Below are 57671 nucleotides of genomic sequence, written 5' to 3'. Positions count from 1 at the left end.
GAGCGCCTGTAAGCCGGCCTCACCGTACTTTACGGCAAGCGCAGCCGTCTGCGGATTCGGAGGATTTTCTGACTCGGCTCTAATCTTCGTGTTGTAGGCCAGGACCACCAAAGCGCGCACGTTGCAAGGATTCGCCTTCCAAACACGCTCAGCTGCATCCAAAGCTTTGGGATTACCCGCCTGCTGGTAGGCTCCCATAAGCTGCTCGAGAGCATCATCTTTTACAACACTGGTGGGATACTGGGCAATGAACTGCTCGAGCGCGTTCGCACGGGTAGCAGGATCAGTGATGCCCGTGGCATTCACGTATGCATTGTATTCAGCAGGATCTTTAATCTCTTTTTTCTGTGGCTCTCCCGTCGCCGGCTGACAAACTTGGTCACCAGTAGCGGGTGGGGTCGTGGTCGGTGGGGCAGTGGTTGGGGTGGTGGTTTGCGGGGCACTAGTTGGGGTGGTAGTTTGCTGTGCCATGCCCGCGACAACGGCCGCGAGTACCCAAATGGCAAGCAGGTTCAGCTTCTTCATCATAGCTCCTTCAGTTCAGAACAATTTGGGTCACGAGATCTCAGGTAGAACAGTTCTAACTTGGTGCCAGCCCTCGATTTTCCCTGGTTGAAAAGCTGTGGCCTGACGGAATTCCACCCGAAGCTTGGCATTATAGAAATGCAGCCTCGCAATAGCAAGTTTAGATACTCCTTCGGGTTTTCATCTAAGGGTTTCTGCTCTGCAAGCTCCAACGCGGCACAGCCTGGGGAGCGATTGTGCCGCATACGAGCCAAATTTGCTCTGTGTTTTGTAAGATGCAAATTGTATGCTGCTTGGTTGGAAGCTTCACACCAGCGGTGTGAAGAAAAGGAGAAAGGCGAAAGATCATGGAAGGTACGCTCAGCGGGAAGATCGCCGTTGTTACGGGTGGCGGCCGCGGCATAGGCGCCGCGATCGCACAAAGACTCGCCCAGATGGGGGCGAACACCATCCTTTGTGGCCGCACGCCGGCCGCACTGCAAGAGACAGCTCGAACCATTGCGGCACACGGCGGCCAGTGTGAAACCATGGCCTGTGATGTGACCGACCTGCGCGCAGTGGAGGCCCTGGCCGCGCGTGTGGAGAAAACCTTTCAGCGATCAGATATCCTGGTCAACAACGCCGGAGTAGGCGCTTTTGGCACTCCCCTACACCAACTTGCTCCGGAAGAATGGGATAAGGTGTTTAACACCAATTTGCGGGGCGTGTATTACTGTATTCGGGCCTTTGCGCCGATGATGATCCGCGCCCGCAGCGGGGACATTGTGAACATCTCCTCAATTGCCGGGAAAAATGCGCTGGCAAACGGAGCTGCCTATGCCGCATCCAAATGGGGGTTGAACGGATTGACATATTCTGTGGCCGAGGAGCTGCGGGGCCATAACATCCGCGTCTCGGTGGTTTGCCCTGGCTCGGTGGATACCGAGCTTTCGCCGCATACCGGCAGAGACAAGAGCAAGATGTTGCGTCCTGACGACGTTGCTCATGTTGTGGCTATGCTGGTTACCCAGGCGCCGCAATCTTTTGCCAGCGAAATAGTGCTCAGGCCCACGCAGAAGCCGTAGAATGGTTATGAGTAAAGGCAATTGGAGTGCTGAACGTTTGTGTGTTACCATCAGCACCTTTGCTATTTGTTCTGGGAGGACAACATGTCAGATCGCGACGGCAGTAACGCCATCATGTGGTTTTTAGCAGGCTTGGGGCTGGGAGCTCTGGTGGGCGTGCTCTATGCTCCACGTTCGGGGCGGGAAACACGGCAAGCCATTTTGGACGCCGCCGAAGAGGGCCGCGATTATCTGGTCACCAAGGGCTCGGCCGCCCGTGAACAGGTAACCGAATGGGCATCCAAAGGCAAAGACGCCGTGAAGCAGCAGAAAGAACAGTTCAAAGCTGCTTATGAAGCCGGACGCCAGGCATACCGGGACACGGCAACCACAGAGAAATCTTAATACCACTTACTGAACGCTCTGTATCTATGGAAATGTGGCTTCAAATATTTATTGTCATCATAGGATTGGCTGTGTTGCTGCAAATGCTAATCCTGGCTGCGCTGTATTTCCAATTCAAGAAAACCAGCGCGCGCGTGGAAGCGATGACCAGCGAAGTGCACAAGCGCGCTATTCCCGTGCTGGACGCTGCCGGCACCATCCTTACAGACTCGCGCGAGAAACTGCGTACCATCACGGAAAACCTGGCAGTCACCTCCACCTCACTGCGCTCCCAAGTCGAGCGCATGGATACCACGGTCAGCGACATTATTGACCGCACGCGGCTGCAGGTGGTCCGCGCCGATGACATGATCAGCCGCGCCATGGACCGGGTGGAGGAAACCACTGAAATTATTCAGCACTCCGTCATATCGCCGGTGCGCCATATCGCCGGGATTATTAGTGGGCTCACTGTAGGACTTCAGACTCTGCTCCGCCGTAGAGGCCACAACCATCCCCAGGAAGGCCTGCCGCAGGATGAGGAGTTGTTTATCTAGAGTTTTTGTCTAGAGTTCTGCGCATTTTGTGCCGACCCTTAGCCCGCTCCACAAAGCGGCCGAAAGTTTTTTGCATGTTTGCATCCAGAGCGAAGTCGCTGAAAGTCCTTTCCCGCAAAGTGACGTAACGTCTTCCGAATGTCCTCAAAGCAAACCGAAATTCCAAAAGCTGAATTTCAGAGGAGGAACAATGAGAAAACAAATCGAAAAATGTCTGATGCTTTTTGCGTTGGCAGTCGTCATCGCATTGCCTGCCGTCTGGTCGCCCCTGGAAGGGGTTTCTCCTGCAACCATTCCAGTAAGCATGATTGTCTCAGTCGAAGCCAAGCATGGTAAGGAGGTCCCCTCGATTTCCCGCGAGGATGTCGTGGTCTCTCAAGAAGGTAATCGAGCCGAGGTGAAAGACTGGGTTCCATTGCAGGCAGACCCGGCTGGGGTTGAGCTTTTTGTTCTTATTGACGACTCTACCGACACCACACTCGGTTTGCAGCTCGATGACCTTCGCAAATTCATCACCAGCCAGCCGGCCACGACGAAGATCGCTGTCGGATATATACGCAACGGCGACGTGAATATCGTCCAGAATCTGACCAATGACCATGCTCTGGCAGCCAAGGCTTTGCGCCTGCCTCTAGGTTCTGGAGCGGGAGGGGCGAGTCCGTACACGGCCATCACAGATATGATCAAGCACTGGCCCGAAAGCACCGCTAGCCGCGAGGTTCTCCTCATTTCCTCCGGTGTAGATTATCTTCAACCGGGACCGAGCGATACTTATCTTGACCAGACAATTGATCAGGCCCAGCGGGCTGGAGTCCAGATTTATTCCATTTACGCTTCACCGAGCGGACATCCAAGCCATAGTTTCTGGCGGTTGAATTGGGGCCAAAGCAACCTCTCCCGGCTCGCGGACGAAACCGGAGGCGAAGCTTACTTCCAGGGCTTTGAAATGCCCATTGCCTTCGCGCCTTATTTGCAACAATTGACCGACCGGTTCAAACATCAATACAGGCTCACCTTTCTTGCCAGACTTGGGAAGAAGGCCGGATACCAGCGTGTCAAACTTGAGACCGAAGTCCCAAATGCTGAGTTAGTAGCAGCCGGGCGCGTGTACGTCCCAGGTCAGAGGTAGCTCAGAGGTAGCTTTGATTGGATCGAGGGATGCCAGACCCGGGCATCGGGGCATCTCCGATGAACTGCAGCGCGAAGTTTCTCTTTCGGCGTGTTGACTGCGTGTAACCTTGAAAGGGCGTGTCTTTAGCTGAATGCTAAACAATCCATCCCCCGCCCACCACGTTCTCACCGTCATACAGCACAACTGCCTGTCCGGGAGTAATGGCGCGCTGGGGCTGGTCGAAGGTCACAGTGATTTCGTCGTCGCCGGTCTGCTGTACGGTAGCCGAAGCCGGCTCGTGGCGGTGGCGTATCTTGGCTGTAATCCGCATGGGCTGATCGAGGTGAGCAGCCGAAATCAGATTGATGCGCCGCGCACGGAGAGTAGTTGACTGCAACTCGTCGCCCGGGCCAACCACGACCTGCTTCTTGTCGCCACGAATCTCCAGAACGTAGAGCGGTGAGCCGGTAGCTACGCCCAGTCCCTTGCGCTGGCCTACGGTGAAGTGGTGTATGCCCCCGTGCTCTCCTATTGCCTTGCCGGAAGGGGTCACTAACTCTCCGGAGGTATCGGGCAGAGCTTCACCCTGCTCGGCCAGATACGCATCAATGAACTTCTTATAGTCGCCGCCGGGGACAAAGCATATCTCCTGCGAATCGGGCTTCTCGGTTGTCGCTGGCGCCAGTCCCAAAGCGCGCGCCTTTTCCCGCACCTGTGGCTTGATCATGTTGCCCAAGGGAAAGATGGTACGGCAAAGCTGTTCCTGGGTCAGGCCAAAAAGAAAGTAACTTTGATCACGGGAGCGGTCCACTCCGCGGCGCAGGTTCCAGCGCTCGCTGGCTGGATTGAACTCCGCCTGGGCGTAGTGGCCTGTGGCAAGGGTGTCAGCCCCAATCTGTTGTGCTGTAAGGAGTAACTGATCAAACTTCAAGTGATTGTTGCACAAACTGCAGGGGATCGGGGTCCTGCCGGAGAGATACTCTTCGACGAAGGGACGAACCACATCATGCTCAAAGCGCTCTTCGTGGTTGACCACGTAGTAAGGGATGCCAAGCACCTCCGCCACGCGGCGGGCATCGTATACATCTTCAATCGAACAACAGCGCCCCCGGACCTGCTCGGGCATGCCCTCGCGCCCAGCAAGGCGACGCTGGTTCCAGAGCTGCATGGTCAACCCCACGACGTTATGCCCTTCAGCGCGGAGCATGGCCGCGACGGTGGAGGAATCCACACCGCCCGACATGGCTACGGCAATGGTCTTATTTTCGAGCATTCAGCAGTCAGCATTCAGCTAAACCACGTCTACAAGAATATGACGAAAAGCTGAATTACGGGTATTTTTACCCTCACGCTTACTATGTTCTCATAAGATCACGTTCGAAGTTATTGTTTGAATATAGAGATTTTGTATTGGCTGAATGCTGAGTGCTGAATGCTCTTACTTGGCTAAATGCTAAGTGCCCCAGTGCCAGGAATATCATCTCGACAAGCCGGCTATGGCCTCGCATCAAAGCGCCTCCAGACGCCGTCCGTTTAGGTCCATACGCTCTTCTCGTTCGGTTCCGTAAATCTGCTTCCACTCGCGCTTGAGGGACGTGTGGCTGCAGCGTCAACAAAGGCCACAATCCGTAGCCGTACCGGCGCCCTTAGTCGGCGACTTGTTCCGCATGGTCAATAACGAGCAGTTCCATGCTGGCGGTATTGGCCTCCAGTTTCAGGCCGAGCTGCTGCATGGCCGCATGGAAAGAAGAGGATGCCCCCAAATCTACGGGGATATCAAAATCAAAGACTCCTTTGAGTCCGGTGTTGTCTAATACAGGACGATCGAGCGAGGGAGGGTCCGCCTGGCTTAGATAATTCAAAATATTGGCCAGGCATGACGTGGTACCCTTGCCCACGATGTGGGCTTCGCCCCCCGGAGCTTTGATGGTGAAGTCGCATTTGTCCGCAGCCTGGTCCACGGGGCCGAGCTTTGGTCCCTGGGGTCCTACAACCAGCATATAGACAGGCATCTCTTTGGTTGTGATGTGAGATGCAAGTTTGAATTTGGCGCTCAAGAGGGTCCGAAGCATCAGCACAAGCTGGTCGGGTTGCGCAGGACCAGCCGCGTTTGCGTCGATATCATATCTTTGCGAATTCAGCGCATCTGGAATTGAAACCAGGTCGATGCCATAGGCCCTTTGAACGAGAGCCTTTAGATTGGCATTGCGAACCACAAATCTGCCATCCGGATAAGCGTGCGACCACCAGCCCTTTTGCTCAACATCACTTGGCTTGATGGATACGCTCGCGAATGCCGGCCCCGCTACATCCTTGCTCTGTGACTGGAATTCAGATTGTGTTCCTGGCTGGTCGGTGGAGGGTTTTTCAACGCTGTCAATAATCAGGGTTTCAACGGGTGCGGTTTGCGGATTTAGTTCGAACCCGAGCTGCTCCTGTACGGCCGTAATCACAGATTGGCTGTCTCCCGGCGTCCAGTCCAGTTGAAATCGTAAACTCCCTGGATTCCAGTTTTGTCCTGTACTAGGCGCCCAGTCGAACCCGACAGGAAGATTGCCAGTTGCGAGATGCCAATCTGTTTGGCTTCAAAATGGCGATGACCGCCAGTCATAGATATATGGAACATGTGAGGCAATACGTCGCCGGCCACCACCCCGTTGAGCTTGGGCCCGTTTTTTCCTGCAACCAGCTCGTAGACCGGCAGCTCTTGCGTTTCGCGATGGAATTTAAATTTAAACCGGTCCGCCAAAAGATTCTGGATCTTTGGCTTGATCTGGTCAGGGTTAGCGGATTGCTCAACCTGCGCACTGATATCGTATTTTTCGGATGCGAGCCAGTCTGGCCCTCCTGAAATTTCACGATTGATGAGTCCATATGCGGACTGAATGAGCTGCCTTACAGTTACGTTTGTCGCTTTCCACTCCGAGCTTCCGGGTTCTCGAAGCATCAAAGACTTGATTTCTCCTGGCTTATCCGGCGGATGCAGCTTGATGGAAACATTTGTAAATACCGGCGAGGCAGCAGCCTCGGTCTGCGACTGCGCTCGACCTGCTATTGGACTCAGAAAGCCGATGGCGATAGGCACGACCACTGCCGCCACGCTTACGCTGGCAAGCAATAGCTTCTTGGTGAAATCCAGTTTGCTTGCTATGCGATTTGTCATGATGTCCTCGATTCTTTTCTTGAGATTCGATCCCGTAACCCCGGTCACGCAGACCAGCGGCGATTCCAGATAAAATTCGCAGACTTTCAGGATGCCTTCGGCATATGCCTGCGGCTCGCTGCCCAGGCGCAATACCTCTTCGTCGCAGGCGCGCTCGCGCTCGTCTACCAGCCGCGCCCCGATCCACCACACCTGCGGATGAAACCAGAAGAGAGCTTCCACCAGCATATGGATCGCCGCCAGCAGATTGTCGCGGCGGCGAACGTGGCACAATTCGTGCGCGATGATCGCCTCCAATTGCGCGTCTGTCAGCCGGTCTGATATCCCTGCCGGCAGCAGCATGACCGGGCGGAAGACGCCGACAACACCTGGTTCCAAGGCAGATTTAGAGGCAATGATCTTGATCGGCCCCGCTATTCCTCTTGACTCAAGGCGGCGTTGTGCATCGAGTTCGCGTCCAGATTGCAGCGGGAAAGCTCCGCACACTGCGCGGGTCACGCGCCGCCAACGCGACCACCAAAACAGAAGCACGCCCACACAACCGCACAACCACACGACCAACAGGAGCGCAGGGAGCAGAGCCGTCGAGGCCGCCGGCACAGCCGCGTAACGTGGCGTCGCTTGCGCAAAAGGCTGGCCGATCTCTTGCATCACCACGGAGACTCCGGGCTGGAGGACGACAGCGGCCTTCGGCCATCCCAGGTGGCTGCCCATGCCAATCAGCAGCGAGAACGGAATCAGGAATTTCACCGATGCAGCCAGCCAGAGCCAATAACGCACCTGGGCGCGGTTATTTCTTAGCGCAAGCGTCAGTAACCATGCCACTGCGGCAAAGAGGGTTGATTGCCACAGGTGGTTGGCTACCGACGTCCCCAGGATCGTCCATGCCAGAGGTGAAAATGCCGCGATCATATAAATGCTCATTCCGATTTGTCCTTTCTCCCCAGTCTTCGCACAGCCTTCTCCGCTTCCTGCACGTCGTTCAGGGTGAGCTTGCCCGACTCAATCAGGTGCGCCATGACCGGCTGTGTGCGGCCGCCAAACAGACCCAACAGCTCGTCAATCAATCTGCGGTGCGCCGCCTGGCGCGAGATGGTTGCCTCGAAGATATGCGCGTTGCTGATCTTCTTGACGCGGCGCAGCACCTTCTTACGTTCCATGCGATAGACGGTGGTCTGCACGGTTGTATAAGCTGGCCGGTCGCGCTCGGGAAAAGTCTCCTGAATCTCCCGAATCGAGGCAGCACCTCGGCTCCAGAGCGCTTCCATAATCTGCAGTTCCAACTTTGTCAGTTTTGGTAAGGCCATAATGTTTAAGATTTCATATCTACTACAGTTGTTTGCAATCCTACTATATATGTAGTCCATGTCAAGTGTTTTTGTAACAAAAATGCACAGCAGATATCCGCCTTGAGTTGAAGGGTTAGCGCCCCTGAATTGGGGTTGGCAAGAAAGTCTGGATTAGCTGAGTGCTGAATGCTTCTTAAAAATATCCTGGTTCTCAGGCTTTTCGGCATATAATCCGCCAAGTACCCCCTACGAATCTTATCTGCCCTCTGGAGAACGGAATGTCCCTGCCCTATCGTGGATTGCGCTGCCTTCTGTCCGTGACGCTGGCGATTTTTTCAGCCTTTAGCTACGCACAACAAAAGAGCCCTGTACGGTTAATCATTTCGCCTGCCAATCCCCCGCTTTCTGCAGGCAATAACTTATCGTTTACCATCCAGGAAGCATTTTTTGAGGGCGCAGCGCACGGTGCAGCTCAACGTACTGTTACTGCACAATGGAGATCAGACACCCCCTCGGTCGTGAGTATTGATCCTGTCAGCGGGCTGGCGACAGCGCACGCGGCCGGTGTAGCGACGATCACCGCTGCTTCCGGACCGGCACACATTTCCACCATAGTGCACGTACCAGCAGCGGCGTTGACCTCAGTTTCTATTGCGCCCTTGACCCCTTCCGTCCCGAAAGGGTTACCCCAGCAATTTACCGCTACTGCCCACTACGCTGACAGCAGCACTCTGGACGCCACCGGTGTTGCCACTTGGAGTTCTTCTGACCTAACGAAGGCAACGGTTGATGGCAAAGGTCTGGCAAAAACTTTGCAGCAAGGCACGCCAACCATTCAGGCGCAATATGGCGGATTCAATCCTTCCACCGTGCTTACCATCGGCCCGCCCGTCCTGGTTTCCATTGCGGTCACGCCCAACAATCCTGGCGTCGCGTTAGGGTTAAGCCAGCAGTTCACTGCAACCGGAACTTTGACTGACAATTCCACGCAGGACCTCACCAGCACCGCTACCTGGTCATCTACGACGACCTCTGTCGCCACCATCAACACAACCGGGCTGGCGCAGACTGTGGCCCAGGGCAGCACCACCATTAAGGCGGTTTCAAATGCGATAACAGGTTCAACCTTGCTGACCGTGTTGCCGCCGGCGCTGGTCTCCATTACGGTTGGTGGCAACTCTTCAGTCCACCTGCCCCATCCGAGCGGGTTCGGTGCTATAGGAAATTACACGGACGGAAGCGTTCAGGATCTGACCTCCACAGCTACGTGGTCATCTTCCGCTTCAGGTGTGGCAACGATCAACAGCGTCGGGATTGCCAGCACCATCTCGACCGGGCCGACCACCATCACAGCCACCGGCCCCGGGAACATTCAAGGAACACTTGGTCTCACGGTGTTGCAGGCTCTGCTGCCGCGTTTTGCCTACGTGACGGCGCCCGATGCGCATTCACTCAGCTACTTCGTGGTAGATGCGGCCACCGGGCAGCTCCGCAACCGCGGATATTTTTCTATCGGGGGAAGTTACTTTGGTTTAGTTGCAGATCCCCTGGGACGCTTTCTCTATGTCACCAGCTCCAGCACCATTCTGGAATACGTCATCAATTCCGACGGCAGCCTGACATCGGCAGGTTCGCTTGCTGTTTCCCTCGGCGGAGCCGGTTATCAACAGCCGGTCATTGACCCTGCGGGTAAATTCCTTTATGCGGCCGCGAGCAATGCCGTTGCTGCATTCGCAATCAATCCAGTCACTGGTGTGCTTACTGCGGTCCTAGGCTCTCCCTTTCCTGCCGGGACGCTTACCGCGTCCATCGTCATAGACCCAACTAGTAAGTTCCTCTACGCTGCGAATTGGACTTCGAACAACATCAGTGCTTATAGCATTAATCCTTCTACCGGCGCCCTCACGTCTTTGGGTCTACCGCGGGCGACCGTGGTCCAGCCAAACATCACGATGGATCCATTGGGACGCCGCCTGTATTTGCAGGGATTCAGTTGTTCCTGCATCGATGCCTTCAGCGTTGATCCCGCAACCGGCGCACTGACAAGACTGGCTGGCGCACCTTTCACTTCGATCAACAACAACCGTGGCGCGCCTTTCCTCATCGATTCGGCAGAGAAATTTGCCTACATCTACACCAACTCAGGTCTGGCCATTTTCTCTATTGATTTGACCTCCGGCGCCCTCACGCAGCTCAATGGCTCGCCATTTGGCAGCGCGCCCGAAGTTGACTTCATCAGCTCCTCGGGAAAATTTGCCTATAGCGTTCCAGTCGCCGGAGGGCCGCTGGCCGTCTCGAATTTTCCTTCGACCAATGGTATTCCCAGCCAGACCAGTCAGATGCTGGGACAAAGCTCCTTCAATCACTTGTTTGCACTGGTGGAAGGCGCACAAGGCGTCAGCGTCACGCCACAGTATGTTTACGCCACAAACATGTCTGACAATACTGTCTCTGCCTTCAGCATGAACCCCGCGACGGGTGCGCTTACTGCGGGAATTGCCGGTTCACCCTTTGCGACCGGCACGGCGCCCGCTTCTATCTCCGTTGATCCGAGCGGCAGCTTTGCTTTTGTTGCCGACAGCGGATCGAACAAGGTTTCCGCTTACACAATCTCCAACACGGGTACACTCGCCGCTGTCACGGGATCGCCATTTGCTTCCGGCACCAATCCCACGAGCCTATTCGCCGACATCAGCGGCCGCTTGCTCTACGTAGCCAATACCGGCGATGACACGGTTTCCGGTTATCTCATCAACCGCTCCACCGGAGCTCTGTCACAACTTTCCAATTCGCCCTACACCGCTCTTCTAGCACCCTCCGCCATTGTCACCGACCCCGTCGGCCAGAATGCGTTCGTCTCTTCTGCTACGCCTTCCCCGTCGAATCAGCTCTTGAACTACAACATCGACATTCTCGGTAGCCCTGGCCCCTACGGAGAGCTGCAAAACAACAGCAGCGGACAGGCGCCGGCAGGCACAAATCCGCAAGGCATCGCGACGCTGCCATCGGGAGCGGCGGTGTATGTCGCAAGCAAAGGCTCGAACAGCATATTCGCCTTCGGGATCTCCGGATGCGTCGCATGTATCACCCAGCCCCAGCCCCTGGGGAGTTTCCCGGCGCACACGCAGCCGGTGGCCGTCGCGGTTGATCCCAAGGGACGCTTCCTCTACGCGGCGAACCTCGGTTCGAATGATATTTCGATCTATGCCATCAATCCCAACGGCACTCTGGTTCCGTTCCCTGGCGGGCCAAAGAGCACCGGCAATGCACCCCAGTCCCTGGCGGTGGATCCATCGGGGAACTTCCTGGTGGTCGCTGATTCCGGAACGAATGATATTTCGGTATTTTCAATTGACCAGGCAAGTGGCGCCTTAACTTCGGTAGCTGGTTCGCCCTTTGCGGCAGGCACTAAGCCGGTATCGGTTGTGGTTACAGGCGTGGTGCAATAAATGTGTCTTACTTGGCTGAGTGCTGACTGCTGACTGCTGAGTGCTTCTTATAAACCGGCGAGAGCTCCCGCAATCGGGCGACTGTGGGCGGAATAAGGGAGAGCGCGAAATCCACGTCTTTCGCGCTGTTGAGCTTGCCCAGGCTGAAGCGCACGCTGGCGCGGGCGCGCTCGGGGGCCAATCCCATGGCAATCAGAACATGGGAGGGTTCAAGGGCGCCAGAAGAGCAGGCAGCACCGGTTGAAACCGCCAGTCCCTTAAGGTCGAGCGCGATAATCAGCGCTTCGCCTTCAATGTGGTCAAAATGAATATTTGTGGTGGTTGGAACCCGAGGTGCGCCTTCACCGTTCACGCCGGTTTCATCCACTGCCTCTAGGATTCCCTGCTGCAGCCGGTTGCGCAAGGCTTCCAAGCGCGCGACTTCGCCGTTCTGGAAAGCTGCGATGGCGATCTCCGCTGCTTTACCCAAGGCGACGATTCCCGGCACATTCTCTGTTCCTGCACGGCGCTGGCGCTCATGGTTGCCGCCGTAAAACAGGGGCTCAATCAGGGTTCCCTTGCGGATGTACAGGGCGCCCGTGCCCTGGGGTGCGTGCATCTTGTGTCCGGAGAGAGAAAGCAGATCGCAGCCGATCTTCTGCACGTCAATGACGCACTTTCCTGCTGCCTGCACGGCATCGGTGTGAAAGTAAATGTCGGCCTCAGCGGCAATGCGGCCGATGGCTTCGACGGGCTGCAGCACTCCGGTTTCGTTGTTGGCCATCATGATGGAGATCAACCGGGTATTAGGCCGCAGGGCACGCCTGACGTCCTCAGGATCAACCAGGCCACGGCCATCCACGGGAACGTAGGTGACACTCGATCCCATCTTCTCCAGACGAAGGCAGGAGTTGAGCACAGCATGATGCTCAATGGCAGAGGTCACTACATGATCTCCGGCGCGCACCATACCAAAAATTCCGAGGTTATCGGCTTCGGTTCCGCCGCTGGTAAATACAATTTCAGCCGCACGGCAATTCACCAACCGGGCGATACTCTCACGCGCGTGCTCTACCGCTGCGCGGGTCTGCTGTCCATGGTGATGGACAGACGAAGCATTTCCGAAGCGCTCGCCCAGATAGGGACGCATGGCCTCCAGTACCTCAGGTAACGGAGGCGAGGTGGCATTGTTATCCATGTACACGCGCTGCATACTTCTATTGTATCTACGTTGCTATCGGGCAGGGTTAAAGAATTACATCTCTCACGCCGATCTTTCTCTTGTCCGTGAGATCGTGGCGCCTCTGTAAAATCAAGTCATGCCCCAGCACATCGGTATTGTCGCCTGCTCCGCCGAAGGCGCGGCTCTTTGTTATCGGACCATCTGCGTGGAAGGCGCGCAGCTTCTCGGCGCGCACGCTCATCCCGAGGTTTCGATGCACACGCACTCGCTCGCCGAGTACATGAAATGCATCTACCGCGACGACTGGCAGGGCGTAGGCGAACTGATGCTCTCCTCCGCAAATAAGCTCGCGAAAATCGGCGCCGATTTTCTGATCTGCCCCGATAGCACCATCCACCGGGCGCTCGCTTATGTTGAACCGCGGTCGCCGCTTCCCTGGCTGCACATCGCCGAGGTCGTCGCCGCCGAGGCCGTCGAACGCGGGTTCAGACGCCTCGGCCTGACCGGAACTCGCTGGCTCGTCGAAAGCGAGGTCTATCCAGAGAAGCTCACAGCCCGCGGCGTGAAGTATGTGCGCCCGAATACCACAGAACGCGAAGAAATCAATCGCATCATCATGGATGAGTTGGTTTACGGCGTCTTCAAGCCCGAGGCAGTCGCTTATTTTCAGCAGGTCATCGAACGGATGAAAACCGGACAGATGCCAGACGGACAGAAAAAAGACGAGGGCTGCGACGCCGTCGTGCTGGGCTGCACCGAGATCCCGTTGATCATGAATGACTCGAATTCTCCGCTACCGACGCTAGATTCCACACGCTTGCTTGCACGGGCGGCGCTGCGCCGGGCGGTGCAGTAGAAAAGTGGTATCAAAACCTTGGTTTTTGAGGAATCTTAGCCCATCATTGTCTTGTGGTGTGTTTTTCTTAACCGCATTCCAGAATGCGGGGGGGTATTGCCCCTTGTGGTCTTTGAAAATTTGTTGTCTGAGTACCGAGTACTGCGTACTATCTCTGAGATACTGATACCTGCCCCACCTGCTCAGCTAGTACCCCACCCCGAATTGATTTTCGCCAGTAATGACGCGGGTCAGACGCGATTTGGGGCACTCCAGACACAAGCTAGCAAGTGGGGGGCCGCACAAATCTTCCGGAAAATCAGCGTTGATCCGCGTTCATCCGCGGCGAAAAGCCTTTGCGGTTGCTTTTGCTGAGGACTGAGGACTGACGACTGGGTTTAGAGCAGCAAGTGTTCCACCCACATCAACTTTCGCCGCTAGATATGCGGTGATCAGCGTTATTTTTGGGGCTCACTTACCACCTAGCAAGTACCCACTCCTCACCACCTGAACAGAGTAAAAAACGAGGCTATGTTGTGGAAAGGAGAGCAGGCGATTCTAGCTCCAATAATTTTGCGGCGCTTGGGCTGCTAAAATCGTCTATACAGAGATGTTCAAGAACCTAGGCGCCTTGAAGCCATATTTATGGAGATACCGCTGGGGCTTTTTCCTCGGTGCGATCTCGGTGTTGTTGACCAACGGCATCTGGGTCTACTTTCCCCAAATCATCAAACATGCCGTGGACGATCTTAACGGCGGCGTTACCAGCCACAAGTTGGTGTATTACTCCCTCGTGCTGGTTGCGATTGCCTTCTCCAAGGGGATTTTTCAATTCTTGACCCGCTGGAAGCTGATTGGTATCTCGCGCGAGATCGAGTTCGATTTGCGCAACGACCTGTTCCGCCACTTGGAAGGACTTTCCTATTCCTACTACCAGCGCACGCGCACCGGCGACATTATGGCGCGCGCGACCAATGATCTGAATGCGGTCCGCATGCTGCTGGGGCCGGCCATTATGTATTCGGCCAATACCATTGTCTTCACCGCTGCTGCCCTGGTTTTCATGTGGCACATCAGCCCAAGATTGACCACCTGGGCCTTCTTGCCGCTTCCCCTGGTCAGCGTGATTGTGCAGTACTTTGGCCGGCGGATCCATGAACGTTTTGAACGCATCCAGGCGATGTTTTCTGACATCTCGGCGCGCGCTCAGGAGAATTTTTCAGGCGCCCGCGTGCTGCGCGCCTATGTGCAGGAAAGGGCCGAGATCAAGGCCTTCGAGGCTGCGAATCAGGAATATATCCGGCGAAGCCTGCTGCTGGTCCGCCTGATGGGAATGCTTTGGCCGACGCTCGAGCTGTTGCTGGGACTGGCCGTCGTCCTGGTCTTATGGCTTGGCGGACGCGAGGTACTCCTGGGTCGCATGACCGTGGGTGATTTCGTGGCCTTCAATACTTACATGGTGCAGCTCACCTGGCCGATTATCGCCCTGGGCTGGGTCTTGAACATTTTTCAGCGCGGCACCGCATCTATGGGACGAATCAATGAAATCTTTGCGGAAAAGGCCGAGATCACCGATGACCTTGTGCCGCAGACCACCGGCGCTGGGCCGATTCGCGGTGAAATTGAGTTTCGCAACCTGGACTTCAGCTACAACGGAGTGCCCGTTCTCAAAAACGTCAACCTGCAGATCCCCGCTGGAACCAGCCTGGCTGTAGTCGGTCCTACCGGTTCGGGAAAATCTACGCTGGTGAATTTGATTCCGCGCATCTACGATGCTGCCCCGGGCGCGGTGCTGCTCGACGGACGTCCTATTCGAGAGTTCTCCCTGAGTAAACTGCGTAGCAGCATCGGGTTCGTACCTCAGGAAACTTTTCTGTTCAGCGACACACTCCGCGAAAACGTTGCCCTGGGTACGGAGAACGCAAGCGATGACCAGATTCGCCAGGCAGCCGAGGCCGCCAATATTGCCGGGGACATTGAAGAATTCCCGGAAAAATATTCCACCATGGTGGGCGAGCGTGGCATTACGCTTTCCGGCGGGCAAAAGCAGCGCACTGCGATTGCGCGCGCCATTCTGCGCGACCCGCGGATTTTGATTCTGGATGACGCTCTCTCCAGCGTTGATACCCACACGGAAGAAAAAATTCTGACTCATCTGCGCGAGGTCATGCGCGAACGGACAACCATATTCATTTCGCATCGCGTCTCCACCGTGCGCAATGCCGACCGGATTGCCGTCTTGCACGAAGGCAGTATCGTCGAACTAGGGACACACGAAGAATTGATTGCACGCAACGGCTATTACACCGATCTGTATAACAAGCAGTTACTGGAAGAAGAGTTGGCCGAGGTTTGAAGAATTGAGTAATTGTGTAATTTGGTAATTGTGGAATTGAGCCGTTGCGCAAATCACAAGCAGTAGGTCAAATTAGACAGTTACCCGATTATCCAATTACTCAATTCATGAAACGCACTGTCACACCCGAACTGCTCGATAGCGATGCCGGAAACACCTGCGAGGTCGCCTCTTCCCTGGCCGACCTGCAGCGAATCAACCGCTGGTTTGGCAGCATTCGCACAGTTACACAATTAATCCAAAAAGTCGCCGCCCGGACGGGGCAGAAGCAATTCTCGCTGCTGGATGTCGCGGGAGCTTCGGGAGACATTGCCGCTGCCGTGCGCACCAGCCTAGGTCAAAAAGGAATTACCGTTGACGCGACTCTGTTAGACAGAAATTTTTCGCATCTCAACGGTAACTTCACAACTGTTGTCGGTGATGCCCTGTCCCTGCCTTTTGCTGATAAAAGCTTTGATCTGGTGGCCTGCTCGACTTTTGTTCATCACCTGGAGCCGGCAGAGATTATCCAGTTCGCAAGTGAAGCGCTGCGGGTCGCGCGGGTGGCTGTGCTCATCAACGACTTGCGCCGTCACGGTTTTCATTTGGCGCTGGTCTATGCCGGGTTTCCTCTTTTTCGCAGCCGGCTCACGCGCCACGACGGACCGGTTTCCATACGGCGCTCGTATACGCCGGAGGAGCTGCGCGATATGTTAAGCAAAACCAGGGCAATCCGCACTGAAATCAGCAAGCATTATCTTTTTCGCATGGGTGCAATCGTTTGGGCGCAATGAGTGATAATTAGATGAGCACAGAATGCGTGAATACGATCTGGTAATCGTCGGCGGGGGGCTGGCAGGGTGCGCGGCCGCAATCACCCTTATGCGTTCTGTACCGCAAGCCCGGGTCCTGGTGTTGGAGCGCGGATTTTATCCCCGGCATAAAGTTTGCGGAGAATTCGTCTCACCCGAAGGCTGCGCCGCGCTCGATAAATTGCTGGAAGCGGACGAAGTTTCCCTGCTGGTGAATCAAGCCCCACCCATTGTTCAAGCCAATATTCATGTTGACGGCCGCACTCTCTCCGCACCCGTCCGGCCGCCGGCCGCCAGCATCACCCGCTTTGATTTAGATTCCGCACTATGGAAGCAAGCGGAGAAGTTGGGCGCTGAATGCTGCGAGAAGTGCCCGGTCCTTAAAGTGCAGGGAGACGGCCCATTTGAAATTACAATCGAGCGTGCCAACATTCACTCAGCCGCGCTTATCAATGCGGCCGGGAGATGGTCCATCTTCAACAGAACCAAAACCAGGGACCGGAACGGCTGTCATAACATCAAGTGGATTGGGCTGAAAGCCCATTTTGCAGAAGCTACCTCTTCCCGCTCGGGCGTGATTGATCTTTATCTCTTCAACGGCGGCTATTGTGGAGTGCAACCGGTTGGGCTGGAGCGAGTAAACGCCTGTGCCATGGTCCGCGCTGAAGCAGCAACGACTCTGGGTGAAGTGTTCATGCTGCATCCTGAGCTTTACCGGGACAGCCAGGATTGGATCCCGGTGATGGAGACTGTAACCACATCTCCGCTTTATTTCAGAAAGCCGGCGCCCATCGAGGGGAAAATCATTAACGCCGGAGACGCTGCCGGATTTATTGATCCCTTTGTCGGAGACGGCATGACCTTGGCCCTGCACAGCGGAATTCTGGCGGCCCAGGCTTTAACAGGATTTTTGAAAAAAGAATTTAATTTACGCATGGCAGTTGAAATTTACAGCCATGAGTACAATGCAAGACTGCTTCCCGCATTTCAGCGCGCCCGCTGGTTGCGAAAGATGATCAGCTTGCCGGGCGTGGTGCGTATGCCGCTTGCTCGTCTCATCCAGATGACCGGGACTACCGAGTCTCTGCTTAAAGCTACAAGGATTGCGGTTTGATGCCGACGGTCCCTTAGCGCACAACCAGCACTTCACGAGTATGGTCGCGCGTGAGGAAGAATTTCAGGGACTTAAAGTTCTGAAAAAGATTTTCGATGTGCCGATTATTGAAGACACGCTGCAGGCGGAAGCGCGGCACTTGCTGCAACTCAAGGGTATCGGGACCAGCAATGTGATAACGATGATAAGGAGCCTGGGGACCGGCGTCTTTGGTGTGGAAGAAACCCAACAGCATTCCTCCCGGCCTCATTACGCTGTGGATACGCTCAACTAAAGGCTTCACCAGAGGCTCGGGCAGATAGTCGGCGACACTCCAGAGCATGACAGCATCGAATTGCTCTCCCCGGAAGACAAGATTCTCTGCAAAGAACTGTTCTACATCCAAGGTAACGGCGCCATCCTCGGTTTTGCGCAGCAGGGCAGGATCCGTGGAAGCCAGCAGTACATCTACGTTATAGATTTTGTGTCCGAGCGAGGTGATGCAGTGGATATTGTCGGGCGAGGTCGGCCCCAGATCCAGGACCGCGAGCCCTTCCCCCGCATGTATGACCTTGGTGAATTCCTGAAAACCGGTGGAGTGCCGCGACACGCGCTCTTGCGATGACGCTAACGGCGGCGCTCCAGCCGTGGTTGAAGAATTGCGAAACAACTTGAAAAACTGCGGCATCAAAAATTTTATCCTGCCGACGCGCTGAGGCTTATCTCGCGGCGGTGCTCCGCGGAGTGCGATTTTCCTTCTTTCTCTTTCTGAAGATCTATGGCCCCTTTGAAGTACGCGCCGTCTTCGATCATGATGCGCTGAGTAGTGATATCCCCGGTAAGGACAGCCGACTTTTTCAGCTCAACCTTTTCGTCCCCGGCTATGTTCCCGTCAACTTTACCGTGCACGATTACCTCACGAGCACGAATGTTGGCGCGTACACGGCCATGCGGGCCGACTGTCAGACTATGCTGCTTCAGGTCAACGTTACCTTCAACTTCACCATCGAGATAAAGATCTTCGCTGCCAGAAAGTTCTCCTTTGATCAGCACGGATTTGCCGATGTGGGCGACTTCGGCACGGAAATTTTCAGCCGGACGTTGTGGCGTAAGAGCCGGACGGGCAGTAGACGCAGATGTATTGCCAGCGCCGGCAGCATTAGTTGCAGCAGTCGTAGCTGGGGTAGTAGTGCTAGTTGGGGTATTGGTCGTGCTCGGGGCCGGGGCCGCTGAGCCGGATGGCTTTTCTTCAGGACGCGCTTTCCACATAAGTTTTCTCCAAGGATGTTCACGCAGGTTGATCTGATCGCCAAGGTTGACTCGGCAGTTTAAGCAGTAGAGATCATGACGGCGTTCTGGACACTATACTGCCTTCCTGCTCTCAAAGAAAAGCCCTGCCTCAAAAGAAAAGGTTCTTACCAGCGGGCAAACCACCTGAGAATGCAATAACACAGGGGTGGAATGCAGGGGTAACTAATGAGTATATATTTATCAGAGGCCGTGCATCTTATGTGCGGTTTCCGGGGCTAACACTCATATTTCTCCTCCTCGAAGCCGACTTTTCTTTTTCAATTCATGCTGAAAATAACCCAAAAACGCGAAATTAAACCTATGTGCGAGCAACGGAAAATGCGCAAAAACCGTCTAATCATAAACAGGGTTTATGCAGTGTTGTGGGTGCACGAGGGGAAGCGTGTCGTCTTCGGCGCTTTTGGCCGCGTTCTTAGCTTTTTTTCTAGGAATTCAATCTAGCGCTCAATCCAATGCAACAAACGGTCAGCAGTCGGGGTCGGAGAGTTGCTGCTCTGCTCAGATCGCCAAACCGCCCTTGCCTGCTTCGGCCAGCGAACTTGTACGGCAGGTGATCGAAAATGAACTCAAGCAGACGCCCAGCGATGAAAAGTACTTCTACGTCGTACGCAGGCTGACTCCGAGCGGCGAACAAACCAAAGAATATGTTGAGACCGATGAAGGCGCCATTGGCCGGCTGATTGCGATCAATGACCAGCCACTTACTGCCCAGCAGCAAGAAAAAGAAGATGCGCGTCTGCAAAAACAGGCAGCAGATCCTGAGTTCCCCAAGAAGCTCCGCAAAGAACAAAAAGAGGAGGAGGAACACATCAACAAGATAGTGAAAGCCATGCCGGATGCCTTCATTTTTGAATACGACGGGCGGGAAGATTCTGCTCAGTATGGCCAACTGGTGCGAATACGTTTTAAGCCCAATCCCAACTTTAATCCGCCAAACCGCGAGACGCAGGTTTATCACGGCATGGAAGGCACCATGCTTATGGATAACGCCGAAAAGCGCCTGGTCAAAATTGTGGCGAAGCTAACGCAGGAGGTCAACTTCGGATGGGGGATCTTCGGTCATCTCGATAAGGGTGGTGAATTTGAAGTGGAACAATCGAAGATCGGTCCCCACCGCCAGGGGGTTTGTATGCTGAAGATGCGGCTTACCGGGCGCGTGCTCCTGTTTAAGAAGCTGAATATTGACGAAAAGGAAATTACCGGCAGCTTTCGTCCTGCTCCGCCCCACCTCTCTCTGGCCGAAGCAGTAGAAGTGCTCAAGCAACAAAATACGCAACTGGCTGTGCAGCAAAGCGGCGATTCAAAAGCCCCGGCAAAATAGAATCAGATTCCGGCAGAAACAGCGCTCAACGTTTCTTCTCTTACCGTGAGCCGTTGAATCAAATCTTTTCGGATTGCGTGACCGATCCCCACTTGATTCGAGACTTGAATCGTACCCTGGGGTGATACCAGGACTTCGGGTTCGATGATGTCCTCTTTCCAATAACGCTTGGAGGCGGAAACATCTCCCGGCAAGATGAAATTCTCAAGGGTGGAAAGCGCGAGGTTTTGGGTGCGTCCGATGCCGGATTCCAACATTCCGCCGCACCACACCGGAATTCCTGCAGCCTTGCAGGTGTTGTGCACGGCAATCGCTTCACTGAAGCCGCCCACCCGCCCCACTTTGATATTCACGATGCGGCAGGAGCCAAGTTCGATAGCCATTTGCGCGTCGCGCGCTGAGCGAATGCTTTCATCCAGGCAAATTGCGGTCTTAAGCTGCTTTTGCAGCCGGGCATGGAAGTAGACGTCATCGTTCCATAAGGGCTGTTCAATCATTAACAGGTTGAAGGCATCAAGCTTCATGAGATGGTTGGCGTCTTCGAGTGTGTAGGCAGAATTGGCATCGCAGCTCAGCACAATCTTGGGCCAACGGGCACGAATGCGTTCGATCACGCTAACATCCCAACCGGGTTTGATCTTGACTTTGATGCGCTGGTAGCCAGAAGCCAATTCGATTTGGATTTTTTCCAGCAGTTGTTCGACTGAGTCCTGTATGCCGATGGAAACTCCACACGGAACTTCAGAGCGTGTGCCACCCAGCAGGTTCCAGAGAGGAACTCCCTTCTCTATAGATTCAGCGTGCCACAACGCATTCTCAACTGCGGCCTTGGCCATACGATGCCCGCGAACTGCAGCAAACAAAGGCACGGAATCACCACCGCGTTCGAGAGTTTTTCCCAGGATGGCAGGCGCTAAATATTCACGAGTCACATACCAGGCGGTATCAATGGATTCTTCGGAATAGTGCGGACCCTCTCCGGCGACGCACTCTCCCCAGGCCTCTATTCCTTGGCAATGAAGGCAAATCAGAAGAATGCGACGGTCATAAGTCCGGCTAAAGCTGGTCTCAAAGAAGTGCACCAGCGGCATGCGGATCTCGCGCAGCGTGATGGCTTCGATCTTAATCATAGGAAGTCATACTTCAGGAGCACACAACCAGGATTCATCCCAGCGGCCCAGCAGAAATTTTCCGTTGCCTCGCGTATCGCGTTCGTAACCCAAAATTGCGAAGCCTTCGGAGAAAGCCTTGAGAAATGCCTCGCGGTTGCGCGATTGGACCTGCTTCGCCTGTTCGCGGGTTTGGGCCGCTGACTTCCATTCGTTAATTTGGGCCGGTATCTCAATTTCAAGAGTGGTCTGTACTTGAAATGCTGTACCTTGCAAAACATTGGCTACGCGCCGTGACCGCAGCCACCATTCGGCAACCAGCCGGTCGGTGGGGAGACCTCCGTGCAAAGGCGAAGAGGTCGTTCCATACTGGTTGAGGTTATAGCGGCGTGCGATGGCACCCAGCTTCACGATATTCATATAAGCATTCTTGATCTCCAGGGGATCAAAGGTCCATTCGATGAGATCGAAGTTGCGGGCCATTGCGTCCTCGCGCTGAAACCACTTCAATCTTTGGCCAAGTCCGGAGTTACGATATTGCTCGCGCACGGCCAGCATGTGAGAGTGCAGATAGGAGCATCCGGAGCGCGATCCGGGGATAGAGAGCAGAAATCCCACCAGATCTTTGCGATCAAACGCCCCGATCACTTGTCCTCCTATCTTTTGTGCTACTACGAACATGCGCAGTGGAACCAGGTCGGCATCCTCAAAGTGCCAAACCTCTTTCTGCATGGCCATGCAGGCTTGCAGCTCCGCAAATTCCGTACACCTGCGGACGACAATTGATTCTGTGCCCATCATTCCGGTTGCCCTTGCGGCTTCGACTTTTGCCACAATGATTCCATCTCCTGCAAAGAAGCTTCTTCCAGTTTTCGTCCCTGGGCCCGCAATTGCTCTTCAACATACTGAAAGCGGCGCCTGAACTTGCGATTGGTCTTTTTCAGGGCCAACTCCGAATCCACGGAAAGATAACGTGCCAGATTCACCACCACGAAGAACAGATCTCCAATTTCGTCTTCCAGCCGCTGGCGCAATGCTTCAGAAATTTGAGTGGAGCCTGATCCGGCGATACCGCGTCCCTGAGGACGCGGGCCGGGCGCGGGAAACTCTTTGAGATCCTTCTTCAGCTCTTCCGTCTCTTCTTCCAACTTCTCGAATAAGCCCTGAATATCAGGCCAATCAAAGCCAACGCGGGCTGCACGCGAACTGAGTTTATAGGCTTCGAGCAAGGCTGGTAGCCCGGATGAAACCCCGGCCAGCAGAGATGGATGGTCTTCAGATTGACCCGTGGGCCCGGCTGATTCGCTTTTGTTTTCCCGGCTTTTCTTTTCTTCCGCCTTCAGGGCCTCCCAGTTGCGTAAAACCTCAGCAGAAGTTTCGGCTTTGACGTCTCCAAAAACATGGGGATGGCGGCCCACTAATTTTTCGCATAGACGGTCTAGCACATCATCAATGGAGAAGCGGTTTTCTTCCTTCGCCATCTGGGTATAAAACAAAACCTGCAGAAGCAGGTCGCCCAATTCTCCGCGCAGCTCCTCGAAATCCTTGTTATCAATGGCCTCGATAACTTCGTAGGTCTCTTCCAGGGTGTAAGGCTTGATGGAATCGAAGGTTTGTTCGCGGTCCCACGGACAGCCTCCGGGGCCACGCAATCGTGCCATAATGGAGACGGCGCGTTCGAATCGTTCTCCGGTTGTAGACATGGTTTTTAATCTAAACGATATCGTCACCACCCAGCAAATGAACCTCCCGAAAATGAGCGGATGTCCTTCCCCGCTTTGCATCTAACTAGATTATGGAAGGTATCTTTAATAACTACACGCGGCCTTCCCTAAATGGAAAACACTTCGATGTCGTCGTGATTGGCGGCGGCATCAGCGGAGTGGCAATTGCTCTGGAGTGTGCGCGCGGCGGCAAGCGTACACTGCTCCTGGAGCAAAATGACTTTGCCTCAGGAACCACCAGCCGTTCCACGCGCATTATTCACGGTGGCTTACGCTACCTAGAGCATGGAGAGTTGGGGTTAGTCCGAGAGTGCCTGCGCGAGCGCGAGCAGCTTCTGCGCCAGCAACCACATTTGGTCCATCCCGTGCAGTTTGTGCTGGCGTTGAAACCCGGCTCGCGACACAGTGCACTCACGATCCGCGCTGGATTGTGGCTTTACAAAGCTTTGGCCGGCAAGCAGAACCACAATGGTATTTCAAAATCGGACGTTCGTCTGCTGGAAGAGCAACTCGACAACGGCGCTTCATTCTCTACTTTTTCATACGAAGACGCACAATGCGAGTTCCCTGAGCTGCTGGTAGCCGAGTGGTTGTCAGATGCGATACAGGCCGGCTGCGAGGCGAGAAACCATGCGCGGGTGCTGGACCTGAAAGTGAAAGACGGTCGTGCTTGTGGTGTGATGTTTCGCGACCAACTCGATGGTAGCGAACAAACCGTCGAGGCCACGTGGGTCATCAATGCCACCGGCCCATGGTGTGACCACGTGTGCCAGCAGTTCCCTTTGCGCCAGAGCAAGCGTCTGGTTGGCGGTGTGCGTGGCAGTCATATTGTTCTGCCGGCTGTTCCTGAGATGCCGCAATCGGTAATTTATACGGAAGCTGCCGATGGGCGTCCATTTTTTGTGATTCCGTGGAACCGGCAGCTTCTAGTTGGGACTACAGAAGTTGCAGACGAACAAGAGCCGGGAGACGCGCAACCCTCGCAGACGGAAGTTGATTACCTGCTACGCTCACTGGCAGCTCTATTTCCACGGCAACATTTTGCAACCAGCGACATACGTTATGCATTCGCTGGGGTCCGTCCTCTGCCGTATTCGCCGGGCGAAACGCCCGGCACGATCACGCGGCGGCACTTTCTGCATGACCACGCGGAAGAAGGCGCTGCTGGAATGCTTTCTGTAATCGGAGGCAAGCTGACCAATGCAGCCAGCCTGGCCCGCCTGTGTGCACGCAAGATCGGAGTTGAAAGCAGCAGCCCGGCAAAAGTACAGATTGCTTTAGCCTCTTCAGAAGATGTGGAAACAACTCTGCATCAGTGGTCGCAGCAAATTGCTCGCATTGCCGGAATCTCTGAGGCGTCGGCGCGTGGAATCGCTGAATGGCATGGCCCCTGGGCCCAGGCCATTGCACACGTGGCAGCAAGTTCCGATGAACAGCGCTTGCCCCTCTGCCAGCATACGGAACATCTGGTAGCCGAGGCAGCGGCGGCATTCGCAAGCCAGCATGCCATCACGCTGGGCGATGTTTTGTTGCGGCGAGTACCGGTTGCGCTGGGAGCGTGCTGGACTGAAAAGTGTAGCGCCGAAGCTGCGCACAGGATTGGAAAAGTTATGGGGTGGAGTGAGAATACCATTCAAGAAGCATTGGAGGGCTTTGAGGAAGAGCGCATAAAGTTCTTGAATCCATCAGCGAGCAAACGACCATTAGTTGGCCAGCGTTCATCACAAAAGTGAAAAAACGCGGCCCAATAACCCTGTGTCATCGGAGATGATGGCATCAACTCCAGCCTTGCCCAAACGCAGCATCTCTTCTTCCTGGTTCACGGTCCAAACAAAAATCTTTTTTCGGGCGGAGTGAATTTCTTCAATCAGCGTTTGCGTCACCAGCTTGCACTCTGGGATCACTACGGTGCATGGAATTTCGCGCCACCGAGCGAGGGTTTGCTCCTGGTCACAGATCCACCCCAAGAGTACAGTGGGCTGCAAAGCGCAGATGGTCTGCAATACTTCTGGAAGAAACGACGAAACAACATATGTATTAGCGGCAAGCGATCCCACCAGCGTTACCAGCTTCTTTTCCAAGCCGGGAACCTTCAACTCGATATCGAGATATGCGCGGCCGTTATAGAGCGCAATTACGTCCTCGAGGCATGTAGCGCTGGGATATTTTCCCAAAATCGCCGAATACGCAGTTTCTGCTATGGGGAGACCCGCCAGCGTGGGATCGTGGCAAAGAATAGCGTGCTGATCGACGGTAGAGCGCACGTCAAATTCAAAGCCGTCACATCCGTGGGTAAGCGCAAGGTCAAACGCAGTGAGAGTGTTTTCCGGGGCGGCGCGGCGAGCACCACGATGTCCCAAAAGGAGCGGAGGGTTCTTAGTCGAGATCAATGTCGCGGATGCGCGGAGCAGCTTCGGGAGCTTCCTTGGCGCGTTTCATGCCTTCCTGGAATTTTTTCTCCAGCACATCGGCCTTGTTCTTTTCGGCTTCCACCGACTGGCGGAAAAGGGATTCGCGCCGGCTACCTTGTTCTTTCATGGCGCGCGCAGCCTCTTCAAAATCATTAAAGGTCTTGGGGCGTTCGGGTGGTATGTGCGAGATTACGGACTGCGTGGCGACATCCACTTTGAGCATGGCGCCACAGCAAGGGCACGATACTTGCACGAGCTCGGATTTTTTAGGCATAACAGTTCCCCGCGCACTGCTATCTTAACTCTTTTGGCCTGTTGCCTGCATTACCGATTGAAAGGCAGGGTCGTTGCGCAGATTATCGAAATCAACCGCGGAATTGATCTCGGAGAGAGAATACCCTTGATGAACCGCTTTACTCAACCATTGAATGGCATGCGCTGTATCGCCCAACTGGTTTTCCACCAGGGCAGCAAAAAATAGTGTCTCGGGCTCATCGGGATGAAGTTTGAGCGCCTGCTGTATGTGCATACGCGCGGCTTCAGCATGGCCAAGGTGGGCGTGGTATTCCGCCAACAATGTGTGAACGTCAGTGTTCTTGGGATTGAGCTTCAACTCCTCATCCGTCATGGTGATAGCACGTTCATACAGCGGCGTGGCCTGATCGCGTTTGCCCGGGGCCCAGTAATAGGCATCGGCCAAATAACCTACGGAACGATAGTCGCGCGGATTCAATGTCAGGGCCTGCTGGTAGGCAGCAATGGCGTCATCGAAGCGCCGCAAACGCATGTAGGCCTGGCCCAAATTGGCATAGGCCTCGAAGCTGGGGCGTAAAGAAAGAGCGCGCTGCAAAGCACCGACGGCATCCTGGTACCTGCCCATGAAAATATAGAGTCCACCCATGCTGTGATAAATGGAGCTGTTGTCAGGCGAAACAGCGGCGGCGTGGCTGAATTGCTCGACGGCTTCCTGATAACGCCCATGAGCGGCGTAGAAACGTCCTAACCAACTGTAGCCTGCCCAGTAATGCGGACGCAGTTCGATAGCACGCTGATAGGTCTGCTCCGCATCCTGCAGCCTGCCCATGTGCTCGTAGGTTGATGCCAGTCCAAGGTAAGCAGCGTCGTAAGTAGGCTCGGCGACAAGAGCGCGGCTGAATTCCGAACTGGCGTTCTCGTACTTTCCCGCCATAACCAACAAGTTCCCCAAACAAACATGTCCAGCAGCAAGATCTGTGTTTAACGTGAGCGCATGCTGGCAGGCATCGCGGGCCTTGGGGATATATTTTGCCTCGTGGTCAATGCCGTATTTATCCCAGTAAGACTCCCCCAATCCAGCGTAGGCATAAGCATAATTGGGATCGAGCGAAATGGCGCGTGAGAAATTCTCGATGGCACTCTGCACCGCTGCGGGATCGCCATAGTTTTGCAGATCACCGAGTCCACGCGTGTACAGGTCATAAGCACCAGCGATAGTGGTCCCATGCTTTTCCAGTTGCGGCCGTTCGTCAGGGGTGATTTCCAACTCCAGCATCCAGAGCACACCTTGAACAACCCGGTCTTCCAGGGCAAACGGGTCAGAGGTGGAAGCAGTAATGGTATCTCCGCGCAACTGGCGATGCGAGATTGCATCTACCAAGGTGTAGGTGATGCGCACGGTGTCACCGGCCTGATGCAAGCTGCCTTCGACTACAAGATTCACGCCCAGATTTTTTCGGGCTTCATCGACATCCGTGATGCCTCGTCCGTAAACTTCAGAGGCCGGGGCAACCTGGAGCGCATGGGTCGCAGTGAGCTGCGTAAGCTTGGCGGTAACAGTTTCCGCGAGGCCATCGCTGAAAGTCCGCACTTCGGGCGACGCTCCGATGGCGCGGAATGGCAAAACCGCAACCAGTTTCTGGTTGGGAATAGCCATTTGGGCATTCTCAGAAGGCGCAAATCTTTTTTGAAGCTGCTGCAGCAAGCTCCGCCAGGGAGTGAATATGACAACCAGAACCAAAACTGCCACTGCGCTGCCCCAAATCACCCTTTTCTTGTTCCGGCGGAGAACCAGATTGCGAGGAGGCAGCAATAAACCTGTCTCCGACTGCTTGCGCAGTCGGCGCAAATCTACCAAAAGGTCCCGGGCAGTTGCATAGCGCTCCTCGGGGTCTTTCTCCAGCATCTTGCGGATCACGCGTTCAATTTCATCCGGGACATGAGCATCTGTGTGATACATAGGCGAAGGGCTGGCATGCAGAGTACGCTCTATGCTGCCTACCCAGGTCGCCGCTGCACATGGATTGTTTCCCGTCAGTAACTCGTAAAACACAACTCCTAAAGAGAAAATGTCGGCGCGCGCGTCTGGTTCCCTTTCCAGCAGCACCTCAGGAGCTACATAACCACGAGTCCCGGAAAGCGGATGACCCACCGAGGGTAAGCTGACCGTAGCCACTCCCTCGCCTGCGACCCGCAGGCGCTGCGCCAGGCCAAAATCTAATATCTTCACCTGCCCGGCAGGCGTGAGCATGATATTTTCAGGCTTGATGTCGCGATGCAGTATGCCTTTCTCGTGGGCAGCAGCCAGGGCTTCGGCGCATTGAACTGCCACTTCAAGGAATTGTTGAACGGTAGGACGCGGGGTAAAGCGAAAACGCAGGTTTGCGCCTTCGACATACTCCATCACCAGAAAAACTTCGCCATTGACTTGCAGCACGTCGTAGATGCCGGCGATGTGCTCGTTATTCAGCGCTGAAATCCGCTCGGCTTCCTTCAGAAAATGCCCACGTGAAAGCTGGTCGGCACGCAGGTGAGGGGCCAATCTCTTGATGGCAACCAGGCGCTTGAGAAGCGTATCCTCGGCAAGATACACCTCACCCATGCCGCCGGCCCCGAGTCGCTGGCGTATTTCAAAGCGTCCGGCAAGTGTTCCAGTCAACTCCACGGTAAGCGCGTCCTGCGTGGTCTCCATCTTGGGTGTGGACATAGCAAATTGAAACGTATAAGAGAGTAATGCTACCCCGGAAACGCCTACGCGCACAATTTTCTTATTTGGTTCGACGGCGGTGAAATCGCCTTAAATTAACCAGAATTACAGGGCAATGAAGGCATGACCGCTACAGGCGAGATCAATCTGATCATAGACTCGCTGCAAGGTTTCCGCACCGAATTGCGCCAGAAAAGAAATTCCGGCGATTTCCCGCTCCTGCAGCTTTTGGTTGGGATAAAGGGTATTCGCCAGAATGCCGGCATGGCGCGCCACTTCTGTACTACGGAGGGCCTGCGCCTTGGCGGCGCGTCCCTGCAATTGCTGCAATTGGTGGCGCATCTTCGATCCGGAGTGCTCGGCCGCCTCGCGCAGCGTAGGATCGAGTTTGCTGACGGCTTCTATCACCCTTTCAATCACAACATTGATTTCGCGTTCAGCTTCGGAAAAAGTAGCTTCCATCTCAGGAGGAAGAGCCTTTGCCGCTAGCAAACTTCGGAGTTCCTGCTCGCTCTTGAAGCAATCGAGCGGCGAGAGTTTGTAGTTCTGCAGGTGACGCTGAGTGCGCGGATCGAGCAGCGTAGCACTAAAGCGCGGCAAAATGGGCGTAACTCTGCCTAACAATTTTTCATAGACCACGCCTACCTGCGCAAAGTAAGCGACTTCCGCAGGACCGCCGATATAAGCAAGGGTGGGAAGCAGAGAATCCTGAATTACAGGCCGTAACAGGACGTTGGGGTTGAACTTCTCAGGATGCTCGGCAATGCGGGAATCAAGTTCGCTGGGGGTACAGCGCTCGTCTCCCAAAGCAAAGCCTTCGTTGACCTTGCGGACGGGGGTTCGAACACCATTCACATCAGCAAACAGGAGCGTCATCGAAGCAGTGACTTTGACTTGCTCGTGGTATCCAGCACGTTCCAAGGCCTGACCGCGCTCCTGGAGGGCTTGCACGATTTCAGCAGAACGCGCTGCAGCTTGACGATATACCGGAGACGTCAGGCGGTGCAGTGCTGGTTCCGAAGGATCAAGCAAAATCAAACCGGACTCTGCGAAGAGCTTCGCAAATAACTTACCGAAGGCGCTACCCAGGGTTTCTTTGGACTGGTAACTCTCGATCAGCAGTTCACGAAACGGGCTCTCGCCCAATAGCTTGGCGGCTTCGCGAATCAATGCAGCTCCCTGCTCTCCGATGGCGGTCTTGCCTACGGGCGTGCCTTCGGGCGCTGCCGGCGGAATGGTCACAGGATGCAAATTGCCGTCAGAGCTGCGCAGGATGTTATGAGAGACTTCGGCAAAATCGTGATCTTCCGTCGCCAGCCAAAAAACAGGAACACAATCGAAGCCTGCCTGTGTAAGTTGCCTCGCGTGTTTAATGGCACTGAGCGCTTTATAAATGGCAAAGACGGGACCACCCAGGAGAACAACCTGCTGTCCGGTAACCATGGCTGAACTGCCATTGCGCAACCGCTCAATGTTTTTCATGGTTTCAGCAGAGGAGCCTAATTGCTGGTTCTGGCGCTCGAGAATCTCGGCAACCGCAACGCGGGTTTGAGGCGAATAGTTAAGCTGGGAGACGCGTTCTCCCAGCCGGCTCGTCTCCTGGGGAGAAAGCGGATAAAAATCCTGCACGCGGGCAAAGTCGCTGGTGAAATCGGCGAAAAGCCGGGTGGTGTGAGGGATGTTGCTGAACGGCAAACATCGTGCCTCCATCAAGAACGCTCCTTACACTTGTGGTTGTTGGGAAGCATGCAAATTGGATGTGTGCTTCCACCCAGAGATGCTAACAATTTCGTCCGCGAAACAGTAGAGGGGCTTTTCCGGGGGGTACTTGCTAGGTAGTGGATCGGCCCCGGAAACCAGCGTGTAACCCGCGTCAATGGCTGCGATGAGCGCTATGGGATCGGGGACTAGCTGAGGTAAGTACTCAGTCCTCAGTCCTTGGAACCTCGGTTCGGATGGTGGTACTTGCATGCTAGTCAATCGGCCCCGGAAATCAGCGTGTAACCCGCGTCAATTGCGGCGATGAGCGATGCCGGGAGGGATACTTGCTGAGGTAGTCAAGGACAGCTCCAATCCAGCAGCGCAATCGCCGCAAAATTGTTGCGGCTAATAGCGCTCGACCTCCTCTCCACAACATAACCTCTGTTTTTTCCTGTTGAGGCAGTGCGGGTATGGGGGTACTTGCTTGCTAGTCAATCAGACTCAGAAATCAGCATGCAACCCGCGTCAATTGCGGCGATGAGCGATGTGGGGTGAGGGACTAGCTGAAGTAGTACTCAGTCCTCAGTACTCGGTACTCAGACAATAGATTTTCAAAAGAGCTTTCTAAGGGCTCGGCAGCGCTACCCCCTTTGGCTACGCTTAGGGTTTACTACCTCGCCCCTCGCGCTGTTGCGGCGATCCTCGCAAATCTTGCCAGACAATGAGTTTTCAAAGATCCTAAGGGCAATAAAGCCCCCGCATTCTGGAACGCGGTTGAGAAAAACACACTCCAGGAAAATTATGGGCCACGATTTCTCAAAAACCAACAGTTTGATATCACTTTTTTGATATCACTTTTGCCCGAATCCAGCGGATTCCGCCGCACATCTAAAGCTTTGATACACTTGTGATAGGTTCTTTGAAATTTGAGAGGTACCTCAAACCAATCTGGGGGCGTCACGGCTTCGACGGAAATGGGTGAGGTAAAGAGGCATACCGGGGTGCACACACCCGTAATCGCGTGCAAAAACATAGTTGCCAACCAAACACTGGCATACGCTGCTTAATTAATTAAGTAGCCGCTCTCTTTCGCTTTGTCCGTGGGCGGGAGAAGAGTGTCGCACAGCGGACTGGCTTTCGCCGCGTGTCTGGGCAGCGAAGGCGAGATATACAGGCTAGCTGCTTGCGTTTCTTGTCCGTTCTTAGCGCCGGCTGCGAAGGTTACGGGGTAACTCCCGTAGCAGGAACGTGACTACGTATGTAGGCTCTTTGCTGTCATCATTTTCGGACGCGGGTTCAACTCCCGCCGCCTCCATTACCCTTTGTTTTCTATAACTTAGAACGATCTGCGATCCATAGATGATGCTCAAACCTCGTCCAGACAGAAAATTCGGACGTGGGCGGGTTTTCGATTGAGCCGGTTAGTTTGACCTCCGTGTTGGTGCTTCTAGCTAGCCCAGAAGCACTCGAACTGGACAAGAGCACCGAATCGGTTTGCCACGACCCAATGCTGAAATTTAACCTTTGGAAGATTCGTGTCAAAGGTTTCCGCATGTTAAGACAAAGACTTACTCCACGAAGGGCAGTTCAGAGGTCTTTCGTGTTTGTTAATCTTTCCGGTCGGCATTAAGGCATGAAGCCTGCCCGCAGGAGAATCTACTCTTAGTATGTTAGTTCCATTCGCCCTGCAGTTCGAAGGCTGCCCAATAATACGGATCTCTCCAGCGCGGCCGTTTCCACATTTCAATTTGTGCTTTCTGCAGGGCTGCGGCAGGTCTCATTCTTTCCTGCTCAATCCCTCGATAAAAACGCCGCATCAGTTCAGCCGTGGCAACATCGTCCACTTTCCACAAGCTGGCCATCACCCGGCTCGCGCCAGCATACATGAACCCCCGAGTCAGGCTCATCAGGCCCTCGCCTTTGATTTCTTTTCCCAAACCGGTTTCGCACGCACTTAGGACCACGAGATCCACGGGTAAGCTAAGGTTATAAATCTCCTGGAGTCCCAAGAACCCATTTTGTTCGCTTCCATGTTGGTCCACCAGGGAAAGCACCAGGCCCGAGAGCTCAGGATGCTTGCTATCCAACAATCCGTGCGTGGCGAAATGCACAACATGGTATTGTCCCAAGTCGGGAGATATGGCGGTCGCGCGGCTGGCATTAAAGTCCAGGGCCTCCATCCCCTGCCCCGCGGGAACCATGGCCAGGACGAATTGCGCCTCTCGTCGTGTATAAGGCAGCCGGGCCAAAGAAACTCCTCTCTTTGTGTGCCCAAGTACATCCATCAAGGACCGGGTCAGGTGTTGTTGCGGTTCCTCGTCTTGGTCCTGTGCCGGCAATTGCTGCGCGGAGCCCAGCTTCGATGCAGCTCCTTGCTCAGCAGATCGAGCAAGCCGGTTGGTCTTCGGGTAGCGCAGTCTCACCTGCACGCGATCATCATTCTTATCGAAGACCGGGTCAGCTAGAACCGCCACGGCCTTGGCCGGTTCTCTACGAGTTGCGGTTTGTTGCCGTAAAACTCCCAACACGGATGCGGATGGCAACTTGATAATTTCGTGTTCCAAAATCAGCGGCGCCGGTGTTGATGAATATCGCGGTTTGCTTGCCCCTGATTGTGCTGGTGCTGGCAATACCGCAAAGGGGATATACTGCAATGCTCCATCACTCACAATGAGCAAACGCCTCGCCTTGAGTTGGGCAGCCACCGGCGCCAGCACCATCTGACTAAAAGCCATCGCTGCCTGCTGCACATAGGTTTCCCTGTGCGGCAACACGGCGTTTGATTTGGATGAAGAGGGGTTGCTCTTGCCCGTGGCGTTGACAGTCTGCCATGTCCGCAAGAGATGGTACAGCCGCCGGGCAGCAGCCTCGATTTTGGTTCGAGGAGGCAATTCATAAGCCTCCAACGAACGGGAGGTCACTACAAAAACATAGCTCCGATCTTCGCCGAGAGAATATTCCAGTAAGGCCGTATCGTCATCGAGCAACTGCTGTTGGACTTCCGTGGCGCTTAACGGCTCGGGTTGCGTCAAAGCAGCGTAGAGCGGGCTGCTGATCCTAATCTGCGCTTCCACATCTTGATATTGCTCAAGAATGTCTTTCATCTCCTGATTGAGAACCGCCAATTGTTCTTCCGTATGCTGATCATTCAGCAATTGTATGCGGCGGTTCGATTTCGAGATGAGTGATTGCTGTAAGGCACGTTCCCGCGCTACCAACGCAGGTTCGACGCCTTTGCGAATATCAATACGAGCATTACTTAAGGTTTCGAACAAAGAGCGGGCATGAAAGTGTTCCAGTACCTGAAATGCAAGCGCCGGCTTCTTTTCGGCAATCAACAGATCAATGTAATCATTGTAAAAACGCGCATGTTTAGAGCGAAAGCCGGAACGGGTCTCCTCCGAGCCCCCCAGATGAGCAGTCTGACTCTCGAAAGCATTCAGCGCCTGCTCATAGAATTGAGCAGCATCATCAACCCTCTGCTTACGGCGCATAATCCCGGCCAGAGATGCAAGAGTTTCCGCGTGGCTGCTGCTTCCAGGTGCGACCCTTTCCAGTACTGCCAACGCCTGACGATGGTAATTCTCAGCCTTGTCCAAGTCACCGCGCATCTGAGCCAAATTACCGATGTGCTGCAATACGCGCGCGACATCTAAACTATCGGAAGAGAATTTTTTATATACCGCCAAAGCCCGGTCGTAGTATTTCCCGGCGGCTCCCAGGTCCGCGCGTTCTTCACGAACAATCCCCAGATTGGTAAGTACAGCTCCATAATAGTTAGCGTCTGGAGATATTTTTTCGAACAATGCCAGGGCCTGAAGGTAATAATCCTCGGCCTTGACCAACTCGCCATGATCATCGGCAATGCGGCCAAGGCTATAGAGGCTGATAGCAACATAAACGTTATCCGGAGAGATGCGCCTGGCGGCTTGCAGCGCACGGATGTGACACTCCTGTGCCAGCGTAAGGTCATCCCGGGTTCTTGCAAGTTCTCCAAGATTATTGAGGGCCAAAGGAACCAGGTCGTTATCAGGGGCAATCTTCTCGTGGATCGCGAGGGCGCGGCGATAGTCCTGCTCCGCTGCGGCCAGATCGCCACGATCTTGAGCAATATCGCCTAAGTTATGAAGGCTCCTTGCCACATTGAGACCGCCAGGTTCCAGTTTCTCTTGAATGGCCAGCGCCTGGCTGTAATCGTGTTCAGCGCCATCCAGATCGGAACGCATTTCGGCAATAATGCCGAGATTGTTAAGACTGATTGCAAAATCGAGACTCTCAGGAGCCAGTTTTTTTCGGATGACAAACGCCCGGTGAAAATATTCCTCGGCATGGGGCAGGTCACCACGGACCCAGTACCAATCGCCAAACTGATTGAAACTCTGCGCAAGATGAAGACTTTCAGGAGCGAGCCTTTCCCGAATCGTCAGCGCACGCCGAACATACTCTTCTTCTTTTGCCAGATCTCCATGGTCCTCAGCTACGGCGCTCAAATTATGCAGACTGCTTGCAACGGAAAGGCTGTCGGGAGCAAGTTTTTGCCTGATTGCCAGCGCTTGAAGGTGATACTGCTCTGCCTTGGTTTGATCGCCGCGGGCATGGGCCATATCCCCGAGACTGCTTAAACTCAATGCCATCATCAAATTTTCAGCGCCTAATTTCCGGCATTGAGCTATCGTCTCCTGGTAGTACTTCTCCGCATGAGCCCAATCACTACGTCGCCTGAATGTTGTGGCCCATGCGTACAGCACTTGCGCAGCTATTGCTGGCCCAGCTTCTGTTGCCTGCCGGACAGCTACTTCAAAGGATTCATCTGATTCTTTCCATTGCCGGGCATCCGATAGCAAATCCGCTGAACGCAAGAAAAACCATGCACTCAGCCAATTCGATGAAGGCATTTGCGCTTGTACCCCTGCTTTTCGCCAATGTTCGGTTGCTTCGTTCAGTTTGCCGACTTTGGCCAGCTCTTTACCTTCGAGATAAATAGAGACGAGATCCTGCGGGAGGTTGGGTCGCGCTGTGATGCCCCAATCATCAGGCCCCAAGAACCAACTTTGGGCTGCCGAGCCCCTGAGACCTTCCAGAGAAACTCTTCCTCGCTGCGCCTGCTCAATTTCGATTAAGGACAGGTCAAAAGGAGAGGTAATTTCGCCTTTGTCTTCACCACGAGTCCAGCGCAGCAGGATGTCTCCTTCGCGCAATTCGGCTTTTTCGCCTTCGGAATACTTTGCGACCTCTTCAATAACTACCCCTGGTTTGAGCTGCGCATGGACGCGTACGGTGGAGGCCAGGCAACTCAGCAGCAGCAAAACAAGGTAGGTTTTTTGCCGGAGGCTCATTTGTTTGCAGGAGATCGGAAATGATCGTCTTTGAGTATACCAACAAGGTGGGGGGTACCCTTGCTTGCTTGGGCGTGGGAAAAGAAGCTCTTAGCTCTTAACCTTTATTAGCCAGACAAAAGTTTGCCGCAGATGAACGCAGATTTGCGCGGATCGGTTTCAGGGCCACCCTCCTTGCTTGGTTGGGTGAAATGAAGCGCCCTGCTGTTTACCTTTTGGTTAAAAATTAAAGAACCTCGCGGGTAGACAAAAAAAGGTGCCAGAGGGGGACCCCAAGCTTGCTTGGGTCATTGCTGTGAGTCATTTCATTTCAATCTCTTGCAGACTTGGTTCCCATAAAGATGCCAGTCAGTCAACCTTGCATCCTTGCGAGTGCATTAACACACGAGTCAACACGAGCGTGAGTTAGAACAAGGGATGATCGCGGACCGGCCTGCGTCGCGGACGGCGTGTTGCGATGAGTTTTCAAATAACTTCATGGGCTCTGTTAACCTGAGCCCCGCGCTCCTGGGAACGCTGGATACACCCTACGGCGGCACGCCGGGGCAGGCTTTCAAGGTTAATGGTAACCCAGGTTTGCTCAGGAAGGAAGAGTTTGGTACCACAATGGGACCATTGTCATTTCGATTTACAATTGATGGTTTTTTGCCGCGGATGAACGCGGAGTTGCGCGGATTGGTTTGACTTTCAATCGCTCCAGCTTTTTAGGTTTTGCGGGCAAAATGTTATTGGAAGAGCTCTTGCGCACGCTGTGCTCCATCGGTGCTCATGACCACTGATTTCGTTTTGCCCTTTCGGATCGGAGATGTAGCCCTTGGCGTGCAGCCGGGCCAGTGCGTCCCAGTCGTGCCCTTTCCAAGCCCCCAAGCCGGCTTGTCTTCGAACATTGTAAGGTACAGCAGGGCCAGTACCATCTCATCTGCTTTGTCTTTCGTTGTATTCCATTGCAGACCTCGTTCTGAACGATGGTAGCACCGATTTGAGACATGGTTACAGCCTGCTTGTATAAGAGCTCGAAGCAAAAAACCAGCCCTAGCAAAAAACTAGGACAGAGCATCCTATAGATTGTCATGAGTACAAATGTTTTAGTCCGGCCACTCGTCTTATTTGCAGCAACCGCGACCTGCACCTTCGTATTCCCCTTCAAACGTATCGGCATTGTCGAGTACATTCATCCCAGTATCATAAGCCTCAGTAAGACCTTCGCCAGCTGCTGGATAGACACCCTTGACTATGCTGGCCGTCTCTTCCGCTCCCATCAGAGGGTTTATCAAGAATCCCGATGCAAGATTCTCCCATTGGCCGAGACTTGATCCCTCTTGAAACATGTCGAATGCTGATCCTTGATCACCATACATCCAATCGTACGTTGCTGCACCTACAACGCCGCTGATGGTACCCATGTTCCCGAGGTTACCTGCCGCGAGCGCATTTCGCGCACTGCCATCGTAGGCCGCAGCGAGTTCACCAATGCCCCCTATGACGTTGAACCCACCTTGGATCCCAAGGTACATCGTGATGGGGAATGTTAGAGGGCCAGTAGACATGGCAACTTCGCCGGCAACAACTATTTTCCCAAGGCCTACACCAATGTTCCCTAAACCGTGTCCGACTACAAAGACTTTTTGCCAGAAGTCCAGACACGCTTTAAGCCCAAATGGATCGATAAAATCTATCGGATCATCGCTAGCATAAGCATACACATTAATGCCTCCGGCAAGTCCAATGGGATCTTGACTGATAAAACGTCCTAACGCGGGGCTGTAATAGCGAGCGTGCAAGTAGTAGAGGCTAGTCAAAATATCATTTTCCTGGCCGATGTACTGGAAGGGGCTAGTGCCGCTGGTTCCAAAAGCTGACGTGGAGCCATACGGGTCGTAGGTGTATTGTGCTCCCAGTGTTCCGCTGGCATCCACGAGCGCGAGCACACTTCCCAAGGCGTCGGTCATGGGAACGAAGCTGCCGCTGGCGTCTGTGCGCTGGAAATAGTTCATGCCACCGTTCCAGATATCAGCGATGACAGTGCTTCCATTCACCTCCTGCGCGATGGCGCCCACGTTATAAGTGAAACCAGTATTCTGAGCTGCGATGGTCTTGGAAGTCCTGCGGCCCAAAGAGTCATAAGCAAAGCTGGCATTCACTGAGCCGCTGATCCCGATCAGTTGATTCCTGGCGTTCCATGAATACGTGCTGGCGCCGTCATAGGTCAGATTGCCATCGTTGTCATAGGTAAACGGTTGACCATTCCAACTGGCGATTTCGTTGTTGGCGTCGTAGGTTGCAGCAATGAGCGCTGGAGGCAGTCCCGTGCGGGCCAGACTACCGTTTACCTGCGTGCGGCGGCCGACGGCGTCGTAGGCGTAATTCAATACGCCGAGAGAGGTTGCGTTCAACTGGTAATTGATGGACGTCAGACGCGAGGCCGCATCATATCCATAAGTTGCCAGGACGCCGTTGGACAGAGTCATCGAGGTGCGGCGGTTGTCGTTGTCGTAACCGAAGCCGACTGTAGCGGCGCCTTTTTGAATGCTGAGCAGGTGATTTGAATTAGGGTCATAGTGATATGTGACGTCGGGTTGTCCGGTCGCCGACAGCGTGTTCAGTCGCCCAATCGCATCCATCGCCGTCGTCACTGAGCGCGCGCCTACGGTTTCGGTCGCTTTGCGATTGATATCGTCATAGCTGTGGCTGATCGTTCCCGAAGTGGAGTCGACAATTTGAGTCAGACGGCCTATAGCGTCGTAGCTGTAGTTAATCGTGCTCTCATAGGTTGGCGGATTCCCTGTTGCACCGAAGCCGGCGAAGGTTTTACGGTTCGCCCAGTCATACTGGATGTTGGTCACTTTGCCCTTGCGGTCGGTGAAGCTGGTCAGGTTCCCATTTTTATCGTAGCCGTAGGACTGTTGCCTGCCGTGGGGATCGGTGCGTGTGGCCACGCGATCCATCACGTCATAGGTAAAGCTCGTCTGCAGGCTGCTGCCCTGCTGGCGGGCGTCTTGCACCGACAGCAGGTTGCCGTTGCGATCATAGGTGAACGAGGTAATCCCTCCCAGCGGGTCTGTGACCTGCGTAAGTTGATTGAAGTTGTTATAGGAGTACTGCACCACCTTGCCCAGCGGGTCGGTGGTTGAGACCACGCGACCTGCGGCATCGCAGAAGCGATTCAGCGTGCTTTCCGAGTCGGAGATCGTCACCAGATCCGGACCGTCATAAAGGAACTGCAGAGACTCGCTCTGCATGGGGTCGGTGACGCTCAGCATGCGGCCTTCGCTGTCATAGGTCATCGTAGTGGTATGCAGCAAGGGATCGACGATGAGGGTCAGATCGCCCTGCGGATCGTAGCCATAGGTTGTGGTGTGATTGAGCGCGTCTGTAACACTGAGCAGGTCGCTATTGCCGTCATAGACCATCTGCGTGGTAGCCGCGGCAGCAGTATTGGCCATCGTGGTCACTGAAACAGGATTGCCAAGACCATCATAGGTGTTGTAATTGGTCACGTGCCCGAGTGGATCGGTTACAGACTTGAGCAGGTTATCAGCATAGTAGGCGTAGGTGTAGGTCTGCTGCTGTGGGGTGTTCTCGTTAAAGACCTGTTTCTTGGTATTGCCGGTTTGAGAGTCGTAGTAGATGTGGCGCTCATTGCCGTTCGGGTCAAAGATTTCCACATCCTGGATTGGTGGGGTATAGCTGTCGTAGCAAGTGAGGCAATTACGGAATCCCAGAACATCGGCCCCGCCTCCGCATCCGCCACAGCCAGAGTCGTTGAAGGTTACGGTCTGCCCGTTGCCGGTCTGGTTCCAGAGGAACCTGTATGTGCTGGTTCCATCGGCAAGGGTTTGTTGATACACGATGTTTGTGTTGCTGTCATAGGAGTTGGCCAGGTAGGGGATGCCGCGGGCATCTTCGATGGCCGTCATGTTGTTGGAATCGTCGTAGGTGTACTGGGTCAGGCCGCCGTTGACGTCGGTTACGCCGACCAGCCTGCCGCTGACGTCGTAGGTATACTGCACGGTGCGGCCGGCGCTATCGGTGGCGCTGGTGATGTGATGATCGGTGTCATGTTGAAAGGTAATAGAGCGCCCGTTGGGCGAGGTCACACTAAGCATGTCGCAGAACAGAACACCGTTATCGCCGGTCCTGGGGGTGCGATTGATCAGGACCTGGTTCCCGAAACGGTCTGTGATTCCGCGCAGGGCCTGGCAAGAGACACTGCTGATGTTCGAAGAATCAGGAAAGCTATAATACGTGCCGTTTCTGGTGCGGATCTGCAACTCGCCGGGCAGCGTTTTCCCGCCTGGCCCAATGGCAGTGCTTCCTGTCAGCGTAATTACGGCGCCATACCACTGCGTACGCGAACTGAAATTCACATATGTAGTGGGGTTTAATGCGTTTTGGCGAAAATAAACCTTTGTACCGTCTTCGAGGTAAAGAATGATGTAGGGCGTGATGCCAAAAACATGGCCATCGCCAGCCACGAAGATTTCGTAGGGATTTGACGTTCCCACCCCCATAGAGCGGTTGACCCCATCGAGTTGACGATAGGTACGAGTCAGACTCAGAGGAATCACATCGGGCAAAGACAGATCGGTCTTTCGATAGGTAAACAAACCCGTGGAAAGGTTAACGGGCTCACCATCTTTGATGTCGTTTTGATTTCCAATTGCAGGTCCCGGACGGCCACCAACCATCGCGCCAGAAAACTCGTAGACCACCACTCCCGGATCGGGAACGATCTGGTTGCCGGAGGGGTCAACGTGACCTGAGCCATACTGATACCAGCCCCCCTGATCGGCGTTGTAGTTCCAGAAGACGAAGATTGACCCGGGGGTCAGATGACCAAGGTTGGGATAAAAGAGCCTACCGCCTTTTATGGTCGAGCTGCCATTGACCTGAATGTAGGCTCCGCCTGGCTGAATCGTGAAGTAGATAGGCACATCAACTCCACCGGGCAGCGGGAACGGAGGACGATCCAAAGGAATGGGCGTAATGCTGACCTGATGGACGACCTTATGATCGCGATCATAGATCACGGTTCCCGGCGGCAGGCGCAATTCGAGCCCGGGCACTGTTGGATTGCTGATCACAACTTCTTTCGTCGTAGGTGATGGAATGTTGACGGCATGAGCCATGTCAAGCAGCGACATCCAAATGGTGAATGAGAGAACGTTTGTCTTTTTGGCTTTCAGCTCGGCGCCGAACTCGTAGTAGCCGTATGTCTTGCCGGGGCGATTGGCAGTCGTGGCATCGATCTGCAACACCTGGTGGCCTGCGGGAACATCAACCAGCAGGAAGCGCCCGGTCTCGTCTGTTTCTACATGCTTGTTGCCGATGGTAAGAGTTACATGCTCGAGCGGCTTGCCATTCAGGCGCAGCACACGGCCGGCGAGGGCTGTGACACCGTCGGGGGCTTTGAGCGGCGGCAACGGGTCTTTGTTCGATTGGTGCACCTTCCAATCAACTGTTGGCTTCCAGCGTTCATCATCGGAATCCGCCCTATCTTGTGGCGGGACACCCGCAGTGGTAAACGTGAACTGGTCATGCGCCACAGCAGCGTTGCTGGAATCAACCGCGCCGGAGACGGTGACGTTATATGTGGTACCAGGTTGCAGCGGTGAAAGCGGCGTGATGAACGTCAACATGCCTCTCTCTGCGGGAACTACGTGGGCCGTCACGGCCCCTTCTGGTCCTTCCAAGAGGACCGTTTCGGCTTTGATGCTCTGCATCTGCACACTGCGAGAGAAGCGCATGGAGATCAGAGCATCGACGGGAACATTCACCGCCTGGTCTTCGGGCGAAGTAGCGCGCACTTCGGTCATACCGGCAGAAGCAGCCAGCATCTCACTGGGATTTTCGACGACGCTCGTGCTCTGCGTCTGGGGATCGTAAACTTCACCGGCCGCGAGCAAATTCCCTTTTTCGTCTTTACCTCCGGAGAGCAGCGCGCGGCCATCGGCCAACAGGGTTGCCGTGTGATTGCGGCGGCCTGTCTTGAGCTCAATCGATTGCGGAGCTGTGGTGGGGTGGCGCGAATCCCAGATCTCCAGCGCCGCCGTAAGCTTGCCGCCAAGCGATATTCCACCTGCGATCAAAAGCCTGCCATCTGTCAGCAGCGTGGCCGTGTGGAAGGCGCGAGCCGCTGGCGCGGACGAGACCGTGCTGAACGTCTTTGTCTCGGAATCAAACTGTTCGGCCTGCGTGACAATCTTTCCATCGGCGCCGATGCCGCCCAGGATGAGCACTGTGCCGTCAGGGAGCACGCTGGCAGAGTGATAGGAGCGGGCAAAGTGCATCACGGGGAGCGGAGCGATCATGCCCGTGGCTGGATCTTTGAGAGCAGCGCGGTCCTGAATCTTGCCGCGCGCGTCTTGCCCCCCGAGCAGCAAGAGCTGGCCACTGGGCAGCAGAGTCGAAGAAGCGCCAGCCAAGAGAGAAGAACTTTGCTCAACCGAAGCTGGGTCCGTTTCGGCTTGAGCGCTCTTTCCCCAAACGGGGAAAGCTGCAAGAATCAACAGTGAAATTGCCCACCACGCGATGCGAATCGAATGCTTATTCATGTTCATTTCTCTCACGGATTTGTGACGTTTACGGTCATGCTGCCCGTAGCTGATCCTTGTGAAGTAACCTTGATGACGTAGGTGCCGGTTGCTCCAAGGGTGACGCTGGAAAGGCTGAAGGTGGATGTTGTTCCGCTCGTAGAAGTCAACAGAGTGTTGTTGGGATCGTACAGCCCTACCTGGACGTTACTGAGCGTGTTGTTGGCAACATGAACGGTAACGCTTTGCCCGGTACTCCCGGAGAAGACGGCCTCGGCGGTTTGTCCAGCCGCCAGCGATCCTGAAGCCGGGACATTTACAGATGCTCCGTTGATCGTAGTGGACGGTGAGCTATATAGCTGCAGAGTCTCACTACCGATGTCCCCGGTTAAATTTGCGGAGTGCGGTATCCACAACTTATAGTTTCCAACCGCGGCCAATGTCTGCCTATCCAACAAGAAGTTCTGACCAGCGGGGTTGTTATTAATGTCTACGAACCATTGTTCCAACCCATCCGGTTTCACGAGTCGCACTTCGGCACTAGGAGTCGTTACATTGCCTACATTCAATACCACTGGCTGGTTCGCGGTCGAGGTCGTGAAGCTGAGATAAGCATCTTGTCCGTTTACCGTGGTAGTCACGGTTACCGGCGGGCCATCGATCGAAATTGAGGCAGTTACATCAGCGTCGTTGTTGGCAGATACCGTGAGACTGCCGGTATTGGTCCCCTGAGGATCAATGAAGATGCTGCAGGTTCCTGTTATTGGTATGGTAATCGTATCAATGAAACCGCTGGCGCCTGTGGCCGGACATGCCAGTGCTTCACTGTTGTTATTGGGCTCATATATCGTAATCCCGCAGCCGCCATTACTGTTGCTATAGGTGCTGTTGCTAACGTTGAAACTCAGTTTTTGTCCGGCTGCGCAAGCGAACGTCAGGTTGGCGTTCTGCCCTACGGCGGGAGTCGTGACGGTAGTTGCGGGGCCGGTGCCTGGCGAGGAGGGGACGTTCAGAGTTGCTGTTACATCTGGCGGCACACTCACGAGCTGCAGAGTTTCACTGCCAATGCTGGTTGACGCCATTGATGCAGTGTGCTGAACCCAGAGCTGATAGGTGCCTATGCTGGCAAGGGTCTGCGTGTCCATGAAGAATGTTTGACCTGCCGGGCTATTATTGATTCCCAAACCGAAGCCATGTTGTGTTCCGTCAGGGTTGACGAGGTACACGGTAGCGCTGGGGTTCGTTACATTGCTCACATACAACACAATCCGCTCACTGGCCTGAATATTGTTGAAGTAAAGCCGCGCATCCTGTCCAGGAATTGTGGTTGTCGTGGTCACAGCTGGACCGTCGATGGAAATTGTAGCGGTCACATCGCTTTCATTGATGAGGGAGACATTTGCATTTCCCGTATTGGAACCGGGTTCAATACCAATCGTGTAGGTACCATCCATTTTTGCGGGTAATACAATGCCATCATAGGTTTGCGTACCGGTAGAGAATGACCCGGAGGCGACCGTGCTGCCGTTGGGCGCAAAGACCGAGATGGTGGCCGACGCGATGGTTGAATTGTTCGTCTGCAACTGGACCTTGTCTCCGCCGTGCGCGTCGAAGAGCAGGATGCCTATCTGGTTGGGAGCGCTGAAGGTAACGAGTTGACTGTTATGAACATAGTCAAGACGGCCTGTGTAACCGACGCTGGCAACGGTGTGATTATTGAAAGGAACAAAGAAGTCTGCTGAGCTCACTGTTTTGCCAAGCGGCGTGGAAACGAAGACGTGCCCGGATGTGGTCCCTTGAGCAAGGGTTGCGCCCAGGCTTGTAGCACTAGCAGAGGTAACCGGCTGCTGCTGGGCGATGTTGATGCGAATGTGATTTTTGTTGGCGTCGGGATTGAAGTTGGTCCCCGTGATGGTAAGGGCCGCTCCCGGCAAACCGACATGCGGTGAAAAGTCGGTAATCGAAGGAGCGTTGGTGGATACCGAGAAATTAAGGGCCGCAGTCGCAGTTCCAAAGACATTGCTCACGGTGACCGGGCCGGTGGTCGCGGTGCCGGGTACGGTAACCACAAGTTGATTTGCTGTCGCTGCGGTCACGGTTGCGGTGATCCCGTTGAACTTCACCGTATTTTGTGCCGGAGTCGTGATGAAGCCGGTGCCACTGATGGTGACCGTTGTTCCCGCCAAGCCGCTCGTGGGAGAGAACTGCATGATGGAAACCTGGTTGGGGGCCTGGCGCGTGATCGAAAGGATGTTGCCAACCGGATCATAGTTATACGTCGCGGCGTTGCCGTTCTGGGCAACCACTCCGACGAGCCGGCCCAAATCGTCATAGATGTAATTGACTGCCCCGGCTCCCACCGTGACATTCGTCGAGCCATTCACGCCCGCAGCTGAGGCGGTGATCATAGCCGAGCCTGCTGACAGCGCAGTCGACAGTCCAGCAGAATTGATGCTGATCACAGCAGGTGCGGAAGATGTCCAGCTGGCGGTTGAAGTCAGATTCTGTGTACTGTTATCGGGATATGTTCCCGTCGCAGTGTACTGCTGAGTCGCTCCAGCAGTGACCGTGGTGTTACCGGGAGCGACTGCAATCGTAACTGGAGCCGAAGCTGTTACCGTCAGCGGTGTCGAATTGCTAAGAGAACCCGAAGTTGCGGTGATTGTGCTGCTTCCCTGCGCCACCGCGGTCGCCAGGCCACTGCTGTTGATGGTGGCAATGGCTGGCGCCGAAGAAGTCCACGTCACTGTGCTGGTAAGATTTTGCGTGCTGCCATCCGTATATGTGCCTGTAGCTGTGAACTGCCGTGTCGCGCCCCTGGTTGCGACCGGGCTTGCAGGTGTCACAGCAACGGAGGCCAAGGTTGGCGATCCTACTGTCAGAGCTGTGGAATCGCTCACTGAACCCAGGGCTGCCCTGATTGTCGTGCTGCCTTGAGCAATTGTCGTGGCCAATCCTGAGCTGTTGATCGTCGCGACTGTCGTAGAAGAGGAAGTCCAGTTGACGGTGTTGGTCAAATCTTGCGTACTGCCGCCGGTGTATGTACCTGTAACCGTGAACTGCTTTGGTGTTCCATTCGGGACCACTGGATTCCGAGGAGAGATCGCTAAAGATGTAAGGATAGGAAGGTTCACACCGTTGCTGGCTATACCAGCAACGGTAACCACTACGTTGCCGGAAGTCGCCCCCGCAGGAACAGTTGCCGTAATACTGTTATTGCTCCAAGTTGTTGTGGTTGCCGTTGTGCCATTAAAAGTAACGGAACCTTGACCGCCATTTCCAAAATTGCTTCCCTGAATAATCACAGAAGAATTGACAGTACCGATGTTCGGCGATAGACCGTTACTATTGATGCTCGGGAGGAGCGGCGTCCGTACGACAATCTGAGAGTCGTAGTTGCCATTCAGCGTGCCCTCAATGTTGAGAGCCGCTGTCAGAGCAGGCACGCCTCTGCCGGTCTGCGCAGCACCTACCCACAAGTACAAGCGGTCGGTGGCCTGCATCCCGATATTAGCTGCGGTCGTGCAGCTAAAATTGAATAACTTTAATACGGTAGTAAGTTGTGTGCTAGCTCTGGCGTTGCAAAGAAGAACTCCGAAAGGATTATTGATATACAACTTGGCCTCGGGATAGACCACACCGCTGCCATTGCTGGCTTGCATCCATAGGCTGAATGTCATTTGCGAACCGGTTGGGAAATAGCCGGGAGTATTGGGCACTGCCGCTTGCGTATCAAAAGCAGCGATCGGGTAATCACCGCTGACCGTGATCGGCTCTGACATAAGACTAACGCTGCTTACGCTTGGACCGGCTGTTTGTAACTGGAGTAGACCGGCACTGCTTGAGGCCTGGGCATGAAGATGATAGGTCGCAGTTTGCGCCGACACCCCGGCTACGAGCCAGCACAATACAAGTCCGATCCATAAAAAGTTCACGGCTTTGGCGAAAAATCGCGGGGTTGTCCAATGCTCTCTCATCACAAGCCTCTCTCTTCACTCGACAATTTTTTTCCGCTGATGCGGCAATTTTTGCCATTGCAACTTGCCCAAGCGGCATGGAATTGGATTCACTTACCTCGCATGGGCCCCATAGGTACCACGTATACACCTGTTGGCCAGTTGTTTTCATCGGCGTAGACCGATATTGCGCCAGGAGGACCGCTGTGGGTCAGAACCACATATCCCGTCTGACAGGAAGAGCCTGTTGGTACGGAAGGTGTAAAACCGGCAGCCGTAGAAAGTGTTTGGCCCGAAGTGGAACTTGATGGCGCACCTAAAGTCAGAAGTCCAGTTGTATAGGTCACTGGAGGTGACACGGATGTCGCAGTAAGCGTAATTGTGAAATTGACGGGTTGAGAAGTGGTATTCGACAAGATCCATTGAGTTATGAGGCCGCCGCAAGTGTTCCAGGCAGGCGAATACAGCGTGGTTTCCGTGACGCTGACACTCACATAATGGCTCGTTGTGGTGTTGGTGTTTTGCACTTTGATCCAGTACATCCCGCCTCCGCTTGCAGTGGTGACAATGCTGGCTCGTGCCGTGCTTGGAGACGTCAGTGCAGGAAGCACTGGTTCATAGCCGTGGGTATCTGTAACAGTGGCAGCCGCGGACGTAATCGCAGGCGGAGAAGGACAAGACCCGTTCGGACCGTAATACGTTATTGTGAAATCAGTGCTGTTTGGATCTAAGTCATCTCGTACCTCGATGGAATACGAACGCCCTGCGGTTGCCGTGAACTGATACCAATTGGCAGTGTTCGCCTGTACTGAATCGAAATCCAGGAGGCGGCCGTCGGGCACGAGTGGAGTTGCCGCAGTGCAGGAAATGCTTCCCGCATATACAGGGATTGCCGCAAGGACAAGCAGAATGATTGTGAAAAATCGGATCTTCATAATTCCTTCCATTCCTTCCAAGTTGGTTTCGCTCGACATCATTTCCGTTTTTAGACACGCCTCATTGCGTTTTGAGACACAATTCACCGGTAGCCTTATCCAAAACATGGGAAAGCTGGCGAGTCATGTTTTTCAGCTCTCAATTGCTAAGTGGCCTGAGCGGGTAAGGTTTTACACTCTTTAAAAAGTTTTTTTTCGCCTTGTAACGGATTGAAAAAATCGGGTCATCACGGGCAGGCCGGACAGGTTGACTCATCGGATCATTGAGTCATTGAATCGGCGCGGAAATACCCTGGATTTTGTTAGGTAGCAGTCCGGACTGGTTTTAAACAGAGATATTACAGAATACTCATTGCCCGTTCAGTGTTTTACGACGCGGAATATATAGACGGCCACTTCATCGGGCTTATGGTTCCGCGATATTCCTGCCAGCTTCAAAATATAGGTGCCACGTGAGAACACATCCGCGGGAAGTTCGATGGCAATAATGTGTTGACCCTCCTGGCCGGGCTGGCTTTTGAGATTGCTCTTCTGCCACAGGCGGGCCCCTCCGGCAGTTTCGAGAGTCGCTATGTAGCTAGGGAAACCATCCTGATCGAGGACAAGCTGCAGCGGGATGGAAGAGACATCCAAAGGAATATTAAGCGGCTTTTGCTGGGCCGGGTCCCGAACGAGATGAGAGGTAAGGACAAAAGGCTGAATGGCCGGCGGTAGTCTTAGAGTGAGAGCAGCCAATTGCTGCTGCAGTTCGAGCTGGTGACGTTCCAGGTCGGCCCTCTGCGCCTCAATCTGGGCGAGTTGCTGATGGAGTTGAAGATTGGTCATAACCAGCCATGCTCCGCCGGCTATGAGCACAAGCCCGATAATTACAGCGGCAAAACGGAGCGCCGGCAGCAGAGGCCCTCCCCATGGCCGAAGAATTTCCCGAGGTACTGCGATTTTGCCTTGAGAAGAACGAGCAGACGCATTTTCCGAAACATCGGATGAAGCCTGCGAAAGGCCAGGAGCGGGAAGCGAGGCGAGATGCTGCATGAGCGAGCGTTCGAACTCAACTTTTTCTCGCCAATCGGGTGAAGCCGCCACACGTTTTTCAAGTCCGGCTTTTTCCTGCTGGGAGCATTCACCGCGAAGGTAGGAGCGAATGAGAGACTCCTCGAAGGCGGCGAGCTGTTCGAAGAGATCAGGATCGGCAAGATAGCGGTCCTCGAACTCGGAGTGCTCCTGCGGCGACATCTCGCGCAACAGATAGCGCTTCATGGTTTGCTCGTTTTTGCCGTCATCAGTCATAGAGCTTGCGATTCGCCCTCCTCGTCGAAAAAATTTGCCGGAGAGAGAAAACGCTGCAACGTGCACTTTTCAATTCTGTGCTTCAAGCGGTGTGCCTTTACCTGCAAGGCACCAATGCTGAGACCGAAGCGCTCGGCAAGCTGCCGGGTGTTGCTGGCCTTGGTCGCGTAGTATTCATAGGCGAGAAACAACGCGCGATCTGGGGGAGAAAGCTGTTCCAGGCACTTGCGCAAACATTGTAAGCGCTGTTCCCTGGTTTTTTGCTCAATAATTCCCAATTCGGCATGAGCAGTGCGAGGCTCCTGGCGTGGGGGTAATTCTTCAAGATTGAAGACAGGCGGCTGCTTGTGAAATTCACGCACAATATTTTTAGCAATACCCCAGAGAAACGCCGGAACATCACGAACCTGCTCGCTACCCAGTTTTTGCGCCATGCGGTCGAAGGCACAATCGGCGAGCTCTTCACCAGGAAAGCAATCGTTCCAGCGAAAAAACCTGACCAGCTTGCGGCGGATCTCTTCGTATTTTTCCCCGGCACGCTCTCTGTCGGGATCAAGCCGCTGGAGCAAAGCCTCAAATTCTGCGGACTGGAGACCAGGCCCGGCAGGAGAGATATTCGCGTCGTTCATGGGTCTGGAAAGATTTTAACGGAAGCAATCGATGTCTAGCATAACCCTCAAGTGACTTTTGTATGCATTTTGCATGCAATAATTGGAAATGTATCCGTTTTATCCGTTGTATCCGTTTGTAGAATCAATAACTTGTGTGTTTTCAACATCGCGAAGGGTTCAACTCCCGCCGCCTCCACCAAAACAAAATTGCGGTTTTGTTTTCAGTTACTTGCACTATGTTTAACACCAGGTCGATTCTTACGAATGGTAATCGTTGAAATCCAGTAGAACATAGAAGCTCTGCGAGATCGTCACAACAACTTGGACACATTAATGTCTTTTAATATATTCAGACAAACGATTGTCTAAATGGTATAGAATGCCGCTCGCTTAAGAGGCCGGTAACGTACTCCGGTTCTCGGAAACGAGGTTCTCGATGAAGTTGGTCCTGTTTCGAATCAATCTGGGAATGATGATCAGCCTAATGCTATGGCCCGGTTTGCTCCAGGCACAGACTGTAAGTGTTGTGCGAACGAATGGAGATCAATCGGCTCTTTTGCAGGCTGAGCCCTCGATCCCTTTCAGCTCGCAGGCCGATCTCCCGCTTTCCATTCACGTGGATGATAGCCTGCGTTATCAAAAGATGGATGGCTTCGGCGCCTCCTTTACCGATTCGTCTGCATGGCTGGTAGGAACAAAGCTGACTGCTGGGCAGCAAGATGCCTTGATGCGAAACCTGTTTACCAGTGCGGGCGCCGGGCTGAATTTTTTGCGGCAACCAATGGGAGCCACCGATCTCGCGCTCACGGAATACAGTTATGACGATTTGCCGGCTGGCCAGACCGATCCCGATCTGCTTCAGTTTTCTATCGATCACGACAAAACATACATTATTCCCGTTTTGCAGAAGGCCCTGGCGTTTAATCCGCGCATGCGCGTGATGGCGTTACCGTGGAGTCCTCCGGCATGGATGAAGACAAATGGCTCGATGCGCAGCGGCGGATTTAATCCCAAGTACTATGATTCGCTGGCGCAATATTTCGTCAAGTTCATCGAAGCATATCGCGAGAACGGTATCCCGACCCATTTTGTGGCGGCTCAGAATGAACCTTTTTTTGCCGGAACCGGTTATCCCACAGAGTTTCTTACGGCTGCGCAGGAAGCAGAATTTATCGGGAAGCATCTGGGGCCTGCTCTGGATGAACTCGGAGAAAGAGATTGGGAACATCGGCATCGAGATGGCAGAAGAGAAGAGGAAGAGCTAAAACCGCAGATTCTCGGTTGGGAACACAATTGGGACATTCAGTCGTATGCGGAAACTCTACTGAATGATCCTGATGCCTCACGCTATCTCGCCGGCATTTCCTTCCACTGCTATGCGGGAGACAGAGATGTTGCGCAGGGGGCGATTCAGGAGCTTTTTCCGGACAAGGGCATCTGGTTTACGGAATGCACCGGCATCACCACCGCTCCAAATTTTCATGACAACCTCGGTTTCAATATGCACAACCTGTTGATCGGGGCCGTACGGGAAGGCTCCCGAAGCGTAATTCTGTGGAACATGGTTCTGGACCAGAACGACGGACCTACCAACGGTAATGGTTGCCACACGTGCCGGGGTGTAGCGACCGTTGACTGGTCAACGACGCCGGCTACGGTACGGTATGAAGTCGAATACTATGCGCTGGGGCAGTCGTCCAAATTTGTTGTCCCCGGCGCACATCGAATCGATTCGAATATCGTGGGACCAATTGAAAACGTTGCGTACCAGAATCCCGATGGTTCGATTGTGCTCGTGGCGTATAACTCCAGCCACGCTGATACCACATTCAGTGTGAACTGGCGCGGAAAGGTTTTTACATACACGTTGTCCGATGGTTCGGTCGCCACCTTTAAGTGGGAAGCCGCCACCGGTCCAGATTTCGCAGTCGCCGCAAATCCGCCCACGCGGACAATCCCCGCCGGTAAGGCGACAAATTTCCAATTGACCGTGAATCGCTTTCACCATTTCCGTCATGACGTCCATCTCTCGGCGAGCGGCTTGCCGAATGGCGCCTCCGCTCGTTTTGAAGATGATGACGAAGATGGAAGCGAACCTGTTTTAAGAATCCGGACATCCCAAAGCACGTTTCCAGGGACCTATCCCATTACGATTACAGCAAGTCATCATGCAGTGTTTCGTTCCGCGGTCGTGCAATTAAAAGTAGGTCCGCAAGAATCCCCGTTCGGTAGCACATTCTGGCCAATCCCAGGCCGCGTGGAGGCAGAGAACTTCGATATCGGTGGTGAAGGGATCGCTTATCATGACATTGATTTTTTTAATGACATTGAGGGCGGGACCTATCGCCCGATTGAAGCCGTAGATATAGAAAATTCGTCCGATACCGGAGGAGGTTTTGACGTTGGATTCACCCAGCCTGGCGGCTGGATGCGCTACTCCGTCAACGTTGCCACCTCAGGACTCTACACGGTAGCCGCTCGAGTGGCCTCGCAAGGCTCCGGCGGACTGTTCCATGTAGAAGTGGACAACGACGCGGAAAATGATTTTGACGTAGATCGCGGTGATCGGGATGACGAGGACCGTGATCGCGACGACGAGGGTCATAGACGAGATGATGCAGTTCGTGTCCGTGCAACTGGAGTAATGCATGTTCCCAACACTGGCGGATTTCAAAAATGGGTCACTATTACTTCGCCGGTTGTGCGTCTCAGCGCTGGAGAACATATTCTCATGATTGTGTTCGATAGCAAAGCAAATCGCGGCGGCATGGGAAACTTCAACTGGATCGACGTGGAGCCGGTGATTGCTGGCGCATCCACGCCGTTCCTTGGCCCCCCCGCAGCCATTCCCGGCAAGATCGAGGCGGAGAACTTTGATATTGGGGGGCAAAATGTCGCGTACTACAACGAAGCAACGACCAATCAGGGCGGAAAGTATCGTCCTGCGGAGAGAATCGGCATCGAGACAACCAGCGATGTCGACGGCGGCTTCGACGTTGGGTTCACTTCCACCAGTGAATGGCTGAACTATACGGTCAATGTTGCTGCTCCTGGCACGTATACGCTGCACGTTCGCGTAGCTTCACAGCCTTCAGGCGGAACTTTCCACTTCGCTTTGAACGGCCGCGATATCAGCGGCCCAATCGCACTGCCCACAACCGGAGGATTTCAGAACTGGCAGACTATCGATGTACCTGATGTGCATTTACCTGGCGGTGTCCAGGTGCTGCAACTGATCATGGATGGTCCTGGCTCTTCCGGGTCGGTTGGGAACTTCAATTGGTTTTCTTTCGACTGAGAGTCTTGGACTCATTTGCAGATTTTTGCAAATGGGGTACATAGAATAGATATGTTTTCAATGGATTAGAGTGGAACGCAGCGGTAAGCGTCCGGTTCTGCTGATCGAACGCTTACCGCCGCCTCTCGTAGCGTGAGGCGCTGCAGCGACCTTTTCAGGACTCGGAATTCAGTGAGACTGAACTCTTGAGATACACTTGAGGAAGGAGAAACATCGCAACAAGTTCAACTCCCGCCGCCTCCACCATATTTCACATCTCAGCAATCCGTCCCGCTTGCGGACCGTGGGGTCTTTCGACTTCGCTCAGGATTTCGGCAGCAGACTCCCGATTCATTCACGCCTGCTAAGTGCCCTCAAGTTCAACTCCCGCCGCCTCCACCAATTTATCGTTATGCAACGTGCCAATCCTCGCGAGCTGACAACTTTGAGGTTGTGGGTGAAACCGCCGGCCCTCTCCTTGACACCACTGGATGTTGGCGATACCATGGGTCGCCTTTTCACCTAGAGGTATGATGTTTTACCTGGAGGTATAAGGCATTTAGGTTGTCTTGCAAGGTGTACGCCGCAGCGATTTTAAAATGACACGTTTTGAGCGTACGCCTGGGTAGGTTGTCGATTTTCCCTAATTCACAAGGAGAGCTCAATGCGACGTCGAATACTTCTATTAGTCCTAAGTGTATTGATCCTCAGTGCGTGCACTATTGCCTGGGGGCAAACTACAAGCGCAACCCTTACTGGCCACGTTGTTGACAACTCAGGTGCAGTCGTCACCGGAGCCCAGGTCGTAGCCATCAGCACCGAGACGAACGTCCGATATCCTGGTACGACCAATGGTGAAGGGATCTACCTTCTGGTAAATCTAAAACCGGGGAACTATCACATCGAGGTCTCGAAGCAAGGCTTCAGTACAAGCATCAAGCCCGATGTGGTTTTGCATGTACAGGATGTGGTGGCGATCAACTTTACTCTCTCCCCTGGGTCGGTTGCACAGACCATTACGGTAGAATCCGGCGCCCCGTTGTTGAACACCGAATCCTCAACCATGGGCACGGTGATTGACTCTGCCAAAGTTCTCGAGTTGCCCTTGAATGGACGTAACTTTGTGCAGTTGGCGCAGCTCACTCCGGGCGTGCAGGCGGGTACGCCGGGATCGATCACGGTACGTAGAGGACGAGGGTCTTTGGGACAGAATGATCCTGGTGGCGCCATCGGCATGTCGGCGAATGGCTCAAGGGACACGGCGAACCGTTTTTACATTGATGGCGTGGAACTAATGGACTACGACGCCATGACCTATCCTTTTTCGCCTTCGATCGATTCCCTGGCGGAGTTCAAAGTCGAAACCAGCACCTACTCCGCCGAATCCGGGGGCGCTCCGGGCGGCCAGGTTAGCATCGTTACCAAGAGTGGTGGTGAACACTTCCACGGCACACTTTGGGAGTTCAATCGCAACGATGCATTCAGCCAAACCTACGATGCGCTCGCGCACGTTGACAGCAAGCCGCCGCGGCTGAACCGCAATCAATTTGGAATCAACGTGGGTGGTCCCGTGTATCTGCCCAAGCTGTATGACGGCCGAGGTAAGACCTTCTTTTTCTTCAACTGGGAATCAGGACGGCTAGTTCAGGGATCGGTGCCCGAGACAAAACTTGTTCCCACTGTTGCGCAACGAGCCGGCGATTTTACCGGCTTTACGGATTCGCAGGGTAACCCGGTGGTTTTGAAGGATAAGCTCAACGGCTGCATTACGGCCAACAAGATCACGTGCCCGCTGAGCCCTCAGGCGCTCGCGTTCCTGGCTTTTGAACCACTCCCGAATGCGTCCGTGGTCACCAACGGAGTTCTTGTCAGCGATTACAATACACCGCGGGGAAAATCCAGTCCCTATCAGAACAACTACGATGCACGAATTGACCGCGCTTTTTCCCCTAAAGATATTGTCTACGGTAGATATCTTTTCAATGACACCTTTGAGGCCAGCTTGCCCGTTTGGGGACACGACACGCGGAACAATCTGGGACGAGACCAGAATGTCGCCTTCAGCTACGTGCATACTTTCGCGCCAGCCTTGATCAACGAGGCACGCTTTGGCTGGAACCGGTTTGCCGAGCACGAAATCTTCGCCACCACCAATGATCCCAATTTCGACGTGGCCAACAAGATGGGGTTGGCAGGTGTTTCAGCACTTCCGGCTAACTTTGGCCCTCCCGACATCACTATTAGTGGTGGTGGCTCAGCCGGTACATGGGATACCTACAACCTGCAGCGGCAGATCGGGCCGCGGGACAGGTCCAATACAATTTATCAATTCGGCGACACATTCTCCTGGCAACGCGGCGCCCACCTTCTGAAGTTTGGCGCCGAGATTGATCGCCGGAACGTCACTTTTGAGCAAGCCAGGACGCCACGAGGACAGTTCAGGTTCGATGGAAGCTATACCGGATCAGCGTTGGCTGATTTCATGCTGGGCTATGTGCGACAGGCCATCCTTAACCCGGTGCACACCTCCACCGATCTGAGCGACTACTGGCAGGCTTATTTCGTGAACGATCAGTGGAAGGTTTTACCACAACTCACGGTGAACCTCGGCCTGCGCTATGATTATTTCCAGCCTTACACTGAAGCCCACGACCGGTATGTGAACGTTCAGCAGACCGGTTTGTCGCTATCGCCGACAGCGGTGGCGTTTACTCCCCATGGGACGGCAAATTCATTGCCCTCACCGTTTGGCCGCGCTTTGATCGCGCCTGATCGAAAAAACTTTGGCCCACGAATTGGCGTCGCCTGGCAACCTGGCGGCTTTTTGGGGAAAGACTTTGTAATACGTGCTGGCTACGGAATCTACTACACTCCCGATATCTCTAATATCTTCTTCAGCATGGTAGAAGGCTTTCAGGCGACAGGGGTCAACATCACCGGAAGCCCTACACCAACGGGTAAAGTTCTCTTCAGCGATCGTTTTGACCAGGTTGCCAGTACCCTGGGTCCCTTTCCCTTCGCGCCAAGCGTTGACCCGCATTTGAAGTCCAGTTACGTCCAGCAGTGGAACCTGGACCTGCAGCATAAGATTCCCGGCAACATTCTGGTGGATGTCGGCTATGTAGGATCGAAGGGAACGCGGCTTGACGTAACCCTGCCCGATATCAATCGGCCGATCCAACTGGTAAATCCGAAGAGTGTGCCGCCCCCTGCTCCGGTAAATACTCGCCGTCCAAACCAGAGTTTCTTGCGGCCGGTGCAGGGTGAGATGTCCATCGGCAACTCGATCTATCACGCTCTGCAGGTGAAGCTGGAAAGACGCACGTCTCACGGGTTGTTGTTCCTGACTGCATACACGTACTCCAAGACGATCTCCGGTCCTAGCGACATCGGGGGTGCCGTTGGTGGTGGCTTCTTTATTGGCGCTCCGCAAGACAATTTCAATTTGCGGGCAGATCGGTCCGTATCTGGTTTCGACCAGACCCACCGTTTTGTTGAGACCGTCATCTACGATTTGCCTTTCTTCAGGCACACTTCGGGAATCACAGGCTCTTTGTTAGGAGGATGGCAACTCGGCACCATCGTATCGTTGCAGAGTGGTTTCCCAACCATGATCGATTTTGGACAGGACACCACGGGAACCGGGCTCAGTTCACGAGCGGACCTTCTTCCCGGCCAGAACGGCAATTTGTCGAGCGGGCGGACCTTCCAGCACTGGTTTAATACCAGTGCATTTGCCGCGCCAGCGAACGGCCGCTTTGGAACTTCGCCGCGCACAGACGCAATTCGCATGCCTGGTTCGGAAAACGTCGACTTCTCGGTGAACAAGCAGTTCCGTTTTCAAGAGTCGCGGCGCTTCGAGGTTCGCGGAGATATCTTCAACCTCTTTAATCATTTCAATCCCACCTTCATCTCCGCCTCGGCCAACCAAAGCGTGGTCGGAGCATCGCCCAATCTTAAGGTCGGTACTCCAAATTTCGGCAAGATCGGCAATGGAGTCAATGGGATCTTTCAGACGCGCGTCATTCAGGTCGGCGCAAAGCTGTACTTCTAGGGCAAAAAACGAAGAGGGGCGCATTCCTCGCCCCTCTTCGTTCCATTTGCTTCTGGCGGAACAGACTCAGAAGCCCACCATTCTGTCTGTTCCTCGACTCGGTATGCCGTGCCCGGACACGTCTTCACGCTTATAGAGAGTTTTTCCGCAAACTCTAAAGCCATTGACCTACGGCTTCATGCGGCTCCGGCGCTTGAGGCATTGATGTCTCCCCGGCGAATCCGAAAGCCCGATATTTGCGGCCCTAGAGACAACATTTACGATTAACAATACTTTAAGGACTCCTGCGTATTCCCTCATGTTTCCAGCCTCCCTAAAATTAAAATTAAAATAAAACTTCTAAATTTGTCGATATTTCTGTTTCTCATCCGTCGTACAAGTAGAGCGGACGTTTATCTGGTCGGATCCAGCCCTCAAAGGTGGGTCGTTCAGGAATGCGTCCAGGAGATCGTAATGTTAGATATGACAATTCATGACAGCGGAGAACGGTACCACCTCCCAGCTCAAACAGATTTTGCATCCTTCTGCCGGTTCAGGAAATCAGATGATTTAACTCTGTAAAGGCATGTGCCGCAGGAGTTTAACAAAGCGCTTGGTACCGGCCGACAGGAATCACGTCACGACCGGTTCTGGAGCGCCAGCGACGATCGCCGAATTTGCTGCGACCGTCGCGCGTTCTGCACAAGATGTCCTTCGGGGATCGTGATTGGGACGAGGCTGCTACTTGCCGGTATTTCAATAATTGTTTTACATATAGAAGTAAGAGGAGATTATGGCGAAACGGATCTTTCTGACGTTGGGTGTGGCAGTGGTGGTTATCGCTGCTCTCGGCTATTTTAAGACACGACAAATTCAAGCGGCGGTGAAGGCTAACTCATTCCAGCCACCTCCAACAGCGATCACGACCGTTGTCGCTCGGCAGGAGACGTGGCCGACAACGCTGAGCGTAGTGGGAACGATGGTTGCCATCCATGGAGTCACGGTGAGCGCGGACCTGCCTGGCACGGTCGACAAAATCAACTTCGATTCCGGCAGGCCGGTGCAACAGGGAGAGATCCTCGTACAGCTCGACACGCGGCAGGAGCGCGCCCAGTTAGCAGCCGTGGAGGCGCAGCGCGATCTGGCCAAGATCAACTACGCCCGTTATGAAGAACTGCAAAGACAAGGCGTTATCTCCAAACAGGATTACGACAAGGCAATGGCAGACCAGAAGCAGACCGAAGCAAATGTTGGCGAGATCCGTGCGACCATCGAGCGGAAGACCATCCGGGCGCCATTCTCGGGGGTCCTGGGCATCCGCCAGGCGAATCTCGGGCAATATCTGGCTGCCGGTAGTGCAATCGTCCCCCTTCAGTCATTGAATCCGATCTACGTTAACTTCAGCG

General features: G+C 54.3%; 35 protein-coding genes and 1 other RNA gene (1 of these 36 running past the window's edge). 15 read left to right on the top strand and 21 right to left on the bottom strand.

Annotated features, from left to right (window positions below):
• Nucleotides 1-528: the 5' end (the start) of a hypothetical protein gene (locus VK738_20445; protein HTD25032.1), read on the bottom strand. The gene continues 855 nt to the left of window position 1, outside the view; only the first 528 of its 1383 coding nucleotides appear in the window; its start codon is at nucleotides 526-528; its stop codon lies beyond the left edge, outside the window.
• Between the two features lie 344 nt (nucleotides 529-872).
• Between VK738_20445 and VK738_20440 the strand changes: the two genes are divergently transcribed.
• The 4 genes from VK738_20440 (at nucleotide 873) to VK738_20425 (ending at nucleotide 3638) form a co-directional block, all read left to right on the top strand.
• A complete protein-coding gene (locus tag VK738_20440; protein HTD25031.1) occupies nucleotides 873-1589 on the top strand; it encodes an SDR family oxidoreductase in 717 nt (238 codons plus the stop codon).
• 84 nt (nucleotides 1590-1673) lie between these two features.
• Nucleotides 1674-1973: a YtxH domain-containing protein gene (locus VK738_20435; protein HTD25030.1), complete on the top strand. Its 300-nt coding sequence runs from the start codon at nucleotides 1674-1676 to the stop codon at nucleotides 1971-1973.
• 32 nt (nucleotides 1974-2005) lie between these two features.
• The gene (locus VK738_20430) at nucleotides 2006-2509 is read left to right on the top strand and encodes a hypothetical protein (GenBank protein ID HTD25029.1); all 504 of its coding nucleotides are present in this window, start codon (nucleotides 2006-2008) and stop codon (nucleotides 2507-2509) included.
• A 190-nt stretch (nucleotides 2510-2699) separates the two neighbouring features.
• Complete coding sequence (locus VK738_20425; protein HTD25028.1) at nucleotides 2700-3638, top strand: hypothetical protein; 939 nt, start codon at nucleotides 2700-2702, stop codon at nucleotides 3636-3638.
• A 136-nt stretch (nucleotides 3639-3774) separates the two neighbouring features.
• Here the strand turns inward: VK738_20425 and mnmA are convergent, their stop codons facing one another.
• From mnmA to VK738_20405, 4 genes are all read right to left on the bottom strand, one after another.
• Entirely contained in the window at nucleotides 3775-4893 is a 1119-nt protein-coding gene (mnmA, locus tag VK738_20420) for a tRNA 2-thiouridine(34) synthase MnmA (GenBank protein ID HTD25027.1), read from the bottom strand.
• A gap of 373 nt (nucleotides 4894-5266) precedes the next feature.
• Nucleotides 5267-6073, bottom strand: coding sequence for a TIGR03435 family protein (locus tag VK738_20415; protein HTD25026.1), 807 nt, complete (start codon nucleotides 6071-6073; stop codon nucleotides 5267-5269).
• On the bottom strand, nucleotides 6070-7707 hold the full coding sequence (locus VK738_20410; GenBank protein HTD25025.1) for a M56 family metallopeptidase: 1638 nt from the start codon (nucleotides 7705-7707) through the stop codon (nucleotides 6070-6072). Before VK738_20410 ends, VK738_20415 begins: the two co-directional genes overlap by 4 nt.
• Nucleotides 7704-8090, bottom strand: a complete 387-nt coding sequence (locus VK738_20405) for a BlaI/MecI/CopY family transcriptional regulator (GenBank protein HTD25024.1) — start codon at nucleotides 8088-8090, stop codon at nucleotides 7704-7706. Before VK738_20405 ends, VK738_20410 begins: the two co-directional genes overlap by 4 nt.
• A 260-nt stretch (nucleotides 8091-8350) precedes the next feature.
• On the opposite strand from VK738_20405, the gene VK738_20400 reads away from it, so the two are divergent.
• On the top strand, nucleotides 8351-11521 hold the full coding sequence (locus VK738_20400) for a beta-propeller fold lactonase family protein (protein ID HTD25023.1): 3171 nt from the start codon (nucleotides 8351-8353) through the stop codon (nucleotides 11519-11521).
• 7 nt (nucleotides 11522-11528) lie between these two features.
• Here the strand turns inward: VK738_20400 and VK738_20395 are convergent, their stop codons facing one another.
• Nucleotides 11529-12713 carry a cysteine desulfurase family protein gene (locus VK738_20395; protein ID HTD25022.1) on the bottom strand — a complete coding sequence of 395 codons (1185 nt, stop codon included), beginning with the start codon at nucleotides 12711-12713 and terminating at the stop codon, nucleotides 11529-11531.
• Between the two features lie 106 nt (nucleotides 12714-12819).
• Here VK738_20395 and VK738_20390 point away from each other — a divergent pair, with 106 nt between their 5' ends.
• The 4 genes from VK738_20390 to VK738_20375 all read left to right on the top strand — a co-directional run bounded on the left by VK738_20390 (nucleotide 12820) and on the right by VK738_20375 (nucleotide 17779).
• Entirely contained in the window at nucleotides 12820-13539 is a 720-nt protein-coding gene (locus tag VK738_20390; GenBank protein ID HTD25021.1) for an amino acid racemase, read from the top strand.
• A 610-nt stretch (nucleotides 13540-14149) separates the two neighbouring features.
• Complete coding sequence (locus VK738_20385) at nucleotides 14150-15874, top strand: ABC transporter ATP-binding protein (GenBank protein ID HTD25020.1); 1725 nt, start codon at nucleotides 14150-14152, stop codon at nucleotides 15872-15874.
• A gap of 107 nt (nucleotides 15875-15981) precedes the next feature.
• Nucleotides 15982-16647 carry a methyltransferase domain-containing protein gene (locus VK738_20380; GenBank protein HTD25019.1) on the top strand — a complete coding sequence of 222 codons (666 nt, stop codon included), beginning with the start codon at nucleotides 15982-15984 and terminating at the stop codon, nucleotides 16645-16647.
• Nucleotides 16648-16669: 22 nt separating this feature from the next.
• Entirely contained in the window at nucleotides 16670-17779 is a 1110-nt protein-coding gene (locus VK738_20375) for an FAD-binding protein (GenBank protein ID HTD25018.1), read from the top strand.
• Between the two features lie 13 nt (nucleotides 17780-17792).
• Here the strand turns inward: VK738_20375 and VK738_20370 are convergent, their stop codons facing one another.
• Both VK738_20370 and VK738_20365 read right to left on the bottom strand, forming a co-directional pair.
• Nucleotides 17793-18446 (bottom strand): class I SAM-dependent methyltransferase, encoded by a 654-nt coding sequence (locus VK738_20370; protein ID HTD25017.1) that lies wholly within the window; start codon nucleotides 18444-18446, stop codon nucleotides 17793-17795.
• Between the two features lie 8 nt (nucleotides 18447-18454).
• Nucleotides 18455-19027 carry a polymer-forming cytoskeletal protein gene (locus VK738_20365; GenBank protein ID HTD25016.1) on the bottom strand — a complete coding sequence of 191 codons (573 nt, stop codon included), beginning with the start codon at nucleotides 19025-19027 and terminating at the stop codon, nucleotides 18455-18457.
• Nucleotides 19028-19451: 424 nt separating this feature from the next.
• Here VK738_20365 and VK738_20360 point away from each other — a divergent pair, with 424 nt between their 5' ends.
• Nucleotides 19452-20390: a hypothetical protein gene (locus VK738_20360; protein ID HTD25015.1), complete on the top strand. Its 939-nt coding sequence runs from the start codon at nucleotides 19452-19454 to the stop codon at nucleotides 20388-20390.
• A 2-nt stretch (nucleotides 20391-20392) separates the two neighbouring features.
• On the opposite strand, the gene menC is transcribed toward VK738_20360, so the two are convergent.
• Genes menC through mazG form a run of 3 tightly spaced genes read right to left on the bottom strand, consistent with a single transcriptional unit; the run spans nucleotide 20393 to nucleotide 23202 of the window.
• Nucleotides 20393-21520, bottom strand: coding sequence for an o-succinylbenzoate synthase (menC, locus tag VK738_20355; protein ID HTD25014.1), 1128 nt, complete (start codon nucleotides 21518-21520; stop codon nucleotides 20393-20395).
• A gap of 6 nt (nucleotides 21521-21526) precedes the next feature.
• A complete protein-coding gene (locus tag VK738_20350; GenBank protein HTD25013.1) occupies nucleotides 21527-22333 on the bottom strand; it encodes a hypothetical protein in 807 nt (268 codons plus the stop codon).
• Nucleotides 22297-23202, bottom strand: a complete 906-nt coding sequence (gene mazG / locus VK738_20345; GenBank protein ID HTD25012.1) for a nucleoside triphosphate pyrophosphohydrolase — start codon at nucleotides 23200-23202, stop codon at nucleotides 22297-22299. Before mazG ends, VK738_20350 begins: the two co-directional genes overlap by 37 nt.
• A 92-nt stretch (nucleotides 23203-23294) precedes the next feature.
• On the opposite strand from mazG, the gene VK738_20340 reads away from it, so the two are divergent.
• Complete coding sequence (locus tag VK738_20340; GenBank protein ID HTD25011.1) at nucleotides 23295-24956, top strand: glycerol-3-phosphate dehydrogenase/oxidase; 1662 nt, start codon at nucleotides 23295-23297, stop codon at nucleotides 24954-24956.
• On the opposite strand, the gene VK738_20335 is transcribed toward VK738_20340, so the two are convergent.
• From VK738_20335 to bshC, 4 genes are all read right to left on the bottom strand, one after another.
• Complete coding sequence (locus VK738_20335) at nucleotides 24945-25613, bottom strand: glycerophosphodiester phosphodiesterase (GenBank protein HTD25010.1); 669 nt, start codon at nucleotides 25611-25613, stop codon at nucleotides 24945-24947. The two genes, VK738_20340 and VK738_20335, sit on opposite strands and share 12 nt — an antisense overlap.
• A complete protein-coding gene (locus VK738_20330) occupies nucleotides 25600-25908 on the bottom strand; it encodes a hypothetical protein (protein ID HTD25009.1) in 309 nt (102 codons plus the stop codon). Before VK738_20330 ends, VK738_20335 begins: the two co-directional genes overlap by 14 nt.
• Nucleotides 25909-25932: 24 nt before the next feature.
• Nucleotides 25933-28596: a tetratricopeptide repeat protein gene (locus tag VK738_20325; protein ID HTD25008.1), complete on the bottom strand. Its 2664-nt coding sequence runs from the start codon at nucleotides 28594-28596 to the stop codon at nucleotides 25933-25935.
• Between the two features lie 105 nt (nucleotides 28597-28701).
• Nucleotides 28702-30306, bottom strand: coding sequence for a bacillithiol biosynthesis cysteine-adding enzyme BshC (bshC, locus tag VK738_20320; protein HTD25007.1), 1605 nt, complete (start codon nucleotides 30304-30306; stop codon nucleotides 28702-28704).
• A 941-nt stretch (nucleotides 30307-31247) separates the two neighbouring features.
• Between bshC and ssrA the strand changes: the two genes are divergently transcribed.
• Nucleotides 31248-31615: a transfer-messenger RNA gene (ssrA, locus tag VK738_20315) on the top strand.
• A gap of 352 nt (nucleotides 31616-31967) precedes the next feature.
• Here ssrA and VK738_20310 read toward each other — a convergent pair.
• The 6 genes from VK738_20310 to VK738_20285 all read right to left on the bottom strand — a co-directional run bounded on the left by VK738_20310 (nucleotide 31968) and on the right by VK738_20285 (nucleotide 48973).
• Entirely contained in the window at nucleotides 31968-35633 is a 3666-nt protein-coding gene (locus tag VK738_20310; protein HTD25006.1) for a CHAT domain-containing protein, read from the bottom strand.
• Between the two features lie 1103 nt (nucleotides 35634-36736).
• Nucleotides 36737-42187, bottom strand: coding sequence for an RHS repeat-associated core domain-containing protein (locus VK738_20305; protein ID HTD25005.1), 5451 nt, complete (start codon nucleotides 42185-42187; stop codon nucleotides 36737-36739).
• Between the two features lie 11 nt (nucleotides 42188-42198).
• Nucleotides 42199-45948, bottom strand: a complete 3750-nt coding sequence (locus VK738_20300; protein ID HTD25004.1) for an Ig-like domain-containing protein — start codon at nucleotides 45946-45948, stop codon at nucleotides 42199-42201.
• Between the two features lie 284 nt (nucleotides 45949-46232).
• A complete protein-coding gene (locus tag VK738_20295) occupies nucleotides 46233-47057 on the bottom strand; it encodes a hypothetical protein (protein HTD25003.1) in 825 nt (274 codons plus the stop codon).
• 360 nt (nucleotides 47058-47417) lie between these two features.
• Nucleotides 47418-48314, bottom strand: coding sequence for a hypothetical protein (locus VK738_20290; GenBank protein ID HTD25002.1), 897 nt, complete (start codon nucleotides 48312-48314; stop codon nucleotides 47418-47420).
• Between the two features lie 26 nt (nucleotides 48315-48340).
• Nucleotides 48341-48973: a hypothetical protein gene (locus VK738_20285; GenBank protein HTD25001.1), complete on the bottom strand. Its 633-nt coding sequence runs from the start codon at nucleotides 48971-48973 to the stop codon at nucleotides 48341-48343.
• A gap of 418 nt (nucleotides 48974-49391) precedes the next feature.
• On the opposite strand from VK738_20285, the gene VK738_20280 reads away from it, so the two are divergent.
• The 3 genes from VK738_20280 to VK738_20270 form a co-directional block, all read left to right on the top strand.
• The gene (locus tag VK738_20280) at nucleotides 49392-52253 is read left to right on the top strand and encodes a carbohydrate-binding protein (GenBank protein HTD25000.1); all 2862 of its coding nucleotides are present in this window, start codon (nucleotides 49392-49394) and stop codon (nucleotides 52251-52253) included.
• 643 nt (nucleotides 52254-52896) lie between these two features.
• The gene (locus VK738_20275; protein HTD24999.1) at nucleotides 52897-56286 is read left to right on the top strand and encodes a TonB-dependent receptor; all 3390 of its coding nucleotides are present in this window, start codon (nucleotides 52897-52899) and stop codon (nucleotides 56284-56286) included.
• Between the two features lie 772 nt (nucleotides 56287-57058).
• A partial coding sequence (locus VK738_20270) for an efflux RND transporter periplasmic adaptor subunit (protein ID HTD24998.1) occupies nucleotides 57059-57671 on the top strand: 613 nt, incomplete at its 3' end.

The sequence above is a fragment of the Terriglobales bacterium genome, assembly GCA_035487355.1.
Lineage (GTDB): Bacteria > Acidobacteriota > Terriglobia > Terriglobales > Acidobacteriaceae > QIAW01.
The sequence above is the reverse complement of the archived record's forward strand: the minus strand, read 5'-3'. Positions and strand labels throughout refer to the sequence as shown.

Bases quoted from the DNA above. Each gene is read 5' to 3' on its own strand.
- VK738_20440 (HTD25031.1), top strand. From the start codon at position 873: ATGGAAGGTACGCTCAGCGGGAAGATCGCCGTTGTTACGGGTGGCGGC.
- VK738_20435 (HTD25030.1), top strand. From the start codon at position 1,674: ATGTCAGATCGCGACGGCAGTAACGCCATCATGTGGTTTTTAGCAGGC.
- VK738_20430 (HTD25029.1), top strand. From the start codon at position 2,006: ATGTGGCTTCAAATATTTATTGTCATCATAGGATTGGCTGTGTTGCTG.
- VK738_20425 (HTD25028.1), top strand. From the start codon at position 2,700: ATGAGAAAACAAATCGAAAAATGTCTGATGCTTTTTGCGTTGGCAGTC.
- mnmA (HTD25027.1), bottom strand. From the start codon at position 4,893: ATGCTCGAAAATAAGACCATTGCCGTAGCCATGTCGGGCGGTGTGGAT.
- VK738_20410 (HTD25025.1), bottom strand. From the start codon at position 7,707: ATGAGCATTTATATGATCGCGGCATTTTCACCTCTGGCATGGACGATC.
- VK738_20405 (HTD25024.1), bottom strand. From the start codon at position 8,090: ATGGCCTTACCAAAACTGACAAAGTTGGAACTGCAGATTATGGAAGCG.
- VK738_20400 (HTD25023.1), top strand. From the start codon at position 8,351: ATGTCCCTGCCCTATCGTGGATTGCGCTGCCTTCTGTCCGTGACGCTG.
- VK738_20395 (HTD25022.1), bottom strand. From the start codon at position 12,713: ATGCAGCGCGTGTACATGGATAACAATGCCACCTCGCCTCCGTTACCT.
- VK738_20390 (HTD25021.1), top strand. From the start codon at position 12,820: ATGCCCCAGCACATCGGTATTGTCGCCTGCTCCGCCGAAGGCGCGGCT.
- VK738_20380 (HTD25019.1), top strand. From the start codon at position 15,982: ATGAAACGCACTGTCACACCCGAACTGCTCGATAGCGATGCCGGAAAC.
- VK738_20375 (HTD25018.1), top strand. From the start codon at position 16,670: ATGCGTGAATACGATCTGGTAATCGTCGGCGGGGGGCTGGCAGGGTGC.
- VK738_20370 (HTD25017.1), bottom strand. From the start codon at position 18,446: ATGCCGCAGTTTTTCAAGTTGTTTCGCAATTCTTCAACCACGGCTGGA.
- VK738_20365 (HTD25016.1), bottom strand. From the start codon at position 19,027: ATGTGGAAAGCGCGTCCTGAAGAAAAGCCATCCGGCTCAGCGGCCCCG.
- menC (HTD25014.1), bottom strand. From the start codon at position 21,520: ATGATTAAGATCGAAGCCATCACGCTGCGCGAGATCCGCATGCCGCTG.
- mazG (HTD25012.1), bottom strand. From the start codon at position 23,202: ATGTCTACAACCGGAGAACGATTCGAACGCGCCGTCTCCATTATGGCA.
- VK738_20340 (HTD25011.1), top strand. From the start codon at position 23,295: ATGGAAGGTATCTTTAATAACTACACGCGGCCTTCCCTAAATGGAAAA.
- VK738_20330 (HTD25009.1), bottom strand. From the start codon at position 25,908: ATGCCTAAAAAATCCGAGCTCGTGCAAGTATCGTGCCCTTGCTGTGGC.
- VK738_20325 (HTD25008.1), bottom strand. From the start codon at position 28,596: ATGTCCACACCCAAGATGGAGACCACGCAGGACGCGCTTACCGTGGAG.
- bshC (HTD25007.1), bottom strand. From the start codon at position 30,306: ATGGAGGCACGATGTTTGCCGTTCAGCAACATCCCTCACACCACCCGG.
- VK738_20310 (HTD25006.1), bottom strand. From the start codon at position 35,633: ATGAGCCTCCGGCAAAAAACCTACCTTGTTTTGCTGCTGCTGAGTTGC.
- VK738_20305 (HTD25005.1), bottom strand. From the start codon at position 42,187: ATGAATAAGCATTCGATTCGCATCGCGTGGTGGGCAATTTCACTGTTG.
- VK738_20300 (HTD25004.1), bottom strand. From the start codon at position 45,948: ATGTCAGAGCCGATCACGGTCAGCGGTGATTACCCGATCGCTGCTTTT.
- VK738_20295 (HTD25003.1), bottom strand. From the start codon at position 47,057: ATGAAGATCCGATTTTTCACAATCATTCTGCTTGTCCTTGCGGCAATC.
- VK738_20290 (HTD25002.1), bottom strand. From the start codon at position 48,314: ATGAAGCGCTATCTGTTGCGCGAGATGTCGCCGCAGGAGCACTCCGAG.
- VK738_20285 (HTD25001.1), bottom strand. From the start codon at position 48,973: ATGAACGACGCGAATATCTCTCCTGCCGGGCCTGGTCTCCAGTCCGCA.
- VK738_20280 (HTD25000.1), top strand. From the start codon at position 49,392: ATGAAGTTGGTCCTGTTTCGAATCAATCTGGGAATGATGATCAGCCTA.
- VK738_20275 (HTD24999.1), top strand. From the start codon at position 52,897: ATGCGACGTCGAATACTTCTATTAGTCCTAAGTGTATTGATCCTCAGT.